The organism is Marinibacterium sp. SX1 (genome assembly GCF_050389775.1).
Classification (GTDB): Bacteria; Pseudomonadota; Alphaproteobacteria; order Rhodobacterales; family Rhodobacteraceae; genus Marinibacterium.
On sequence record NZ_CP177144.1, the window covers coordinates 1,303,707 to 1,361,377 of the forward strand.

Sequence of the window (57,671 nt, forward strand, 5' to 3'; positions counted from 1 at the left end):
CTCGCGCGAGGTCGCCCGCCGGCTGGGCCTGTTGCCGCAATCGCCGGCCGCGCCGGACGGCATCACCGTGGCCGACCTGGTCGCCCGGGGCCGTTTCCCGCACCAGAGTTTCCTGCGCCAATGGTCACCCGAAGACGCCCTGGCCGTCGAACAGGCCATGTCCGCCACGGGCATCGCCGACCTGGCCGGCCGGGCCGTGGCCGACCTGTCGGGCGGCCAGCGCCAGCGGGTCTGGATTGCCATGGTGCTGGCCCAGGACACGCCGATCCTGCTGTTGGACGAGCCGACGACCTATCTCGATATCGTGCACCAGGTCGATCTGCTGGACCTGCTGGCCCGGCTGAACGGCCAGGGCCGAACGGTGGTGGCCGTCCTGCACGAGCTGAACCTGGCGTTCCGCTTTGCCGGCCACGTCATTGCCATGCGCGACGGGGCGGTCGTGGCCCGGGGCGCGCCGGAGGATATCGTGACCGAGGACCTGATCGCCCGGGTCTTTGACCTGGATGCGCTTGTCATGCCCGACCCGCTGACCGGCCGGCCGATGGTCATCCCGCGCGGGCCGCGCGCATCGTTCGGCGCGGGGTAGGCCCTCGCCCGGGTCGGGTTCCCCGACGCCGGTTCGGCGCCTGCCGCCGGTCGGGATCACCGACGCCAGTTCGCCGCCGGTCAGAGGACGCCGATTTGTTCCGCCGCCGTGCAGGCCCGCCGTTGATCGCGCCGTCTGTACGACGCGCTGTCGGCTACGCCCCGGCGGGCAGTCACGACCGGACCTTCTGTTGCGCTCCAGCCGCCGGTTGCGCCCTTGCCGCTGGTCACGCCCTGGCCACCAATCATATCCCGGCCGCCGGCCTCCGCGCGTGTCAACCCGGCCCTATCCCAGCTGGCTCAGCCCGCCGGTCGCCCGGTTCAGGACCTGCGCCACCTCCTGCAAGGCATAGCGATCCTCGGGGCTGCGCAGCTGGCCGATGTCGGTCACCGTGGTCACGACGCAGCTCAGTTCGCCCTGCGCATCGAGCACCGCCGCGGCCTGGCCGGTGACGTTCGACAGCAGGTGGCTGGTCAGCTCGGCCCAGCCGCTGGTCCGCACCGCCTCGATGGCCTGGCGGGCCGGCGGATCGCCCCGGAAATGGTCGGGCTGGATGCGCCGGGCGGCCTCGATCTGGGCGCGGGGCAGGAAGGCCTGAAAGACCAGCCCGCAGGCCGTGTTGTCGACCGGCAGCACGTCGCCCAGCGTCAGCGCGGTGATCGAGAAATGCGCGCTTCTGTACCAGCGCACCAGCGTCGGGCCGCGGTCCGTCCAGATCGCCACGCCGCTGCTCATCGCATGGCTCTGGGCCAGCTGCTTCATCTGGGTGCCGGCCATTTCCACCGCATCCACCCGCCGCAGCGCGGCGATGCCGATGCTCAGCGCCGCCGGGCCCAGGTCGTAATGGCTGGTGGCCGGGTCCTGCACGGCCAGCCCCTCCTTGACCAGGCTCTGCATGTAGCGATGGGCGCTGGACCGCCCCAGCCGGCTCAGCCGGGCCAGCTCGACCAGCGGCAGGGCCCGTTCGGCCGAGGCCAGGATGGTCAGCACACGCATCGCCACCGAGATCGACTGGATCGTCGAGGACCGTTTCTGGCCGTCCGCCGCGTCTGTCTTCGCCTCCTCCAGCGAAAACGATTCGAATTCCTTCAAGGGCTGGGTCTCCTTCCTTGCCGGGCCTTGCCGAACCTCAACATGCCGAACCTTGCCGCGCGGCACCGCCACAAGGTCCGGCCCGCACGCCGCCGCGCCCGGCAGATGGCCGGCCGTGTCCCGGGGGACACAATAGGCGCCACCAGCCGCAGGGGAAAGCCCCGTGGTGTGATTGACATGCGGAATGCGTTATGGAATGCGGAACGCACGATGCCAGCCAATTCCCAGCCAGCATGCTCCTTTATTCTTCCCGGGGGATGACATGCTCAAATCCAGACGGGCGCGGCTGGGGCAAGGCGCAAGCCTGCTGACCATCGCCGCCGCCCTTGCGGCCCTGCCCGCTGCCACGCGCGCGCAGGATGCCTTTGAAACCGATGGCGAATTTCTTGGCACGATCTACGTGACCGGCGAAAAGGTGGTGCGCGACATCACCGAAACCGGCAGCTCGGTCGATGTGACCACCGCCGAACAGATCACCGAAAGAAGCCCCGGCAAATCCGACGTGCAGGAGATGATCGAGGGCACGCCCAACGTGGTCTATTCCGGCTCGGTCAGCGCGCCGACGATCCGGGGCGTCAATTCCGAAGGCCCCCACACCGGGGCCAATGCCTTCTTTGCCGGCACCGTCCCGCGTGCCACCATCAATGTCGACGGCCATTACCTGAACTATTCCGAGTTCTTCTACGGCGCGACCTCGATCTGGGATGTCGAGAGCATCGAGGTCTTCCGCGGGCCGCAGACCACCTCACAGGGGGCCAATGCCATCGCCGGGGCGATCATCGTCAACACCAAGGACCCGACCTTCTACCGCGAAGGCGCCTATCGGCTGGAATACGGCAATTACAACCAGAAGCGCGCGTCCTTTGCCTGGTCCGGCCCGCTGAGCGACCAGGTCGCCGCGCGGGTGGCGCTCGATTACTCGGGGCGCGACACCTATATCGACTACATCAGCAGCAACTTCACCCAGAACGACATCGGCCAGGATTTCAGCTCGTTCAACGCCCGGGCCAAGCTGCTCTGGGTGCCCACCGATATCGACGGGTTGCAGGTCAAGCTGACCTACAGCCATTCCGACATGGCCGGCCCCAGCGTCGAAGGCGCCTCGCCGCCCTATGACGAGCTGCAATCCATCGCCACCACGGTGCCCGGCTGGGAGCAGACGACAGACACCGTGATCCTCGACGTGGATTACGATTTCGGCAACGGCTGGGCGCTCAGCAATGCCACGCAGGCCTCGTTCTCGGATATCGAGCGGCGCGTGGGCATCGACAATTACGGCGATGCCGACCTGAACGTCGAGAATTACACCGACGAGCTGATCCTGTCCTACGGCGCCCCCGAAGACGTGCTGAGCGGGTTTGCCGGGATCTACATGGCCTATACCTCGACGGACGAGACGCTGGACCTGGCCGGCACCTCGACCTTTGACGACCAGAAGCACAACCTGGGCGTCTTCGGTGAGCTCAGCTGGCGTTTTGCCGATGCCTGGATGCTGACCGGCGGCCTGCGTTACCAGCGCGACGAGATCAAGCGCACCGGCGACGTGACCAGCGCCTATGCCAACAGCGATGTCGATTACGATCAGACCTTTGACGCGCTGCTGCCCAAGGTGTCGCTATCCTACGAAGTCTCCCCGGCCCTGACGGTCGGCGCGCTGGTGTCCAAGGGGTACAACCCCGGCGGCGTGTCGCTGGATTTCGTGTCGTCCAAGGAATGGGAGGAATTCGAGGCCGAGACAGTCTGGGACTACGAGCTTTTCGCGCGGTCCAGCCTGCTGGGTGACCGGCTGTTCCTGTCGGGCAACCTGTTCTTCATGGATTATTCCAACGCCCAGCAGAACATCACCCAGACCCTCAACGGCATCACCTATATCCACACGATCAATGCCGACGAGGCGCAATCCTACGGGTTGGAGCTGTCGGCCAGCTACATGCCGACCGACCGGCTGAGCCTGAATGCCGGGCTGGGCCTGATGCATACCGAGTTCACCGAATTCTCGGCGGCCGCCGATTACGAGGGCAATGCCTTTGCCAGCGCCCCGGGGGTGACGGCGTCGCTGGGGGCCAACTGGAGCGTGACCGACCAGTTCGTCGTGGGCGGCGATATCCGCTATGTCGACGGCTATTACTCGGATGCGGCCAATACCGCGGCCTACGAGGTCGACGGCTATACGCTGGTCGACCTGCGGGCCAGCTATCGCATCCGCGACGGGCTCGAACTCTACGGCTACGTGAACAACGTGTTCAACGAGGTGACGCCGGTTCTGCTGCAGTCGAACCGGGGGGATTCGGTCTTTACCCAGGCCAGCCTGACCACCCCGCGCATGTTCGGCATCGGCATCCGCGGCACCTTCTGATCCAGCCGCCGGCCGGTCCCCGCGCGGGGCCGGCCGGCGGCGACATGTCCCTTGAACGATGACGGCCCGGTTTGGGCCACCCACCGAAAGGCAGGGCGATGAAGCTGCGACCCAGAATGTGCATCGGCATGTCCCTGGCCCCGACCTGGCTCAGCGGCGAAGGCTGGCGCGCGCCCGACAGCGGGATCGAAGGGCTCTATTCCGCCGATTTCGCCCTCGACATCGCCCGGCGGGCCGAGGCGGCGCATCTCGATTTCGTATTCCGCCCCGATACCAGCGTGCTGCCCGTCGCGCCGCTGGACCAGAGCTTTGGCTTTTCCTCGGTCGATCCGACGCTGCTGATGGCCGCCCTGGTGCGCGAGACCCGGCGCATCGGCATGGTCACGACGATCTCGACGACCTTTTCGCATCCCTATACCGCCGCCCGCCAGATGATGTCGCTGCATTGGCTCAGCAAGGGCCGAGCCGGGTGGAACGTGGTCACCGCCTTGCAGGGCCACGAGAATTTCGGCCTGGCCGAGATGCCTTCGTCCGAGGCGCGCTATGACCGGGCCGAGGAATTCACCCAGGTCGTCGCCCGGCTGTGGGAGAGCTTTCCTTCGCGGGCGCTGCTGGTCGACCGGGCGGCCGGGCGTTATGCCGACACCGACATGATCCTGCCGATCGACCATCGCGGGGCGGCGTTTGACGTCAAGGGGCCGCTGAACGTGCCGCAATATCCCGGCCCGCCGATCCCGCTGATGCAGGCCGGTGCTTCGGCCCGGGGCATCGACCTGGCCGGGCGCATGGCCGACATGGTCTTTGGCCTGACGCCCGATATCGGCACGGCCCTCGACACCCGCCGCCAGCTGACCGCCCGGGCCACGGCCCACCGGCGCGATCCCCGGGCCGTGCGGCTCTTGCCGGGGCTCAGCCTCTACCTGGGCAGGACCCGGGCCGAGGCGCGCGATCTTTTCATGCAGACCCATGTCCGGGTCACGCGGGCGCAGCGGATCGAACGGCTGGAAACGGCGACCGGGCTGGACCTGGCCGATTGGCCCGAAGACCGGCCGATCACCCCGGCCGACCTGGCCGCGCCGCCCCGGGCGCGGGCGCAATATGCCCGGCTGATGCAGCTGATCGCCGCCGACAGCCCGACCCTGGGCGAGCTGCTGAACCGGCCCGAGACGCTGGCCGCGATCCACTGGCAGGTGATCGGCACGGTCGAGGATGCCTGCGCTGAGATCAACCGCTGGTTCGAGGCCGGGGCGATCGACGGTTTCATCGCCGTGCCCGGCGGCTCGGCCCGGTCGATGGAACTGACACTGGACGAGCTGGTGCCGCGCCTGGCCGAGGCCGGGCTGTTCCGCCGGGCCTATGCCGGCGAGACGCTGGCCGATCACCTGGCCGACGGTCTGGACCTGCCGCTGCCGGCCTGACAGGCGTAGGGCGGTCTAATCGGGCCCTCCCGGCAGGGTGTCGGGTTGTCCGGCCATGCGCCCGCGGGTCCCCGGCGAGGCGTGCGGGAACGCACGACGAGCTGCGTTGGGACGGACATTGCGCAGGGCGTGACGGTTGCGGGCTGCGCAGGGCGCCGCGAGGCACGGGGATGGCCCCGGCGGGCGATGCGCGGCAATCGGCGGGCATCGCACCCGCCCATGGCCCGCACTGCCGCCGCAAGTGGCGATATTGGCTGACCTTTCGGCAGTCCGGCGCGCAAGCCGCAGAGAATCCTTTGCTTTCCCCGCATGCATCGGTCTACAACCAAGGTGCGGGTGGACATGTCGACCCGCACCGTCGCGACGGGAGAACCGGTCAATCCGGTGCCGAAGGAGCAAACGCCCCGGTAAACTCTCAGGCTGCAGGACCGGCGCGACGACACAGGAACTCTGGAGAGTGATGCGCCAGGCATCCGCCGAAGGGATAACGTTCTCAGGCACCAGGACAGAGGGGGCATCACGCGCGCCGGGGGCGGCGCGCAAATGTGGTGCCGCATGATGCTGACCCGTGTCATCGGCTTCTTGGGAAACGAAGTTGAAGGGGGATACGTGTCGGATCTGGAACAGACACCATTGCATGATCTTCATGTCGAGCTGGGCGCCCGGATGGTGCCCTTTGCCGGCTACGAGATGCCGGTGCAATACAAGCTGGGCGTGATGAAGGAACACCTGCACACCCGCGAGAAGGCCGGGCTGTTCGATGTCAGCCACATGGGCCAGGTCATCGTGACCGGCCCCGACCTGGCCACCGCCGCCACGGCGCTGGAACGGCTGGTGCCCGTCGACGTGCTGGGCCTGAAGGAAAACCGCCAGCGCTATGGGCTCTTCACCCGCGATGACGGTGGCATCAGCGACGACCTGATGCTGGCCAACCGGGGCGATCACCTGTTCCTGGTGGTCAACGCGGCCTGCAAGGCGGCCGATATCGCCCATCTCAGGACGCTCGAACCGCAGGTCACCGTGACGCCGATCACCGATCGCGCCCTGCTGGCCCTGCAGGGGCCGGCCGCCGAACGGGTGCTGGCCGGGCTGGACCCGCGGGCGGCCGACATGGCCTTCATGGACGTGGCCACGCTGGATCTCGACGGGGTCGAGGCCTGGGTGTCGCGCTCGGGCTATACCGGCGAGGATGGCTACGAGATCTCGGTGCCCGAGGCCGCGGCCGAAGGCCTGGCCCGCCGGCTGCTGGCCGATGACGATGTCGAACCGATCGGCCTGGGCGCCCGGGATTCGCTGCGCCTGGAAGCCGGGCTGTGCCTTTACGGCCATGACATCGACACCCTGACCACCCCGGCCGAGGCCGCCCTGGGCTGGGCCATCCAGCGGGTGCGCCGGCGCGGGGGCACCCGCGAAGGCGGCTTTGCCGGGGCCGGGGTCATTCTGCGCCAACTGGCCAATGGCGCCGAACGGCTGCGCGTCGGCCTGCGCCCCGAAGGCCGCGCGCCGATGCGCGAAGGCGTCGAGCTGTTCGCCCAGGCCGAGGGCGGCGCGCCCATCGGCCGGATCACCTCGGGCGGCTTCGGCCCCAGCGTCGAGGCCCCCGTGGCCATGGGCTACCTGCCCACCGAATTCACCGCCGCAGGCACCGTTGTCTACGGCGAATTGCGCGGCCGCCGGGTGCCCGTCACCGTGGCCGCGCTTCCTTTTGTTCCCGCCCGTTTCAAACGCAAGCCAGTGGAGGCACAGGCATGAAATTCACCGAAGAACACGAATGGCTCCGCCCCGAAGACGACATCGTCGTGGTCGGCATCACCGAACACGCAACCGAACAGCTGGGCGACCTGGTCTTTGTCGAACTGCCCGAAGTCGGCACGACCGTGACCAAGGATGAAGAGATCGTCGTGATCGAAAGCGTCAAGGCCGCCTCGGACATCTGCGCCCCGCTCGACGGCGAGATCACCGAGGTCAACGAGGCCCTGGCCGACAACCCCGCGCTGGTCAACGAAGACCCGCTGGGCAACGGCTGGTTCTTCAAGATCCGCCCGGCGGATCCGGCACAGATGGACGGACACATGGACGAAGCGGCCTACAGGGCCATGATCGCGTGACGGAGCACCACCCGATGTCCTTCACACCGACAGATTACCTGCCCTACGATTTCGCCAACCGGCGGCATATCGGGCCGTCGCCGGCCGAGATGGCCGAGATGCTGGCCCTGATCGGCGCGCCCGACCTCGACACGCTGATCGACGAAACCGTGCCCCGGGGCATCCGCCAGGCCGCGCCGCTGGATTTCGGCAAGCCCAAGTCGGAACGCGAATTGCTGCACCACATGCGCGAGACGGCCGGGCGCAACCGCATTCTGACCTCGCTGATCGGCCAGGGCTATTACGGCACGGTCACGCCCCCGGCGATCCAGCGCAACATCCTGGAAAACCCGGCCTGGTACACGGCCTATACGCCCTATCAGCCCGAGATCGCCCAGGGCCGGCTGGAAGCGCTGATCAACTACCAGACCATGGTGTCCGACCTGACCGGGCTGGACATCGCCAATGCCTCGCTGCTCGACGAGGCCACGGCCTGTGCCGAGGCCATGACCATGGCCCAGCGGATCGCCAAGTCGAAGGCCCGGGCGTTTTTCGTCGACGAGAATTGCCACCCGCAGAACATCACCGTGATGCAGACCCGCGCCGCGCCGCTGGGCATCGAGATCATCGTCGGCGCGCCCGAGGATCTTGATCCCGAAGCGGTCTTCGGGGCGATCTTCCAGTATCCCGGCACCCATGGCCACCTGCGCGATTTCACCGACCAGATCGCCGCCCTGCACGCGGCCAAGGCCGTGGCGGTCATGGCCGCCGACCTCCTGGCGCTGACCCTGCTGAAAGAACCGGGCGCGATGGGCGCCGACATTGCCGTGGGCTCGACCCAGCGTTTCGGCGTGCCGGTGGGCTATGGCGGGCCCCATGCCGCCTACATGGCCACCCGCGAAAAGAACGCCCGCTCGATGCCCGGGCGCATCGTCGGCGTGTCGGTCGACAGCCATGGCAACCGCGCCTATCGCCTGTCGCTGCAGACCCGCGAACAGCATATCCGCCGCGAAAAGGCCACGTCCAACGTCTGCACCGCCCAGGCCCTGCTGGCCGTGATGGCCGGGTTCTACGCCGTGTTCCACGGGCCCGAGGGGCTCAAGGCCATTGCCCAGCGGATCCACCGCAAGACCGTGCGGCTGGCCCGCGGGCTGGAAGAGGCCGGGTTCCGCGTCGAGCCGGCGGATTTCTTCGACACGATCACCGTGGATGTCGGGCCGTTGCAGGCGGCAGTGATGAAATCGGCCGTGGACGAAGGTGTGAACCTGCGCAAGGTCGGCACGACCCGGGTGGGCATCTCGCTGGATGAAAGCACCCGGCCCGAGACCCTGAAGCAGGTCTGGCGGGCCTTCGGCATCACCGACCGCGAGCCGGACCTGACGGCCGAATACCGCATGCCCGACACGCTGCTGCGCAGCTCGGATTACCTGACGCATCCGGTCTTTCACATGAACCGGGCCGAGACCGAGATGATGCGCTACATGCGCCGGCTGGCCGACCGCGACCTGGCGCTGGACCGGGCGATGATCCCGCTGGGGTCGTGCACGATGAAGCTGAACTCGGCCGCCGAGATGATGCCCGTCAGCTGGGCCGAATTCTCGCTGATCCATCCCTATGCGCCGGCCGACCAGGCCGAGGGCTACCGGGTGATGATCGACGATCTGTCGGCCAAGCTCTGCGAGATCACCGGCTATGCGGCGTTTTCGATGCAGCCCAATTCGGGCGCCCAGGGGGAATATGCCGGGCTGCTGACCATCGCGGCCTATCACCGGGCCAATGGCCAGGGGCACCGCAATGTCTGCCTGATCCCGATGTCGGCCCATGGCACCAACCCGGCCTCGGCGCAGATGGTCGGCTGGAAGGTCGTGCCGGTGAAATCGGCCGACAACGGCGATATCGACCTCGACGATTTCCGGGCCAAGGCGGAACAGCATGCGGCCGAGCTGGCCGGGTGCATGATCACCTATCCCTCGACCCATGGCGTGTTCGAGGAAACGGTGACCGAGGTCTGCAGGATCGTGCATGACCATGGCGGCCAGGTCTATATCGATGGGGCCAACATGAATGCCATGGTCGGCCTGTCACGGCCCGGGGACCTGGGCGGAGATGTCAGCCACCTGAACCTGCACAAGACCTTCTGCATCCCGCATGGCGGGGGCGGCCCCGGCATGGGCCCGATCGGGGTGAAGGACCATCTTGTCCCACATCTGCCCGGCGATCCCGTAAGTGGGACAGGCGCCGTGTCGGCCGCGCCGTTTGGCTCGCCGTCGCTGCTGCCGATCTCCTGGGCCTATTGCCTGATGATGGGCGGCGAAGGCCTGACCCAGGCGACGCGGGTGGCGATCCTGAACGCCAATTACGTGGCCAAGCGGTTGGAGGGGGCCTATGACGTGCTCTACAAGGGGCCGACGGGGCGGGTGGCGCATGAATGCATCCTCGATACCCGGCCCTTTGCGACCTCGGCCCATGTGACCGTCGACGACATTGCCAAGCGGTTGATGGATTGCGGGTTCCACGCGCCGACAATGAGCTGGCCCGTGGCCGGCACGCTGATGGTCGAACCGACCGAATCCGAGACCAAGGCCGAGCTGGACCGGTTCTGCGATGCCATGCTGGCGATCCGCGACGAGATCGCCCAGGTCGAAAAGGGCGAGATCGACGCCGAGAACAACCCGCTGAAGAACGCGCCGCACACGATGGAAGACCTCGTCCGGGACTGGGACAGGCCCTACAGCCGTGAGACAGGGTGTTTCCCGCCGGGGGCGTTCCGGGTCGACAAGTACTGGCCGCCGGTCAATCGCGTGGACAATGTCTGGGGCGACCGCAACCTGACATGTACCTGCCCGCCGATGACCGATTACGCCGAAGCGGCGGAATAGGGCGGGACAGCGTTTTCTTCAAAGAAAACGGGGCGCGTGGAGGATCTGCGCGCCCCGTTCATGTGTCTCACATGTGGGACATTCCGGCTTGGACCGCGCTGTGTCCCATTTTCGGGATACTCCCTCTGCGGTCCGTATTCTGGGCCATCCAGCATTGCCCTCTGACGTTTCGGAAGCCCGGGACGCTCCTGCATTGCCTCTACCGTTTCCGAAGTTCTGGACACTCCGGCGTTGTCTCCGCCGTTTCCGATGTTCGGGACACTGCCGCATTGCCTTCGTCGTGCCCGAAGTTCGAGACACTCCCGCATTGTCCCCGCTGTGTCCGATGTTCAGGACACTCCCGCATTGCCTTCGTCCTGTCCGATGCCCGGACCACGTCCGCCTTGCCCTTCGCCCTGTCCCATTTCCGGGACATTCCCGCATTGACCCCCGGCCTGTCCCATTTCCGGGACAGACGGGTCAGGCCACGGCCGCTTCGGCGGGCATGGGCTTCTTGACGGTGTCCCCGGCCTCAACCGCCTCGGCCGTGTCGGCCATGGGCGCGGCCATCTCGCCCGGCCGGGGCGGGAACAGGAAGCTGGACGGCGGATCGAAGGCCGAGGCCAGCTCGGGCGTTTTCGACGTCACCCGCTCGTAGGCTTTCGGCCGCAGGGTCAGCAGCCCGGCCACCAGCAGATCGCCCAGCGAGGCCAGGTAGCCCTTGGCCGCCAGCCCGTAGAGCGACGGCTCTGACCACCAGCGCAGCAGCTTCAGCGCCTTGTTGCGCATCCAGGCCCGCTTGTAGAAATAGCCCCCCGCCAGCCGGCCGCGGTTGATGTCGTCGGGCCGGTAATAGTTGAACGGGATCGCCTTGTCGTAGAAGGCCGGCGCCCGGCGGATGATCTCACCGGCATCGTCGGTCATGGCCAGCTTGTCCAGGATCATCGGGAAGGGATAGGCCGGCCCCTGTTTCATCGCCGGCATCCGTTTCAGAACCATCGACAACCGCTTGGCCACGCCCGCGTTCAGGAAGGCCCCCGAGATGAAATCGGGCAGCAGGATGTGGAAATAGGCCATGTTGTTGAACACCAGCGTCCAGGCCATCTTGATCGGGTCGTGCATGACCTCGTAGCGCTTCGAGAGCTGGTCCTGCACGGTCAGCTGCGATTTCACATGGCCTTCCATGGCCATCACGTAATCGGGGCTGAGCATGCCCTTGCGCGCCTTGAGGATCATCGAGGTGATCTGCGGCACCTGGTGGCCGAGATAGGCAATGCCGAAACTGTTGGCCGGATCAAAGGCAAAGGCGCTGTCGCCCAGCATGAACCAGCGGCCCCTGGGATCGTAATATTGGCTGGCCTCGTAGAGATAGTTGAAATACCGCGCTTCATCGACCTTGTGGCCGGTGCGGATCAGGGCGGCGACCTTGGGGTGATCGCGGTCGAGGATGTCCAGCATCCTGTCCATGTTCATCGCCTTCTCGCCGGAGACGTCCGAGCGATAGGTGATGCCGATGCTGACCATGTCCTGGCCATCCTCGCTGGTCATCGGGATGATCCAGATCCAGTAGCCCTTGCCGTAGAAATGGTGGGTCACGTAATAGCTGTCGTAGCAATGGTGCTTGGGTTTCACCAGTTTCAGCCCGGTCAGGATCGACCGGTCGAAACCCGACAGGCGGAACCAGTAGCTGGAACGTTGCGAGGGCGGATCCATCTCCAGCCCCATCTTCTTGGTCAGCACCCGCGCCCGGCCGGAACAATCGACGACGTGGTCGGCCTCGATCCGGCGCATCCCGCCGTCATTGGTGGTGACCTCGACCACCTGCGCGCCCGGCCCGTCGCCAAAGGCCACGTCGGTCACCTTGCCGGTGATCTGGGTCACGTGGGGCGCCATGCGCCGCTTCAGCTCGGCATCGAAGAGATGGCGGTTGAGGTTGTAGGCCGGCAGGCGCACCACGCCGGGGGCCTCGTGCAGGATGTATTCCGGCGCGTCGGGGTCGTCGGCATCCTGCGGCAGCTTGAAGTAATAGGTCAGCCCGTACTTGTGCTTGTGGTTTTCTTCCAGGTAGGTGCCCAGCCCGAGCGATTTCATGAATTGCGCCGTGACCTCGACGGTGCTTTCGCCGACGATCGGCTTGTCGGGGTTTTCCGGATCGACCAGCGTGATCTCGGCACCCGGAATCTGGCGGGCGAAATAAAGGGCGCCAAGTCGCCCGGCGAGGCCATTTCCAATGATGGCAATGCGCGTCATTCAATCAAGCTCCCGAAATGGCGGCCCCGCTGGGCGAGACCCGGTCATGTCCCACCCAGGCCGGTCTGAATTGGCCGGGCCAGTGGGCGGCAGGGTTGAATTTACCCAGGGTCAATATACCGGGGGGCAAGTTTTTTGCGCAAGATTCTATTGAAACGGGCAGCATTCGGGCCGGGGCCTGGCCCGTGACCCGCCTGTTCCGCAGGCCGATTGCCGCAGGGGCAGCATGATCTTATTGTGCTTGAGCCCGCGGCGGGCCGATACATCCGCCGGGCGTGTATTTCATTGCGGGTCCACCGGTTTCGGGGCCAATTTCTGGGAACGGGATTTAACCGAATGATTTCAGACGACAATGGCGGAGCAGGCCGTTTGCGCCTGGGCGGGGCCGGCCCGGGCGCGGGGGTCTACGGCGTCGGGCGAATCGTGCTTGTCGCCTGCCTTGTCGGGCTGATCCTGGCCGGGCCGGGGCTGCTGGCCCTCGGGGTCAACTGGTGGCTGCCCCTGATCGGCGTGGGTGGCGCACTGGTCGCCAATTCGACGGGCATCGGCGGGGGCATCGTCTTTGTGCCGGCCTTTGACCGCATGGGGCTGGACCCGGCGGGCATCGTCGGGACGTCGCTGATCATCCAGAGCTTCGGCATGACCATGGGCGCCATGACCTACCTGGCGCGAAGGCGTCAGCGCCGGCGGCTGCATCCCGAGGGGCTGGGCAACGGCTGTTACCGCATGGTCGTCGGCCTGACCGTCGTGCCGGCCGTTGTCACGGCCTGGCTGGCCACCGAAGGCGGGCTGCGCCCGGACCTGCCGCTCAAGACCATCTTCAAGGCCATCTCGCTGTCGCTGGTCGCGCTGATCGTGGCCTCCGAGATCCTGCCCAAGCCCGATGCCGAGGCCCGGCGCATCACCTTCGCGCGTGACGGGATCTTTCTGCTGGTCATCGGCGTGGCCGGCGGGTTCTTCCTGGGCTGGATCTCGATCGGGGTGGGGGAATTGCTGGCCGTCTACCTGTTGCTGCGCGGGGCAAGGGGCAGCGATGCCATCGGGCTGGCGGTCATCGTGACATCGGTCTCGGTCCTGTCGGTGGAACTGGCGACGGGCTTTGCCCTGCCGGCCGATGTGGCCACCGGCCTGCTGGTCGCGCCGGGGGCCTTGCTGGGCGGGTTCCTGGCGCCCTACGTGCTGTCGCTGGTCGGCCAGGCCCGGGTGAAATGGTTCTGCGCGTCCTTCATCGTGCTGTCGTCCATCGTGGTCTGAGAGGCGCAGGCAGGCCGGGGGAGCGGCGCGGTCTGCCTGCGGCAGGTTACCGCTGATAGCGCCCACGGTCACATTGACGGGGCAGAATCGTGCTACATTTCTGCATCCTGTGCCGAAGGACGAGGGAGGACAGGCTATGGGTTCGATCGAGGACAGCGTCGAGATCACCGGGCTGAGCCGCGACCAGGTCGTGTTGCTGGGCGACAGCCGCCACCTGGCCGATATCGCGGCGGTGATGATGGGCGATTACCTGATGCACATGCACAGGGGCGCGGAAGCCGTGTGCGAAATGATCTGCAAGGACATGCGCCTGGCCTTGGGCGCCGGACGGGTGGATGAGGCCCGGGTGCTGTATGCCACGTTGCAGGACTTCCTGGCCGAATATCCCCGGGCCGCGCGGGGTGCTGCCCCGGCCTGATCGCTTGTGACACGCGGCCGGGCCCGCTTGTCCCGGCCTGATTGCTCGGACTGACCGGGCCGGGCCGATCTGTGCCGCCGCCTGACCGCGGCGTTGCCCGACCACGCCTTTGATTGACCGCGCCGGTGCCCGGTGGCGGATGCCCCGCGACGGCCGCGCGATTTGAGGGCTGGCGGTTTGTGCCCGGTCCTGTTCCAATGCGCCCGACCCCGAACGGGGCGATCGCCGCCGGCCGCCTGCCTACCGGGCAGGAAGACAGGCGAAATCAACGGGCAGGGCAGGGGCGCAGCCATGGAATTCCGGTTCATCCATTCGTCGGATCTGCATCTGGGCAAGGGCTTTGGCACCATGGCCGAAGACCTGCGCGGCCGGCTGATCGAGGCCCGGCACGAGGTCATCGCTCGCCTGGCCGGCGCCGCCCGCGCGGCCGGGGCCGGGCATATCCTGCTGGCCGGCGACACTTTTGACACCACCGGCCCGTCCGAAGGCGTGCGCCGCCAGGCCGCTCGGGCCATGGCCGCGGCCGAAGATCTGACCTGGTGGGTGCTGCCGGGCAACCATGACAACCTGCAGGGCGAAGAGCTGTGGCGGCTGTTTCGCGCCGAGGCCGGGCCGCGTGTCCACCTGCTGACCGGGCCCGAGCCGGTCGAGATCGCGCCCGGCGCCTGGCTGCTGCCCGCGCCGCTGGCCCGCCAGTTCCCCGGAATGGACCTGACCGCCCCGATGGATAGCCAGGCCACGCCCGAGGGCGCGCTGCGCCTGGGCCTGGCCCATGGCGGGGTGACGTCCTTTGGCGAGGATTTCGACAGCGCGCCGGTGATTGCCCCCGACCGGGCCACGCGCGCCGGGCTTGACTACCTGGCCCTGGGCGACTGGCATGGCCAGCTGAGCATCAACGACCGGACCTGGTTCAGCGGCACGCCCGAAAGCGACCGGTTCCGCCATGCCGGCCGGGGCAGCTGCCTGTCGGTCGTGCTGCCCGGGCCGGGTGCCCCGCCGCAGGTCACCCCGGTCGAGACCGGGCGGTTCCACTGGTCGGCCCCGGCGCTGGACCTGACCCCGCAATCCGATGCCGTCGCCGCCTTTGACGCCCTGCTCGATCCCGACCGGGCCGCCCGGCGCGACCAGCTGCTGCGCATCGAGGCCGGAGGCTTTCTCGGCATGGCCGCCCGCGGCGCGCTGGAAGACGCCGCGGCCCAGGCCGCCCCTGATCACGCCTTCTTTCAGCTGCGCACCGCCGGGTTGCGCACCGAATATGCCCCCGACGATCTCGACCTGATCGCCTCGGGCGGGGCGCTGCGCCGGGCGGCCGATGCCCTGCGCGCCGAGGCCGCGGGCGAGGGCCCGGCCGAGGCGCGGGCCGATGTCGCCCAGGCCGCGCTCAACCGGCTGTGGTCGCTGGTGCGGGAGGGCTGAGCCGATGCAGATCACCTCGGTCACCCTGGACAATGTCCGCCGCTTCACCGATCCCGTGGCCATCGCGGGAATCGGCCCGGGGCTGAACGTGCTGTCGGCACCCAACGAGACGGGCAAGTCGACCTTCTTCGATGCCCTGCAGGCCGTGTTCTTTCAATCGCACCGGTCCTTCGGCAAGCCGATCCAGGCGCTGGTGCCCCGGGTCGGCGGCGATCCGGCGGTCACCGTGACCTTTCGCGCCGAAGACGCGGCCTGGCGGCTGAGCAAGTGCTGGAGCCGCTCGGCGTCGCGCAAATCGGCCCGGCTGTGGCGCGATGACACGCTGGTGGCCCAGGGCGAAGAGGCCGAGACGCGCCTGGCCGGCCTGATCGGCGCGCCGGGCGATGGCGGGCCGGCGGGGCTGTTGTGGGTCCGGCAGGGGCTGGTCGAGATGGGCGGCGAGGCCGGCGAGGAAACCGCCCGGCGCAACATCCTGGAATCCGTGGCCGGCGAGGTCGAGGCCATGACCGGCGGCCAGCGGATGAAATCCGCCCTGGCCGCCTGCGAAGAGGTGCTGGCCGCACATCTGACATCCACGGGGCGCGACAAGGCCGGTGGCGGGCTGGCCCGGGCGCGGGCCGAATGCGAGGCTCTGGATGCGGAACATGCCACGCTGACCGCGCGGGTCACCGCCCTTGCCGATGACCTGGCCCGACGTGCTGCTGCCCGCGCCGCCCTGGCCGATCTGCAGGATCCCGACCAGTTGCGCGATCGCACCGAGAGGCTGGCCACGGCCGAGGCCGCGCTGGCCCATGCCCGCGAACGCAGCGGCCAGGTCGACCTGGCCCGCGCCCGTCTGCGCGAGCAATCGGGCGCCGTCGAACGGCTGGATCAGCAGATCGAGACCCTGCGCGCAGCCCTGGCCGAACAGGGTGAGGCCGAGACGGCGGCACAGGCCGCGCAGGCCGCCGACAGCCAGGCGGCCGCCGGCCTGGCCCGGGCGCAAGCGGGCCGTGACAGCGCCCGCCGGACCCAGGCCGAGGCACAGGCCCGGGCCGATCATTGCGCGGCCCTGACCCGCCGGGCCCTGCAGGCCGAGGCGGCGCAGGCCGCGCTGGCCCAACGCGCCGAGCTGGAGGCGCGGATCACCCGGGCCGAGGCCCTGCGCAGCGATATCGAAACGCTGGAAGCCGGCATTGCCGGTGAAATCTCCGCCCCCGCGCTGGAGGCGCTGATCGAGGCCGACCGGGCCCTGACCCTGGCCCGGCGCACCCGCGATGCCACCGCCGCGGCCTTCACCTTTACCCCCGATCCCGATGCGACCCTGGCGCTGACCCGCGACGGCGCCCCGGTTGCCCCGGGTGTGGCCCATCCGCTGCCCGACGGCGCGGCGCTGCATGTGGCGGGGCTGGGCCGGATCGACATCACCCCGGGCGCCCGGGGCACCGGCGACGACCTGGCCCGGGCCGAGGCCGCGCGCGCGGCGGCCTTGCAGGCGTCGGGCCATGGTGACCTGGCCGGGGCACGGGCCTCGCGCCAGCGGGCCGAGGCGCTGACGGCCGATCTGCGCGACGCCCGGGCCGGGCTGGCCGCCCTGGCGCCCGATGGCCTGCCGGCCCTGCGCAGCGCCCTGGCCGCCTTGCCCGGGGCGCCCGACCCCGATCCCGACCTGCCCGACCGGGCCACCGCCGAGGCCGACGAGGCCACCGCCGCCCTGGCCCTGCAGGCCGCCCGCGAGGCGCTCAGCGCGGCCGAGGCCCTTTTTGACACCGCGCGGGCCACGGCCGACACCGCCGCCCGCGCCCGCCAGCGCGGCGAGGATCGCCTGGCCCGGGCCGCCGCGGCCCTGTCGGCCCACGAAACACCGGCCGAGACCCTGGCCGAATGGGCCGAAACCCGGGCCACCCTGTCCGGCCAGCTGGCCGATGCCCGGGCCGAGGTCGACCGGCTGAGCGCCGATGCGCCCGATCTCGAAGCCTGCCAGACGGCCCTGACCCGGGCGCGGTCGGTCATCGACAATGCCCGGGCCGAGGAAGGCCGGCTGCGCGAGCAGCTGGCCGGGCTGGATGCGCGCATCCGGGTCACGGCCAGCGAAGCGCCCGAGGAAGAGCTGGCCCTGGTCGCCGACCGGCGCGACGCGGCGCGGGCGCGGCTGGAGGCCATCGAGTTCGAGCTGGCCGTCAACCTGCGCCTGCGCGATGCCCTGCAGGCCGCCCAGGCCGAGGCCCGCGAGGCCTATGTCAAACCGGTCCATGCCGAGCTGCTGCCCCTCTTGCGCATGCTCTGGCCCGATGCCGAGCCCGAGATCGACGCCGAGACGGGCATGATCACCCGGCTGACCCGGCGGTCGGTCGAAGAGGACCTGGCGGTGCTGTCCGGGGGCACGCGCGAACAGGTCTCGCTGCTGGTGCGGCTGGCCTTTGCCAACCTGCTGGCCCGGCGCGGCACCCCGGCGCCGGTGATCCTGGACGATGCCATCGTCTATACCGACGACGACCGGATCGAGCAGATGTTCGACGCGCTGACCCGCCGGGCCGAGGGCTTGCAGATCATCGTGCTGTCCTGCCGCCAGCGGGCCTTTCGCGCGCTGGGAGGGCAGGCCCTTGGCATCACGCCGGCCGGCGCGGAGGCCACGGAGGGCGACGCCGGCTAAGGTACGCCGGCTTCGGGGCGCTGGCCGTTGGTGTCGCCGGACGGGGTGGCCCGGTCGCACCGGCCGAGCGATTGCCTTGTGTCCCGATGGTGCGGCCCGCCCGGCGTAAACAGGGGGGCAGGTGACGGGCAGGGCGGGCCATTCGCACCGGCCGAGCGTTTGTCCTGTGTCCCGATGGTGCGGTCCGACCGGAGCAAACAGGGCCGATCAGGTGACAGGCAGGGTGGGCCATTCGCACCGGCCGAGCCCTTGTCGTGTGTCCCGATGGTGCGGTCCGACCGCAGGCAGGGGAGGATCAGATAACGGGCAGGGCGGGCCGGTCGCACCGGCCACGCCCTTGTCTTGCATTCCGACGGTCCGTCGCGACCGCGCGGGGGCGGGTCAGGCGGCGAGCACCCGGTCGATATCGCCGAGCGCGTCGCGGGCCGTCGAGGCCACGGCGACATTGGCAAAGCCGTTGGACCCGTCGACATCCTGGAAGAACGGCGCGGTCAGCTCGGCCTGGTATTCGCGCAGCACGGTCCGGGCCTCGGCCTTGCGCGTGTCGCGTTCGGGCCCGGGATCGGCATTGACGATGGCATCCAGCTTTTCGGCCAGGCGCAGGTCCAGCCCGTCGATATGGGTATAGAGCTCGCCCAGGTTGTCGAGGATCTCCTGGTATTCCGGCTCGCCGCTGACCACCCGCGAAATCGCGTCGCGCAGCTTGTCCAGCTCGCCTTTCATCCGGGTCCGGGCCACCGTCCAGTTGAGCCGCGACATGGCAAAGGGCCGGGCGTCTTCGGGAATGTCGGCCAGGAAGGCCTCGACATTGGCATCGGCCCCGTCCTGGATCAGCTGCTGAACCTGGTCGAGATAGGCCCAGGCCTTGGCATGGTCGGGCCCGACGACCAGTTCGACGGCCGATTCGAATAGGATGCGCATGCGCTGGACATCCTCGACCGCCCCGGTCGCCGCCGCCCGGGCGTAATCCGGGGTCATGGCGTCGATGGCATCCTGCAGGCGGATGGCCTCGTTGACAAAGGTCATGGCCGGGCCGGCGCTGGAATGGATGCCGTTCTTGAGGTCCTCGACGGCCTGGTCCAGCCGTTCTTCGAGCGGCACCTGGATATCCATGCCGAAGCGCGTGACCAGCCGGGTGCGCAGGGTCTCGACCTTGTCGAGCAGGTTGTGGGCCTTGCTGTCGAAGCTGTCGTCGCCCGTCTGGTCTCCTGTCTGGTCCTGGGTGGTCTGGTCGCCGGTGGTCGGCTGGCCGGTCCGATCGGGGGCCTGATCACTGGTCTGATCGGGCGCCTTGCCCGTCTTGTCACCCTTGCCGGCCTTCACGTCGCGGATGGAATCGGTGGCCATGCCCAGCCGGGTCAGGGCTTCGGTCAGCCGGTCGAGCACGGTTTCGGCCTGGTCCAGCTGGCCCCCGCCCAGGGCGGTCAGCGCGGCCTGGTGGGCGGTGTTCAGCTTGGTCCGGGCATCCTCGGCGATCTGAGCCCCGTCGATGGCGCTGCGCACCTGGGCGGCCATGTCCTGCAACATGGCCAGCCGCCCGTCATCCTGCGGCGCGGTGTCGGGGGCCACGGTCTGGTCGGGGGCGGGCTGGTCCTGCCCGGTCTGGTCTGTGCCGGTCTGGTCGGGGCCGGTCTGGTCGCCCGTCGTCGGGGCGGTTGTGCCCGTTTCGGTCTTGTCGCCCTTCTTGCCGGCCTTGGCATCGCGGATCGGATCTGTGCCCATGCCCAGCCGGGTCAGCGCCTCGGTGATGCGGTCCAGCACGGTTTCGGCCTGGTCCAGCTGGCCGGCCTTCAGCGCGGTCACCCCGCCTTCGTAGGCCGTGACCAGCTTGGCCCGCGTCTCGTCCGGGGCCTGGGCGCTGTCGATCGCCGCCTTGACCGCCTTGGCCATGGCCACCAGCCGGGCCAGTCGGTCGTCACCCTGATCGCCCGTTTGCATGTCGGGCTGGCCGGTCGTCTGATCACCCGATTGATCGGGCTGCGGCTGGCTGGCCACCCGTGCCGCGGCGGCTTCCAGCTTGGTCACCATGTCGCGCGCCGCGGCCAGGTTGCCGGCCTTGACCAGCTCGACCGCCCGCGCCAGCGCATCGGCCAGCTTGGCCCTGGCCGGTTCGGGCGCCGTGTCGATCTGGGGTTTCAGGTTCTTCAGTGCCGCGACCACCTCGGCGGGGTCCTCGCGCGGCGGGCTTTCGGGCTGTTCGCCGGTGGTCTCGGGCGTGGGGCTGTCGTCGCCGGTCTTGTCGCCCGTGTCGTTCCCCGTGTCATCCCCGGTGTCCTGGCCCGTATCGTCCCCGGTTTGGTCCCCCGTCTCATCCCCCGTCCGGTCGCCGGTGTCGCCGTCATCGCCGAACAGATCGGGATCGTCGGCCAGGTCCTCGATGTCCTCTTCCAGCACGTTGCCTTCGGCATCCATGATCCGCACGTTCATCGACAGCCGGTTGGTCTTGAGATGCTGCTTGAGCTTGCGGGCCATCCCCGCCACGACCTTTTCACAGCGCAGTTCCAGCACCTTGCCGTCGACGCTGGCCATGCCAAAGGCCGCCTTGGCCCCGGGCCCGTCGGCCTTGGCCGCCTTGCCCAGCTGTTCGGCCGACCGCTTGCGATGCAGGGCGAAGTAATCCGCTTCCTTCCCCGCCCCGGGATTATACGCAAAGGGGAGGGCCTTTTCCTTTGCATACTTGATGTGTCGTTTCAGGTCCTGGCCGCTGAGGGCATAATCCGGCATTCGTCTGTCTCCGAGCAATCATGATACGGGCAGGGGCCAGAACGGGGATCACGCGGTAATTGCGCCCCCTGCCGTTGGCCCAGCATGCAAGACACTTGCCCCAAGGGCAATGCACAGTTGCCCTTAGGGCAATGCGCTGTGTAACCTTGGCAGACATGTGCGTCGCAACCCTGGGTTGATTTTCCGCGGCGCGCAGGCAGGAGGAGGGGTCCATGCCTGATGACCAGAGCCCGGCGGTCGAACTGACCATCGAACAGATGTCCTTTGTGTCGCGATATCTGAAGGTGATCCCCAAGAAAGGCTGGACCAAGAAGAAATCCACCTATCGCGAGCTGGTCCAGCGGATCGAAACCGCAAACGACCGGATCAAGCGCAATTACCTGGAATTCGACCGGCTGCGCGACACGGTCACGGCGCTGGTGTCCGAGATGGAACGCGAATCGGATGAATTGAGCGCCCAGTACCAGGCCGCGGCCAAGGTGGACGCGCGCAACCGGAACACCGATTTCGAAACCGCGCTGAAGGCCTATCGCGACCGGCTGGCCCAGCTGAAGAAAACGGCTTCGGAAAAGGCGGCAGAGGTCGAGACCGCGCCGGTCGATGCGCCGCTCTTTGACCATGGCAAGCAGTCCTTCGGGATCTACCAGGGCCTGCTGAACGGTCACCGGAATGGCCTGCCCGACCTGCCGCCCCCGGTGGTGCGCAGCGGCATCGGGCCGATCCTGCGGATGGGCGAACGGGTCGCGGCGATGCGGGCCCTTGACGGCGTGGGGGGCATGACCCGCGAGATGGCCGAGAAGGCGCTGGAAGACGGCGATGCGGATGCCCGGCGGGCCGAGGCGCTGGAGGGGCATGACCAGGTCTGCGACCAGGCCGGGGCGGCGATTGCCCTGCTGGTCGAAGAGGCGCTGGAAGGTGGCGGGCGCACGGATGCCCAGCTGCGCGATGTGGCCGAGAGGGTGGCCGACGGCGTGGCGGTCGACTGCGCGCCCTACCTGGCCGACCTGCGCGAGGTGCTCAACGCCCAGGCCGTGGCCCGGCTGGCCGCGCTGCAGGGCGATGACACGGCGACCGGCGACATTGCCCGGCGCGAGACCTTCCGGCTGGACCAGATCACGGCGCGGACCGGCCGGCTGGACACGGCGATCACGGCGCTGGATGCCAAGGTCGACCAGCTGCTGGTCGACAAGACCAATGCCACCGGGTTCAACGAGAAACGCGACCTGGCCGCGCGCTACGAGGCCGAAAAGGCCCGGCTGGGCGACCTGAAGGCCCGGCGCGCGCAGCTGGAAATGTACACCGACCAGCTGGCCGGCCGGCTGGCCCGGCTGGACCAGGCCAACGACGATTACAACGGCGCGCTGGACCTGGCCCAGGATCCGGCGGCCTTCCTTGCCGCGCTCGATCCGCTGCCTGCCGCGCCCGAAGGCACGGCGCTGCTGTTGCTGGGTGGGCAGGTCGACGGCGGCGGGTATCTTGTCGGCCAGATCGCCGAGAACCGCGAACGCTATGACCGGGCGCTGAACCGGGTGGCCGTGCAGGACCAGCTGTTCCTGGGCGAAGAGAGCCTGACCGACATCTCGGCCGAACAGCATGCGGCGCTGCATGGCATCCTCGACAAGGCCGAGGCGCAGATCGAGGACGGCCGGGTGGCCGAGGGCAAGGCGCTGGTGGCCGAGGCCGACCGGCTCTATTTCCGCTTCCTGGGGGCCAACAAGTTCCCCTTGCCCGACCTGCCCGACGTGCCGCCGTCGCGGGCCGACCAGACCGAGCGCGACATCAAGCGGCTGTCGGTGCGGCTGGACCGGTTCTGGGGCCGGGGTGGCGATGGCGACGAGGCCCTGCGCGGCCGGCTCGACGGGTTGATCGCGGCGCGGGGGGATGCGCTGACCGTGGCGCCGATCTCGCTGGCAACGGTCGAGGACGGTATCCGGGACTTTGAAAAGGCGCTGGATGCGGCCGAACGGGGCTTTGTGGTCAATCCGCAGGACCAGGAGGCCCGCGAGGCGGCCGGGGCGGCGGGCAACGACATCCGCAAGGGCCTGCTGGACCTGTTCCGCACCCACAAGGTCGACGAGGCCAATGTCGGCAAGGTGCCGCCCGACCGGCTGCTGGTCATCGACAATGACGACGGCACGCGCAGCTACCACGAGATCGAGGCCCACAAGAGCGGCACCGAGCCCCGGCGCAAGACCAGCCACATCCCCCGCGAGGCGATGCAGATGCTGCTGGACAAGGCGCGCATGCTCGAGGCGCTGGCGGCCTGTGAAAGCCCCGATTGCGCCGACATGATCACCGAGGCCGTGACGGCCGCCCAGGGTGACCTGGCGGCGATCAAGGGCGGGGCCAAGGATTACGACCACATCGCCGAGCAGCTGCGCAAATGCGATGTGCTGCTGGGTCACAAGCTGTTTGCCGAATGGCTGCCGGCGGGCTTCGGCGAGACCAAGGCCGGGCTGGAGACCTTCCGCAAGGGATACGTGACCAAGATGAAGCCGGCCGAGGCGCGGGCCAAGGTCGACGAGATCCACCAGGCGCTGACCGGCCACAAGGCGGCGGCCGAGGCGCTCAAGACGCGCTACAAGGAGGTCAGCGCCACCCTGACGGGGATCGAGACCGACCTGGCCGGCGGGCGCAGCGCGGCGTCGGACGGGCTGGCGCGCAAGCTTGAGGCGCTGGTCAAGGCCGGGCCCGATGCGCTGGTCGCCGGGCTGGACCGTGACGGCTTGGACCAGGCCGAGGAAACGGCCATCGACGCGCTGATCGCCACCTTGCGCGACGACATGGTCCTTCTGGCGGCCAAGGCCCGCGACAGCAAGGCGCTGGAAGGCCGGCATGCCACGCGGCTGGGCGTGGCCTGGCAGACCATCGAATCCAAGACGGCCGACGGGATCGACGGGGCCGAGCGCATCGGCACCGAGCTGCGCCAGGCGATGACCGACGAGATGGCCGAGCTGGCCGGGCTGGACGTGGCGACCGGCGGGGCCGATGCGCTGCGCCGACTGGCGACATTCCTGGGCGGGGCGGCCAAGGGCCACCGCGACAAGGACACGGCCGAGGGAAAGGCCGAAACCGCGCGTTCCAAGCTGCGCACGCAGTTGGACACGGCCAAGTCTCACCTGAAGAAGAACCGCAAGCGGATGACCAATTACCGCGAGTACAAGGCCATCTACGACAGTCTCGACAAGCAATACGAGCAGACCAAGCACATCCACGAGAAATCCGGCGATGCGGATGCCGCGCTGTCGCAATACAAGATGCAGCTGAGCACGGCGGAGGAACTGAACGCCGAGATGGGCGACACGACGGGCATCACCGGCCAGGACGGCGGGTCGGTGTCGACCGAGTTCATCTCTCAATTCGGCGCGGCGGTGGTCAAGAACCTGGGCCATACCCAGGAGGCCGCGGCCAAGACCGGCGGGATGATCAAGGAACGGGCCGAGGAAGACGCCGACCAGAAGGCCGATGCCGGCCTGCAGGGCAATGTGGATGCCGTCCGGGCCGTTCTGGCCCTGGTCGGGCGCGACCAGGTCAAGGCGCTGGCCACGCTCAAGGCCAGCGCCCGGACGGACGTGGATGATGCCCTGGCCCTGCCGACAACCCATCCCGAGCGCAAGAAACGGCTGGCCCTGGCCCGCGAAGGCGCGCTGGCCGCCGTGCGCGACATCCGCGCCGGGCTGGACGCCGATCCGGCGCTGAAGGTCTACCGCGACAACCCCTTTGACAAGGGCGCGGCCTGGCCGGCGGTGGTGGCCGCGCTGCACGACCTGGAAACCCGCATCATCCGCGATCTCGATCCGGCGAAGCTGTAGGAGGGCATCAACATGGCATTGAGCGAAGCCGAGATCACCTGGATCAACTGGGTCGCGGGCAAGGGCATCAGCCAGCAGAGCCAGGACGACCAGATGGAACGGACGGCGGCCCGCGACGGCTTTCTGACCGGGGTGCTGGGCGCCCAGCTGTCGGCCGTGTCCGGCGAGATCGACGCGGCCCAGTCGCGCATCACCGCCAAGCGCGAGGTGCAGCCCGGGTTCATCAAGGCGGTCTACAAGACGCTGGCACGCGACGAGAGCAAGGACTACGCCGAGATGAAATGGCGGGCCGGCGACGAGGACACCAACACCGGCCTGCTGGCCCGCTACGAGCTGCGCGCCGATGTCGAGATCGACACGCGGGCCGATATCGACGTCAATCTCGAAGAGATCCCCAACGAAGACCTGATGGCCCTGGCCCAGAGTTTCGAGCGCATCCGGCAGATGGAAAAGGCCATGAAGATGCAGCTGGACGCCTCTGGCGAGCCGCTGTTTTCCGACGAAGACATCCGCAACGAGCTGTGGACCCCGCTGGTGCGCCAGGGGCTGATCCCCGACAACATGGTGCCCGATGCCTATTCGGAACATGCGGTCAACTTCGCCGGCGCGCGCAGCTTCTACGAAGACAAGATCGATGCCTACACGGCGACCCGTACCAAGGCCCAGGAAAACTGGGCCAAGGGCCTGCGCATTGCCAAGGACGTGGCCACGCTGGGCACGGCGCTGGTGTCGGGAGCGGTGACCATGGGCAATGCCCAGGATGTCGCGTCGAACAATGCCGACATCAAGGCCAAGAAGCTGGAGATCGACGAGCTGGGCGACAGCGATCCGACCCGGACGGCCGAGTTGCAGAACGAGGTGAAGGGCCTGCAGGAGGCCAACAAGCAGCTGGCCGCCGTGTCGACCTATGTCGACAGCGGTTCGGCCCTGCTGCTGGGCGGGATTTCGGCCGTGGAACTGGCCGTCGATCACCATTACTCGACCGAACCCGACACGCTGAAGAAATGGATGCAGACCATCGAAAAGGGCGTGGCCGTGGCCCAGTCGCTCTCGGTCGCGGGGGTCAGCGCGGGGATGACGGAACAGGGCGCGTCCAAGGGCATGGTGACCTGCGTGACCTCGGCGCTGGACGCGGCGTTCAAGGGCGCGCGAATGGGCCCGTCGCTGGTGCTGACGGTCAAGGAAAAGGACCCCAACAAGCAGGCGGCCATGGTCGCCGCCCTGATCGGCGATTTCGCGGGCATCGTGGCCAGTTCGATCAATGCCGTGGGGGGCAAGGTTTCGGACCTGACGGCCGACGAGAAACAGCTGTCGGACGAGGAACAGGCCGACATCAAGAAGGAGCGCGCGGCGACCCAGGCGGCGATGTCGCAGATCGCCGCGGCGATCCAGGTGGCCATCACGACGGTCGGCAGCGCGCCGCTGATCATCCGGGCCTGGGAAGAGGGTGACATCAAGACGCTGGGCCTGCTGCTGGGCGGGGCGGCGGTCAGCACGACCTTTGCGGTCAAGTCGGAACAGCTCTTCGACGACATGCATGCCGACGTGTCCCAGCGCGAATTGCTCGAAGCCAGTTTCCACGACAGCCAGTACATGGAACTGGAAGGCGGCGAGACGGGCCAGAACGCCGGGTCGGCCAAGATCATGTCGGGCCTGGCCGGCCAGCTGGCGACCTTTGACAAGACGGTCTTTGCCGGGCTCCAGCCCGACCTGCTGACGGGCATCGAGGCCGACAAGATGGCCGATGCCATTGCCGACGACGTGTCGGCCGCCCAGAAGAAACAGGCCGAGGAAGAGCTGGCCCGGGTGTTTTCGCCCGAGGGCATCGAAAAGATCATGGGCGAGGTCGATGCCGAGCTGGTCGGGTTCGAGCAGATCTATTCCGATGCCATGCCCGACCCCGACATCAACAGCCGCACGCCCGAAGAGATCCAGCAGGCCACCCGGGCCATCGACCAGGCCATGGCCAACACGGCGGCCCTGCGCCAGAAGGTGGCGCTGATCAACGGCATCACCGGCGGGGCGGCGGGGATCATCGCGGCGCTGGTGCCCGGGGCCGGGGCCGTGGTGGCTGCCCAGAAGGTGGCGGCCGACATCTATGCGCTGATCAAATGCGTCGAGACCCACAATGCCTGGGTCGACAGCATGGAACTGGCCATGGCCGGCCAGTCCGGCGCGGCGGCGGCGATCCAGAACACCCTGTCCAACGCGCGCATCCACCTGTCGCAGGCCTCGGTCAAGCTGGTGCTCGACACGGTCAAGGCCGGGGCCGAGGTGGCCCGGGCCTTTGATCCGACGGGCGTGGCGACGATGACCTCGGCCGGCACGTCGATGGCCGCGGCGGTGGTCGAATTCGGCTACAAGATGCAGAAAGAGGTCGACATCGTGCGCGGCTGGAACGCCTACAAGGCCGCGCTTGGCGATCCGGGCAACCGCAAGGCCGCGCGCAAGGCGCTGCGGATGAATTCGACCCTGGCCAAGTGTTCCATCGCCTACGGCGCGTCGATCATGGGCGATACGGTGGCCCAGCAGGCCGTGCGGGCCTCGGGGCTGACCGTTGCGGCGATGCAGAACGACAAGGACATCTGCGTCAAGCTGATCGCCTATCTCGAACACGAGCTGGCTGACGATCCGACCGTGCTGCGCGTCGATTACAAGGATGGCGGAAAGTGGCATCCGGGCACGCCGGCCTTTACCATGGCCTCGTGGACGGCCTTCAAGGCGGCGGCCCATTCGGCGGCCAAGCCCCGGATGGCGGCCGACAGCCTGTCCAGCCCGGCGATCGACCGGCTGTTCGGCACGCTGGCCAAGGATGCGGCCTGGCCCGACCCGGCCATCGCCGACCGCGTGGCCGAAGCCGGGCAACTGCGCGATTTCGTCGAGGGCCGCATGACCGAGGACGAGGCCGATGCCTTTGCGCCGGGGGCCGACGCCATCCGCGCCGAGGTGACGGATTGTGCCGCCGGGCTGACCCGGGTGATGGGCCTGCTCGACCGGCTCAACGCGGCCTTCGGGGCCTATGCGCCGGTGGCCGAAGGGCCGGGCCAGACGGCGCATGACGGCATGGCCGCCATCGCCGCGACCTTCGCCACCCTGTCCCGTGCCGAACGCGCCACGGTCGAGGCCCGGCTGGCCGAGCTGGCCCTGCCGGCCTGACTGCCGGGCGCGGGTCGGGCCTTGCGCCCGGGGGGGTGGCGTCCGCACCCTTGGCAAGCCGCAACCGGGCATGGTTCGGCTCGACAGGGCTGGGCGCCGGGTGGGCCGTGTGAAGGTGGGGCGAAGGTCGCGCCACTGCCCGGCGCGGAGAGACCTGCGGTGTCTGCACTTCGGGCATGTCGCAGGCAGGCGGTGGGACGCACCGCATCCAGACCTTGGGCAAACCATAGCCCGGCGGTGGGCAAACCGCTTCCGCACCGGGGCCATGTTGCCGCGCGGCCCGGGACACAGCCCATCTGCATCGGGCCACGTCGGAGACCGGCCGGGGACAATCCGCATCCGCTTCGGGGCAAGCGGCGCCCCGGCCGCGACCACGCCACCTCACATTCCCGCGGCCCGGTCACCTGGTGCCTTGCCAGCCCCTCTCCCGGGCCGGATAAGCGGGTCATGGACATGCCCAGCCTTCCCCTGACCCGCGATATCGTCCTGCTTGGCGGCGGCCACAGCCATGCCCTGGTCCTGCGCCGCTGGGGCATGCGGCCCTTGCCCGGCGCGCGGCTGACCCTCGTCGATCCCGGGCCGACGGCGGCCTATTCCGGCATGCTGCCCGGCCATGTCGCCGGCCATTACCCCCGCGCGGCGCTGGATATCGACCTTGTCCGCCTGGCCCGGTTCGCCGGAGCGCGCCTGGTCCTGGGCGCGGCCACGGGGCTGGATACCCGGGCCCGCGAGATCCACGTGCCGGGCCGCCCGCCCATCGGTTTCGACATCTGTTCCATCGACATCGGCATCACCTCGGCCATGCCCGACCTGCCGGGTTTCGACCGCTTTGCCACCCCGGCCAAGCCCCTGGGCCCCTTTGCCGCGGCCTGGGCGGCCTACCTGGACCGGCCCGGACCGGCCTCCGTGGCCGTGATCGGCGCGGGCGTGGCCGGGGTCGAGCTGGCCCTGGCCATGGCCCATGCCCTGGCCGCCCGCGAACGGCCGGCCACGATCACCCTGGTCGACGCGGCCACGGCCCTGACCGCCCTGCGCCCGGCCTCGGCCCGCATCCTGCGCGCCCGGCTGGCCGAGGCCGGCATCGGCTTGCGCGAAAACGCCCCCGTCTCGACCGTGACGAACAAGGGGCTGACCTTGGCCGACGGTGAGACGATCGCCGCCGATTTCATCACCGGCGCGGCTGGCGCCCGGCCCCAGGGCTGGCTGGAGGCCTCGGGCCTGGCCTGTCACGACGGGTTCCTGGCCATCGAACCGACGCTGCAAACCTCGGATCACGACATCTTTGCCAGCGGCGATTGCGCCCATATGGGCTTTGCGCCCCGACCCAAGGCCGGGGTCTATGCCGTGCGCCAGGCCCCGGTGCTGTTTGACAACCTGCGCGCCCGGGCCATGGGCCGGCCGGTCACCCGGCGCTACCGGCCGCAGGGCGATTACCTCAAGCTGATCTCGCTGGGCGGGCGCGAGGCCCTGGGTGAACGGCTGGGCCGGCCGTTTTCCGGCCCGCTGGTCTGGCGCTGGAAGGACCGGATCGACCGGCGTTTCATGGACCGGTTCCGCGACCTGCCGGCCATGGCCCCGGCCGATCTGCCCCGCGATCATGCCGCCGGCCTGGCCGAGACCCTGGGCGACCGGCCGCTCTGCGGAGGCTGCGGGGCCAAGGTCGGGCGGGCCGGGCTGGCGCAGATCCTGCAGGCTCCGCCCGCCGACCGGCCCGAGATCGAGATGTTGCCCGGCGACGATGCTGCCGTGCTGCGCCAGGGGGAGGCCCGGCTGGTGCTGACCACCGATCATTTGCGGGCCATGGTCGACGATCCGGTGACGATGACGCGCATCGCGGTGACCCATGCCCTGGGCGATATCTGGGCCATGGGCGGGCAGCCGGCCACGGCCCTGGTCTCGCTGATCCTGCCTCGCCTGACGCCGGCCTTGCAGCAGCGCACGCTTATCGAGATCATGGACACCGCCCGCATCGGCCTGCGCGCGGCCGGGGCCGAGATCATTGGCGGGCATACCTCGGTCGGAGCCGAGCTGACCATCGGCTTTTCGGTGACCGGGACGCTGTCGGCCGCGCCGATCACCCTGGCCGGGGCGCGGCCGGGCGATGCGCTGATCCTGACCAAGCCGCTGGGGTCAGGGGTGCTGATGGCCGGGGACATGGCCGGGCTGGCCCGGGGGCAGGACGTCGTGGCGGCGCTGGAATGGATGCAGCAGCCCCAGGGCCGGGCCGCGGCGATCCTGGCCGGGGCCCATGCGATGACCGATGTCACCGGCTTTGGCCTGGCCGGCCATCTCGACGGGATCTGCACGGCCTCGGGTGTCGCTGCCCGGCTTGAGGCACAGGCCTTGCCGCTGATGGACGGGGCGCTGGACTTGGCCCTTCAGGGCGTCCGCTCGACGATCCATGCCGAGAACCGCGCCCTGGTCCCGGAGCTGCCCGCCGGGGGGCTGGCCGACCTGCTGTTCGATCCCCAGACCGGCGGCGGCCTTCTGGCCGCGGTGGCGCACGAGGCCGCGCCCGAGCTGCTGGCCCGGCTTGCGGCAGAGGGCCATGCCGCCGCCCGGATCGGCCAGGTGGTCAGCGCCGATCCGGCGACCCCGCGCATCCGCCTGGAGTGATCCCGGCGACACGGCTCCCACGGGTCCCACGGGTCCCAGAATTTTCGCGAAAATTCTCGGCCGGTTCAGCCGGCGCGCAAGCCGTTCAGCGCAGCCTCGACCTCGCCGGCAAGGGCCTCGATGCCCGGCCCGTCCAGCGCCTTGGCCTGGACCCGGGCCATGGGTGCGCCGCCGATCGCCCGGCGCGACTTGGCATAGGCCGGGTCGTAATGCTGAGCCATCAGCGCCTCGGTCAGCCCGCGCTTGTCGCCCGCGGCGTGGTGGGCCAGCCAGCCGTCGACAACCTCGTGGCCGCGCAGCTCGCGCAGGTGCCACAGCAGGGTTTCCAGCCGCGGACCGTCGTCCAGAACGTCGTCATAGGCCGCCACCAGGTAGGCCACCCGGGCGGCCATGTCCGCGCCGATCTCGATCCGTGGAGCGGCTTTCATCGGGGCCCAGAGCGCGGGGGGGATGATGCGTTCGCCGATCTTCGAGGATTCCGCCTCGACCAGCACCGGCCGGGCCGGGTCCATGGCCGTCAGCTTGCCGGCGAGGATCGTCTCAAACGCCTTCTGGCTGGGCTGGCCGCCCATTCCGCCCAGCAGCGAGCCCCGGTGCCGGGCCGCGCCTTCCAGGTCGAGCACCTGCCAGCCGCGCCGGGCCAGGACGTGCAACAGCTCGGTCTTGGCCGTGCCGGTGTTGCCGTCGATCAGCACCAGCCGGTGGGGCAGGGGGGCATCGTAGAGATAGGCGTTCACCAGCCGACGAAAACTGCGGTACCCGCCCTGCACGCTGTCGGCCCGCCAGCCGATTTCCTTGAGCATCCAGGCAAAGCTGCCTGATCTCTGCCCGCCGCGCCAGCAATAGACCAGGGGCTTCCAGCCGCCTTCGTGATGGGACAAGGGCCCGGCGATGTGGTCGGCGGCATTGCGGAACACCAGTGCGGCGCCCAGCTTGCGGGCCAGGAAGGGGCTTTCCTGCTTGTAGATCGTGCCGACCCGCGCGCGTTCCTCGTCGTCGAGCACGGGCAGGCTGATCGCCCCGGGCACGTGGTCTTCGGCATATTCCGAGGGGCTGCGCACGTCGATCACCGTGTCGAACCCATGGGCAAAGAAATCGTCGAGCGTGGGAAAGGTCAGCGCCATGTCATATGCCTAGCGGCGGGCGGGTCAAAAGGAAAGCGCCGCGGGGACCGCCCTTGCCCGAAGGCGGGCAACCAGGCCGGCGTTGTGTCGGGTATTTATCTCCAAGAAGAAGGGACAAGTCGCGCGCCTGCCACAGGTGCGGCGCATTGGGGCGGAGCGCGCGGCCCTGTCTTCTTCTTGGCCTAAATACCCGTCGGCTCGATATCCGCCGGCGCAATGGCCCGTGGCGGGGCGAAGCGGCCGGAGACCAGCCCGGGCAGGTCGGGCGCCGCGCTCAGGCGCAGGGCGGACAGGGGGGCGTCCAGGACGGGGCGGGCGGGCCGGCCGAGGGCACGGGCGGCGTCATGGGTCACCGCCGGCAGCCAGCGGGCGAAGGGTGGATCGAGGTGGCCGGCCAGCACGGCCAGGTTCAGTGCGGCCAACGGATCGTGCCAGCCGGTCGGGCAGAAGGCATCTCCGACGTTGTCCGATGCCACCGCGATGGGCACGCCCCCCGCCGCCAGTTCGCGCAGACGGGTCAGGCCGCGCCGGTCGGGCGTGCCCGGACCGCGGCCCTGCAGGTAGAGGTTTGTCGTGGGCAGGGCCGTCACGCAGATGCCCGCGCGGGCAATGCGCTCGATCAGCCGGTCAAGCGCCGGGCCGTCGACATTCATCAAGCTGCAGCAATGGCCACAGAGCACCGGCCCGTCGAACCCCGTTTCGATCACCAGCTCGGCGATCAGCCCCAGCCCGTCCAGCCCGTCGGCCAACCCTTCGTCGACATGGAAATCCAGCGCCAGCCCGTGCCGCCCCGCCGCTTCGATGACCGCCCGCAGCCCGTCTTCGCGCCGGGCATGATCCAGCACAAAGGCCCCCATCGTGCCTCCCGTTGCCGCGATGTGGCCGGCCACCCGCTCGGCCATGCCCGGCTCGGCCAGCAGGTCCACCGCCATCAGCGCCGCCCGGTCCAGCTCCAGCCCCGGCCGGTCCTGCGCCGCTTCGGCCATGACCGACCAGGCCAGCGGCGGGCGGCCGTCCTCGGGCCAGTCGACATGGCTGCGCACCAGGTCGCAGCCCGCGGCCATCGCCTCGTCCATGCCCCGCCCTATACGCGCCCTGAGATCCGCGGCGGTCCAATGAGCCTTGTCCGCGGCCTGGGCCTGGATCGCCGCCCGCAGGTCGCCGCCGATCCCCGTCATCCGCCCGATCGTGTGGCATTTGTCGAGGTGGCAATGGGCTTCGACCAGCGCCGGGATCACCACCCGGGGCCGGCCCTGCGCCGCGCCTCGCACCATGCCGGCCACCCGGCCGTCGCGCAGGACCAGGTCACCGCGCAGGCAGCCGTCTTCACGGGGCAGCCCGGCCGCCGCCTCCGGCGCCCCGAAAAGCCCTTCGGGCACAAGCACATCGCGCAGGATTTCAGCGTTCATCCGACCTCTCCGCCTGTCGTCGCGCCGACCCTTCCAAACCGCCCGCCAAGGCGCAAGAGTGAAGGCCACCATCCCGAGGAGTTCCGATGAAATCGCTTCAGCCCGCCACCATTTCGCCCCCCTTCGCCCGCTATTCCCATGGCATCGAACTGCCCCCGGGCCAGCGCATCGTCCGCAGCTCGGGGCAGCTGGGCCTGGCCGGCGACGGCCAGGTGCCCGAGGATCCCTTTGACCAGGCCATGATCTGTTTCGGCAATATCCGCGCCATCCTGGCCGAGGCCGCCATGGGCCCGGCCGATATCTTCCACCTTTCGGCCTATGTCACCGATCGCGCCCACATGGCCGGCTACATGGCCGCCCGCGACCGGTTTCTGGCCGACACACCGGACGATCGCCTGCCCAGCTCGACGCTGCTCATCGTCTCGGGCTTCACCCGCCCGGAATTCAAGGTCGAAGTGGAAATCTGGGCCGCCGCGCCGTGATCGGCCGGTAAACCAGCGTGGAATGGGGCGGGGGCCGGAATCTGAGCGGGGCCGGGATGAGTGCAGGGGCCGGGCGGCGTAGCCGCCCGGCCCCCGGTCGGATCGCGTCAGCGATCCGAAACCGCAGCGCCCTGGCGCTTCAGTACAGCGCCACCGGGTTGATGATCATCTGTACCGTGCCCCGGATGCGCGCCTGGCCCAGCACGAAGAAAAACTCGTTGACCCCTTCGGCCAGCAGTGGCCCGGTGTTCATCGTTTCCAGGATGTAGATCCCGTTCTGCTGCAACAGGATCACGTGGCCATAAAACGTCCCGTCGCCTTCGGCCGCCGGCACCGGCTCCAGCCCCCAGGTGTCACCCCCCACGGCCATCGGGTTCAGCCCGGCCACCCAGGCCGTGCCCTCGTTGTTGATCCCCGGCTCGCCCGACACCCAGGCCGTCGGGTCGGCCTCAAGCATCGCTTCGGTCCAGCCGGTGTGGAACAGGATGATGTCGCCTTCGCGGAACGTGACGCCCTGGGCTTCGGCCGCGGCCTGGATCTCGGCTGATCCGAAATGCTCGCCGGCGTCCAGGTGATCCTTGCCCGCATGGGCCGCCATGTCGACGATCACCGCCCGGCCGACCAGCGGCGGGATGGCATGCACGCCCAGCCGGGTCAGCCCTGTGATCGCCGCAAAGTCCTTTTCGTCGTTGCAATTGTAGTACATCCCGCCTTCGCCCAGGTGGCCCAGCCCGTCGATCTGGCTGCCGATGCCCACCCAGGTCTGCAGGATGTCGTCATTGTAGACGCCAGGATAGCCGAACCCGTCCAGCCGCTGGCCGCCCTGCTGGTTCGGCTGCACCACCTGCAGGTTCAGCGAGCGCGGCGCAAAGGCCGGGGTTTCGCTGTCGATCACGATGCCCAGGGGCATCGACTTGCCCTGCCGGATCAGGCCGGCGGCCTTTAGCGTGTTCTCGGGGGTGACCAGGTTGGCCGAGCCGATCTCGTCGGCGGCGCCCCATTTCGACGGCGCGCAATCCTGCGCCAGGATGGGGGTGGCAAGAAGTGTCAGGGCACAGGCAAGGCCTGCGCGACGCGCATTCTGCATGATGTCCTCCCTTGGGGTGCGCCGGGCGCTCCTCCCAAGGCCGGCTGTGCCGGCGCGCCCGCGCAGCCAGAGCCTAACACGACAATTTGCCCGCTGCGAAGCCATCTTCTGCGCCGCGCCGCGGCAATTCTGCACGCTGACGTAGGATCAGGGCTTGTCACCGGCGGATCGGGCCGCGGCCAGGATGTCGCGCAGGGCGGCGAGATCACCGATTCGATTGGCCATCATCAGCACCAGCCGGGCGTTCAGCGCGTGGGATTGCGCCGCGTCCAGCCCGGCATGGGCGGCCATCAGCGCGGCATAGAAATCGTCCTGGTCGGGTGACAGCCGGTCCGGGGCGGGGTGACCGGCTGCGGCGAGAACATCGGGGGCATTGGCCGGGCGCGGGTCGCTCATGGCAGGGCCTCCGCCGGGGTGTCCCCGAATGCCGGTGCGGGCAGATGCCCCAGCGCCCGGTCGCGGGCGGCGGCCACGGCTGCGGCATCCGGCGGGCCGGGGGCAAAGACCGCCGCGACGTGTCCATCGGGCCGGAACAGGCAGGCGGCCTGGTCGCCGTAGCGCCGCAGGGCCAGCCCGCGTGTCGCGGTGTAGCAGGGATAATCGCCGTGGCGCTGGTTGATGCCGATCCGCGCGATGCCCGGCACCTCGGGCAGGGCCACCGGCCCGAACCCCACCAGCACAAATCCCCCGTCCAGCAGCGCGCTCAGCCAGGTCGGCCCGCCGGGCCCGTCTAGCGGCGCATCGACCATCGCCCGGCCCGGGGCCACAGGCCCGTGGCCCGGGGTGATCAGCGGCATGCCTTCCAGGGAACAGGGCACCGACAGCCGGCCCGAGTTCAGCAGCCGCCGGGCAAAGGGCTGGTCGCGGGCCAGCCGCAGGGCCTCGGCCCGGAACAGCGCCTCGATCGGGGTCTTGGGCGTCATGAAGCTGGTCGACCGCGCCGAATTCAGGATGTTTTCCTCGGCTGCATGGCCGCGCTCGTCGTCATAGCTGGCGATCAGCGCCTTGGCGGCCGGGCCGCTGGCCTGGCCCCGGATCACGGCGGCCAGCTTCCAGCCCAGGTTGTCGGCATCCTGGATGCCGCCATTGCCCCCGCGCGCGCCAAAGGGCGACACGACATGGGCGCTGTCCCCGGCAAAGATCACCCGACCATGCACGAAACGGTCCAGCTTGATGCAGCGGAACCGGTAGACGCTGACCCAGTCCAGCCGGAACGGCCGGTCGCCGACAATGGCCCGGATGCGCGGCAGCACCCGGTCTTCGCGGGCCTCTGTCCGGCCACAGGCCCCGGCATCCAGTTGCAGGTCGATGCGATAGATCTGGTCGGGCTGCATGTGCAGCAGCGCCGACTTGCCCGGGTGGAACGGCGGATCGAACCAGAACCAGCGTTCCGGCACGGCGGCATCACCGAAGGGGCTGTCGGCCATTTCGATATCGGCGATCAGGAATTGTTCCTCGAAGGTCTGGCCTTCAAAGCTCAGCCCCATCCGCTCCCGGGTCGGCGAGCCGGCCCCGTCGCAGGCCACCAGCCAGTCGGTGTCCAGCTGGTAGGGCCCGTCCGGTGTCTGGATGTCCAGCCGGACCAGCGCGCCGTCCTGGCGATGGGCCACCAGCCGGTTGCGGAAGCGCAGGTCGATCAGCCCGGGAAAGTCGCGGGCCCGCGCCACCAGCATCGCCTCGACATGATATTGCTGCAGGTTGATGAAGGCCGGGTACTTGTGGCCATCCTCGGGCAGCAGGTCAAAGCGAAAGACCTCTTCGGCGCCGTGGAACTGGCGGCCGACCTGCCAGGTTACGCCCCGGGCCAGCATCCGTTCGCCCAGGCCCAGCCGGCCAAAGATTTCCAGCGAGCGTTTCGACCAGCAGATCGCCCGCGAGCCGACGGACACGACGTCGTTGTCGTCCAGAACCACCGAGGCCACCCCCCGCTGGGCCAGGTCGATGGCCAGGGTCAGCCCGACCGGCCCGGCGCCGACGATGACCACGGGGTGGCGCGGCTCGGGCGCATGCAGCCCGGGCGGCGGGTGGTAGGGAAACGGTGCATGGACATGGGCCATTGGGTCCTCCTCCCGATGGTGGTGTCGTCAGGCGAAATAGGCGCGGGCGGTCGGCGCGCGATCGTACTCCAGGTAGAATTCATCCAGCTGCGGCGGTGCAACGCCCTGGTATTGCAGCTGGACATGGGCCTGGCCGCGATGGTGGACCTGGTGCTGGGCCAGGTGCAGCAACAGCGCGTCGACCCGTTCCGCGACCACGGCCCCGCGCCGTTCGGTGCGCCGGGTCGCAGCCAGCATCCCGGGGGTCAGCGCGTCGCAGAACCGGGCCAGCCGCATGTCGGCCTCGGCCTGGGCGGCGGCCAGCGCGGCCGGGTCGCTGATCTCGGCCAGGTCATAGACACTCCGTCCGCGCCCGCCCTCTTCCAGCGCGTCGATGTAATAGAGGTCGACCTGCCAGATATGGTTCAGCGTTTCCTTGAGCGAGCCGAAGAACCCCGGCGCATGGGCGGTAAAGCCGCCATCGGGCAGATCGGTCAGCGCCGCATAAAGGGTTGCATTGGCCCAGGCATTGTTCAGCGCCATCAGGCGGAAGGGCTCGGTGGCGCTCATCGGGTCGGGCGCTCCCCGGCGCGTCGGTCGGCGGCGTGGCGCAAGGTGGGGACGGTGCAGCGACCGGGTCGGCGGCACGCGCGGCGGTCGGGGCGCGTGCCAAGGAGGTGGCAGGGGCGGTGGCAAAGGACGTGGTTCGGGGCGCGGGTCATCCCTGCAGGGCCTCCCACATCTTGCGGTCGCGTTCGGCCGTCCAGATCCGGGGCGTGTCGATGTCGAGCGCCTCGTCATAGGCCCGGGCCACGTTGAACGGCAGGCAATGTTCATAGATGGCGTAATCGGCGAATTTCGGATCGCATTCGGCGCGCACGGCGTCCCAGGCGTCTTTCAGCGACCCGCCGCGCAGGGCGACCCGGGCCGCCGGCGCATAGGTCGACCGGACGAAATCGCCGGTCAGGTCGATGGCTTCGTTGACCATCGCCCGGCCGACCAGCGCATCGCCCCGGCCCGGGGCAATGGCGTCGAGGTCCCAGCGGCGGATGTTTTCCAGCGTGCCGGGCCAGTCGTGGAAATGGCCGTCGCCGCAATAGCAGGCCGAGCGGTACTCGACGATGTCACCGGTGAACATGACGTTCTGGTCGGGCACGAAGACCACGGCGTCGCCGGCCGTATGCGCCCGGCCCATCTGCATGATGTCGACCCGGCGCTTGCCCAGGTAGACCGTCATCCGGCCGTGAAAGGTAGTGGTGGGCCAGGTCAGGCCGGGGATGCTCTCATGCCCTTCGAACAGCCGGGGGAAACGCTGGAACTCGCTGTCCCAATCTTCCTGCCCGCGTTCGGCCACCATGGCCCGGGCCTTTTCGCTCATGATGACCTGCGGCGCGCCAAAGGCCGAGGCGCCCAGCACGCGGACCGCGTGGTAATGGGTCAGCACCAGGTGGGTGATCGGCTTGTCGGTGACCTCGCGCACCTTCTCTATGACCTTGCCGGCCAGGCGCGGCGTGGCCTGGGCCTCGACGATCATCACGCTGTCATCGCCGATGATGACGCCGGAATTGGGATCGCCCTCGGCGGTAAAGGCCCAGAGGCCGTCGCCGACCTCGGTGAAGGAGATGTTCTTCTCGGTTGTGTCGCCTTGGGATGCGAAGGCCTTGGCCATGGGGAAATCCTTTTATCCTGGGTGCTTGCGGGGTCGTCGGACGCCTGCGGCGGGCGGTATTTTTACCAAGAAGAAGATCAGGGGCGGTACGGATCCTTGAGCGCGGGAAGGACCTGGCCCGAGCAGGCGCCAAAGCCGATCCGGTATCCGTCGCCCTGGGCGTGGCCCGTGAGGGTCAGCGTATCGCCGTCTTGGAGGAAGCTGCGGGTTTCCCCGGTGTCGAGCGTCAGGGGCTCCTCTCCGCCCCAGGACAGTTCCAGCAGCGAGCCGCGTTCCGGTTTGCCGGGGCCGGAGATCGTGCCGGAGCCGAGCAGGTCGCCGGCATTCATCGGGCATCCGGCGGTGCTGTGATGGGCCAGCTGCTGGGCGGCCGAGAAATACATCTCGCGGTAATTGGTGCGGGTGATCGTCGTGGCCGGCTGGCCTTCAGGGGCCAGCGTGACCTGGAGGTCGATGTCGAACAGGCCGGGGCCGTCGTCGCGCAGGTGGTCCAGCAGGGGCACCTCGCGCGCGGGCGTATCGGCGCGGAAGGGCTCCAGCGCGGCCTTGGGCACGATCCAGGGCGACAGGCTGGTCGCCGTGGCCTTGGCCTGGAACGGACCCAGCGGCTGGTATTCCCAGGCCTGGATGTCGCGGGCGGACCAGTCGTTGAGCAGCACGAAGCCGAAGATATGCGCCTCGGCCCCGGCGGTGGCCAGCGGGCCGTCGGACGGCGTGCCCACCACCGCGCCCAGTTCGAGCTCGAAATCGAAGCGCCGCGAGGGCAGGAAGGCCGGCATGTCGTGATCGGCCGATTTGAGCTGGCCCCAGGGCCGGCGCACGGGCGTGCCCGAGACCACCACCGAAGAGGCCCGGCCGTTATAGCCGATGGGCATGTGCAACCAGTTGGGCGGCAGGGCGTTTTCCGCCCCACGGAACATCGTGCCCACATTGGTCGCATGGTGCCGGCCGGCGTAGAAATCGGTGTATTCGCTGACCACGAACGGCAGGTGCAGCCGGGCTTCGGCCAGGGGCACCAGCAGCGGTTCGACGGCCTCGCGGTCGGGCGCGCCGCGGGCCAGCAGGGCCGTCAGCCGCGCGCGCAGGGCAGCCCAGACCGCCGGACCCTGTTCCATCAGGTCGTTCCAGAAGGGCAGGGCAAAGAGCGGCTCGTCGGTCAGCACGATCAGCCCGTCCTCTTCGGCCGCGGCCATGTCGAGGATCATGTCGCCGATGGCCACGCCGCAGCGGGGCTCTTCCTCGGCCAGCGAAAACACCCCATAGGGCAGGTTGTTCAGCGGAAAGTCGCAATCGGGCGCATTGGCGCTGTCGACCCAGCTTGGGATCAGGGGCATGAGCGGTTCCTTCGTGGTTCAGCCGCCGCCAGATTGCGCCGCCCCCGGCGCGCGGGCAATGGCCAAGCGCACCGGCTCACTTGCGCCCCGGGGTGCCGTCGAATTTCTTTTCCAGGCTGTCCCAGCAATCAATGTAATCGTCCTGCAGCGGCGCTTCGGTCGCGGCAAAGGGCGTCAGGTGCTGGGGGAACCGGGTTTCGAACATGAAGGACATCGTGTGATCCAGCTTGTCGGGGCCGAGGTTGGCATGTGACGCCTTGTCAAAGGCCTGCCTGTCGGGCCCGTGGGGCAGCATCATGTTGTGGAGGCTCATGCCGCCGGCCACGAAACCCTGTGGTTTGGCATCGTATTGGCCATAGATATTGCCCATCAGCTCGGACATGATGTTCTTGTGGTACCACGGCGGGCGGAACGTATCCTCGGCCACCAGCCAGCGTTCGCGGAACAGCACGAAATCGATATTGGCCGTGCCCTCGATGCCCGACGGCGCGGTAAGCACCGTAAAGATCGACGGGTCGGGATGGTCGAACAGCACCGCGCCGACCGGGCAATAGGTGCGCAGGTCGTATTTGCAGGGCGCGTAATTGCCATGCCAGGCCACGACATCCAGAGGCGACTGGCCGATCTGCGTGCGGTGGAACTGGCCGCACCATTTGACCGTCACGGTCGACGGCACCTCGCGGTCCTCGAAGGCGGCCACCGGGGCCTTGAAATCGCGCGGATTGGCCAGGCAATTGGCGCCGATCGGCCCGCGCGCCGGCAGGTCGAAGGTCTGGCCGTAATTCTCGCAGACAAAGCCCCGGGCCGGCCCGTCCAGCAGCTCGACCCTATAGACCAGCCCGCGCGGGATGATGGCGATTTCCTTCGGTTCCAGGTCGATCAGGCCCAGCTCGGTGGCAAAGCGGATGCGGCCTTCCTGGGGCACGACCAGCAATTCGCTGTCGGCCGAATAGAAATATTCGTCCTGCATCGACCGGGTGACCAGGTAGACATGGCTGGCCATGCCGACCTGGGTGTTGACGTCGCCGGCCGTGGTCATCGTGCGCATGCCGGTCAGCCAGTTCAGCGGCTCGGGCGCATGGGGCACCGGGTCCCAGCGGTACTGGCCCAGCGACACGACATCGGGATCGACGCAGGGCGCGGTTTTCCAATAGGGCAGGGCGATCCGCTCGTAGCGCGCCGAATGGCGGACCGACGGGCGGATGCGATAGGTCCAGGTGCGCTCGGGTCGATGGGCGGTAAAGGCCGTGCCCGACAGCTGTTCGCCATAAAGACCGTAATTGCAGCGCTGCGGTGAATTCATGCCCTGGGGCAGGGCGCCGGGCAGGGCCTCGGTTTCGAAATCATTGCCCCAGCCGGGCATGTAGCCGGGCGTGGTGCCTGCGGGCGACGCCGCCTGGACCATGTCATGCGGATCAGGATGCCGGTTCATCGCACTCCTCCCTGGCGAGACCTCCCTTGCGGTATGGCTATCGGGATATTGGTTGATTTTGTAACTAACAAGGGCTAGGCCGGGCCATGGCGGAAAACCCCGATTTCGATATCCAGGACTTCGTGCCCTACCTGCTGAACCAGGCCGCCGAGGCCAGTTCGCTGGAATTCCAGCAGCTCTACAAGGACCGCTACGGCATGTTGCGCACGGAATGGCGGGTGCTGTTCCACCTGGGGCTCTACCAGCGGATGACGGCGGTCGAGATCTGCCGCAAGGCCCGGATGCACAAGACAAAGATCAGCCGGGCGGTGCAAAAGCTGGCCGACCGGCGGTTCCTGCAACGCGATCGGTCGGCCGAGGATCGGCGGGTGGAATACCTGACCCTGACGCCCGCCGGCCAGGCGGCCTATCGCGACCTGATGACGGCTGCGGCCGCCTACGATGCCCGGCTGATGGCCGGGTTCACCCCGGCCGAGGCGGCGCTGCTGCGCCAGCTTTTGCGCCGGCTGGCGGCGGGATGAGGGCAGGTGGATCGGCGGGATGAAAACGGTGAATACAACGGGAAACCGCTTCAAATGTGCTTGTGATCCCGTTTGCCTTGCCCCCGCCGGGGCCTGAGGCTATGCGGCGTGATGGCCGCAAAGGGGGGCCGTGTGATGAGTGAGACCACCGAGCAGATCGTGCGGGGCATGACCGACCGGCTGTTGCAATGCGGCCTGGATGGCACCCGGCGCGAGGCCGTGCTGACCGGCTATTGCGACCAGCTGCGCGCCCATGGCCTGCCGCTGCTGCGCGTGCATGTGGCGCAGCGCGCGCTACATCCCGAGATCGGCGGGTTCGGTTTCACCTGGTGGCGCGAAGGCACCGTGGTCGAGGAAAGCTATCCCCGGTCGAACCCGCTGGATGCCTGGCTGAACAGCCCGCTGTTCCACATCCTGAAGAACGGGATGAATGCCTATCGTGAGAGGCTGGCCGGCGGCCCGTCGGATTTCCCTTTCCTGAACGAGCTGCGCGCCTCGGGGGCGACCGATTATTATGCCCGCACACTGCCCTTCGAACGGGTCGCGCCGGACATGCCGATCGACCCCCAGCATCCGCCCGAAGGCGCCCAGATGACCTTTGCCGCCGATGCGCCCGAGGGCTTTTCCGAGGCCCATATCGAGGTGATCGAGCGCACCCTGCCGGTGCTGGGCGTGGTGCTGAAATCGGCCGCGCACCGGCGCATGGCCTTTGACCTGCTGTCGATCTACCTGGGCCGCGATGCCGGCCAGCGGGTGATCTCGGGCGAGATCCAGAGAGGCTCGTCGGCGCAGATCAACGCGGTGATCATGTTCTTCGACCTCGAAGATTTCACCTCGCTGGCCGAGCGGATCGAGGGCCAGGACCTGGTCGCCATGCTCAACGATTACTTCGGCGTGGTGGTGGCCACGATCGAGGCGGCGGGGGGCAACGTTTTGAAATTCGTGGGCGACGGGCTGCTGGCTATGTTCGATTTCCAGACCGAGACGGCGGCGGCCGATGCGGCGCTGTCGGCGGCCGAGGGGATCATGGTCGAGATGGCGGCCAAGACCCGGGACCGCGCGGCCCGGGGCCTGTCGGTGACGTCCTACACCCTGGCGCTGCATGCGGGCGATCTGCTTTATGGCAACATCGGCGGCGAAGAGCGGCTGGATTTCACGGTGATCGGGGCGTCGGTCAACCTGACCGCGCGACTGTCGGGCATGCACAAGAACGTCGGGCGGCAGGTCATCGTGTCGGACCGGGTGCGCGACGCGGCGCGGGACAAGCGCGACGACTTGGTGTCGTTGGGACGTTACATGCTGCGCGGGGCGGCCGAACCGATGGAGCTGTTCACCATCCACCGGTCGGCCGAGGGCGCCGGGCGGCAATCCGTCGGCTGAGCCCCCTTGCCCGGGCGCCGGGCAGATGAGTTGTCCTTTGGCGTCAGGCCGATCAGAAATCGAGGCGCGCCGGGCAGGTCAGATATTCCCTAGTGCCGGGCCGATCAGAAACCGAAGAGTGCCGGGCAGGTCAGTTGCCCCCGGGTGTCTGACCGATCAGAGATCGAAGGACGCCTGGCAGATCAGTTGTCCCTTTGCGTCGGACCGATCAGAGATCGAAGGGCGCCAGGCAGGTCAGTTGTGCCTTGGCGTCAGTCCGATCCGAGATCGAAAGGAGCCCCGGGAAGATCAGTTTTCGGTGGGCGTCAGGCCGATCAGAAATCGACGGTGACGCCGGGCAGGTGCAGGGCCTTGAGCAATTCGCGCAGCTCCTGCCGAGCCGCGATGTTCGAGATGTTCAGCTGCTTGACGCCGATGTCGCGCAGATCCAGCAGGGTCAGGCCGCGGGGAAAGAGCTCGCGAAAGATCACCCGTTCGGAAAAACCCGGCCCGGTGCGGAACCCGATGCGCTTGGACAGCATGGTCAGCGCGCTTTCCATCTTTTCCTTGTTGACCATCCGCTGGGCGCCGACCCGGTTGCGGATGACGATCCAGTCGATGGGCTTCAGCCCGGCCCGGGCGCGCAGCTGGCGGGCATTCCAGACCATCTCGGAATAGACCGACGGGCCCTGGATCTTTTCGCCGCGGCTGTCGATGCGCGCCAGCAGGTCGAAATCGACAAAGCTGTCGTTGAGGGGGGTGATCAGCGTGTCGGCCAGCGAATGGGCAACCTGGCTCAGCCGCGTATGCGACCCGGGGCAATCGATCAGGATGAACTGGTGGCCCGGCTCCATCTGCGAGATGGCCAGCGACAGGCGCTGGTCGTAGATGTTCTCACCCTCTTTCAGGGTGGCCGGGTCGATCTCGGGCAAGGCAAAGCTGTCGGGGCAGGGCAGGTCCAGCTTGGATCGGGCGGTAAAGGTCTGGCGGTTTTCGATGTAGCGGGCCACCGATTTCTGGCGCAGGTCCAGGTCGAGCACCGCGATGGAATGGCCCAGCCGGGCCAGCGCCGTGGCCACGTGCATCGACACGGTGGATTTCCCCGCGCCGCCCTTTTCATTGCCGACGACGATGATATGCGCCATGTCCGCTTCAGTCTCTCCAAAGGCCCCCGGCGACCTCTATATGGCGCGGCCCGGACGAAGAAAAGCGGCCTCGGCCCGGGGGATGGCAAAAGTCCCGTCATGCGGCATGGGCCCGGCCAAAGCCGTTGAGCAGCGGGGCGATATAGGGCGCATAGGGTTTCCAGCGCCCCCGGTTGCCATTGTAGATCGCGCGGCGGACCTGGTGCGAACTGGCCGTCAGCACCGCGCGGTCGACCCGTTCGGGATGCAGGCAATCGTCGGACCAGTCGAGCCCGCACCAATCGACCAGCCCGCGCAGCACCGGCTCGGGCGTGGCGACGAGGTCTTCGTAGGCCACGCTGCGGATCCGGTCGCCAAACCGCCGGGCCCAATGGTCGGTCAGGCCGGAATAAAGCCGGTGAAAGGCGACGAGATCCTCCAGCCCGTAGGCAAAGCCGTTGCCGTGCGAGGAATAGCTGGTGGTGAAGTTGGACCAGCAGGTTTCGACCGGATCTCGGCGGATATGAATGACCCGCGCATCGGGCAGGGCCTGCAGCATCAGGCCGATCCAGCGGAAGTTCAGGGGCATCTTGTCCAGCACCACCGGCGCCCCGCCGGCCACGGCGGTCAGCCCGCCGCGCAGTTCGGTGGCAAAACGGGCCATCTCGTCGGCCTTGGGCGCGGCGCGGTGATCGGCCTGCAACAGGCGCACCAGGTCGAGGGACAGGCGCTCGACCATGGTCAGTTCGCCGGCGGCGCAGACCCCGGGCGCGGCCGAGAGCATCTGTTCGGTCAGGGTGGTGCCCGAGCGCGGCATGCCGACGATGAACACAGGCCGCACGCCCGGCCCGATGTCGGTCACCGCCGGTGTGCCGGCGTCGATCTCGCGGATGACCTGGAACAGCGCGTCCTGGTTGGCCGGGCAATAGCCGATCAGCCGGCGCCGCTCGGCATTGGCCCGGTCGAGATGGGCAAAGGCCTGGCCCGGGTCGCTGCCCCGGCGGTCGAGCAGGCGGAACATGGCAAAATTCACCCGCGACCGGTCATGCGGCTTGAGCCGGTCCTGGCGCAGCAGCTTGCGCGCCCGGCGTTCCAGCAGGGGGGCATCGGCGTCCTGGCCAAGGGTGACCAGGTTGAGCAGGGCATGCACGTTGTCGGGCGCGGTATCGAGCGCGGCGAGATAGCGATCGCGCGCGCCGGGCCGATCGCCCCCGGCCGACAGGACCACGCCGATATTGGTCAGGATGCGGCTGCGGTCGCCGGCGGTGCGGGCCAGGACCAGCGCCCGTTCATGGGCATCCAGCGCCATGTCGTTGCGCCCCATGTCGCGCAGTACCTGGCCCAGTTGATCCAGCGCGGCGGAATTGCCCGGCTCGCGCCCAAGGGCCTGTGACAGCGCCTGGAAAGCCGCGGGATTGTCGCCCTTGTGTTGCAGGCAGCGGGCCAGGTGCATCCAGTTCGACACCACGTCGGGTGCCAGCCGGGTGGCCATGGCCAGGCATTCCTCGGCCTCGGTCAGGCGCAGCATCTCGACCAGCGTGTCACCGCATTTCTGCCAGAGCGCGGCATTGACCGCGTCATCTTCGATCAGGGCCCGGTAGATGGCCAGCGCCTGGTCGGGCTGGCCGGTCATGCGCAGGCAGGCGGCCTTGAGATCGCGGGCCGGCACATCGGCCGGATCATCGGCCAGGATCGCTTCGGCCCTGGCGAGGGCGGCCGCGAAATCCTGTTGGTTGTAAAGGGCATGGGCCGCCTGCAACCCGTCTTCGCCGGCCCGGCCATCACCGCCGCCGGCGGGGGGCGCATCAAGCGCGGCCAGCCCCGCCCGGGCCTTGCGGTTGCCCGGGTATCGTTCAAGCACCGCCGTATAGATTTCCCTTGCCCGGACCGGATCGCCGCGCCGTGCCGCGGTTCGGGCATTGCTCAATTGCCTGGTTACCGATGTCTCCGTCTTCACCGACTCATCCTGCGTCATCTCCGTTGCGCGCAGAGTGGGGCCTGAAGATTGCCAAACCGTCACCGGAAACGAAAAACGCCGCCCCGGAGGGCGGCGTTTCGAACGTCGGGAAGGGGGTGCTTAGAAGCCCAGGCCTTCGTATTTCTTCTTGAACTTCGACACACGGCCGCCCTGGTCCATCAGGCGGGTGTTGCCGCCGGTCCAGGCCGGGTGCGAGGTCGGGTCGATGTCCAGCGACAGCTGGTCGCCTTCCTTGCCCCAGGTCGACTTCATCTGGATGACGGTGCCATCGGTCATCTTGACGTCGATGAGGTGGTAATCCGGGTGGATGTCTTTTTTCATCGGTCGGTTCCTCAGGCTTCGGCGTCGGCCTTGGCGGCCTTCGGCTTGTAGTTGGACACTTCCGCGATCCGGGCCGACTTGCCGCGGCGCGAACGCAGGTAGTAGAGCTTGGCGCGGCGGACGCGGCCACGGCGCACCACGGTGATGCTCTCGATGTTGGTCGAGTAGAGCGGGAACACCCGTTCCACGCCTTCACCGAAGGAAATCTTGCGCACGGTGAACGAACCGGCGATGCCTTCGCCGTTCTTGCGGCTGATGCAGACACCTTCGTAGTTCTGCACACGGGTCCGCGTGCCTTCGGTCACCTTGTAACCGACGCGGATGGTGTCGCCGGCCTTGAAATCGGGGATTTCTTTCCCCAGCGAGGCGATCTGTTCCGCCTCGAGTTGTGCGATCAGGTCCATCTGATCAACTCCTGAGCTGCTCGCGGTTAGCTCCGCGAAGGTCTGGCGCCTCAGAGCTCCGGTCTTCTGTCGGGTTCGCCGCGGCGCCCGCCGGAGGGTTCAGGTCACGTATCTTTGGTCACATGGTCCGCCGGAACCCCGAAAGAAGCATGCCGGGTCAGCAACAGGACACATGGCCCGATTCCCCCAAGGAGGGGGCGGGCCAGCGCCGTATAGGCACAACGGGCCCGGCGATCAAGGCTTTTCGCGGTCCTTGCGCGCGGTGAAGGCGGCCCAGAGATCGGGCCGGCGGGCGCGGGTGATGGCCTCGGCCTGGTCATGGCGCCACGCGGCGATGCGCCCGTGGTGGCCCGACATCAGGACTTCGGGGATCGGCTGGCCCTGCCAATCGGCGGGCCGGGTGTATTGCGGATGTTCCAGCAGCCCGTCCGAGAAGCTTTCCTCGACGGCCGAGGACGCGTTGCCCAGCACGCCGGGCATCAGCCGGACGGTGGCATCGATCAGGGCCTGGGCGGCGATCTCGCCTCCGGTCATGACAAAATCGCCCAGCGAGACTTCCTGCACGCCGTAATGTTGCAGCACCCGCTCGTCGATGCCTTCGAAGCGGCCGCAGATCAGGGTGATGCCGTCGGTGCGGGCCAGGGTGCGCATCATCGGTTGGTCCATCCGCCGGCCGCGCGGCGACAGGTAGATCAGCGGCCAGTTCGGCGAAGTGCCGGCCATGGCCTGTTCGATGGCCGGGCCCAGCACGTCGGCGCGCAGCACCATGCCCGCCCCGCCACCGGCCGGGGTGTCGTCGACATTGCGGTGCTTGCCGATGCCGAACTCGCGCAGGTCGATGGTTTCCAGCTGCCACAGCCCGTCCTGCAGGGCCTTGCCCGTCAGGCTTTCGCCCAGCACGCCGGGAAAGGCCGAGGGGAACAGCGTGATGATCCGGGCCTTCCAGACCCCGTGCAGGTCGGGCGTGGCGGTCATCAGCTCGCGCGGGCGGGCCGAGATGCGGATGGCCTTGCGGCCCAGCGAACGTGAGGGGGTGTCGGTCACGTGTAATCCTCCTCGCGGATGGCGGCCCGGGCGCGTTCCCAGTCGGGCTGGGGCAGGTCGGAGCGGTTCAGCTGCAGCACGGCCTCGACCCAGGCCGCGGGCGGGGCGGTGTTGACCGGGCCGGGCAGGGCGGCGGTGGCCAGGCAGGCGGCGGGCAGGTCGAGCCGGTCGAAGAGCGGGGCCAGGGGGTTGGCCGAACAGGCCTCGATCGGGGTCTGCGAGACATCGGCCGGGGCCACGGCCGCGCTGACATTGGCGATGATCGGGGTGAAATCGGCCGAGGCCGACATGCGGTGGACATAGCTGTCCGCATCTTCGGTGATGCGCGTGGCACGCAGGTGCTGGGCATGGGACGAGCGCAGCCAGGGCTCGGCCGCGCGGGTCGAGAAATGCACGCCGACCTCGGCCTCGGGCTGGGCGGCCATGATGGCGCCCACGATCCAGGACAGGATGCGCGGCGCGGCGCCGTAATCGGCCAGGTCGTGGCGGCCGGGCATGTGGCCGCAGAGGTCTTCGGAACTGATCAGCACCGGGCGCGGGTCGGAGGGATCGAGCCGGCCGGCCAGTTCGGCGGCCTCGTAGCGGATCAGCCCGGCATCGACGGGATCATGGCCGTCGGACCAGGCCCGGGCGGCCTGGCGCAGGCTGCGGGTCTGGCCGGGCAGGCGGATGCGCAGGAAGGGCGCCAGAGCGTCGCGGTTGCGGCGCAGGGCAGCCTGGACCGAGGTTGTCCCGGTCTTGTGGAACCCGGCGTGGATCAGCACGCGCATGGGTGTCAGAACAGCCCGTCGGGCGGGTCGGCGATGATCCGGCCGGCCGACAGGTCGACCGTGGGCACGGCGGCCAGGGTGAAGGGCAGCAGGATAGTCTGTTTCAGGCCCGGCCCGTGGATTTCCAGCAGGTCGGTCGCGCCGTGGTTCAGCACCGATTTGACCCGGCCCAGCCGGGTGCCCCCGGTGTCGAAGACATCGAGGCCGATCAGGTCGGCATGGTAATATTCGTCGTCGGCCGGGGCCGGCAGGCGGTCGCGGTCGACGTAAAGCCGGGTGCCCTTGAGCGCGTCGGCCTGTTCCTTGGTGGCCACGCCGCCCAGCCGGGCGGCAAAGCCGTTTTTCACTCTGCGGACGATGCGCACGGAAAATTCCCGTGCGCCGTCCTCGGTTGCCAGGGGGCCATAGGTCGCGATGGCCTCGGGCTCGGCGCAGAAGCTTTTCAGCCGCACCTCGCCGCGCACGCCGAACGAGCCGGCGATGGCGCCGACGCAGAGCCGGTCCGTCATACCGGTGCTCCCTTCCGGGGCCTGGCCCCTTGGATCATGGGCATGGTCGCGCCCCCTGAAAACCCTGCAACCCGGTCCGGGCCGACGGGTGACGCTGGCCTTCGGCAGCGCCCCACCCGCCGTCCCGCAACCGGATCATTCCGCTGCGGCGTCCTCGGCCGGAGCAGCTGCGGCTTCGGCCGCTTCGGCTGCCTTGGCGGCTTTCTCTTCGGCCCGTTCCTGGGCTTTCTTGCCGGGTGCGCCCTTCTTGGGGTTGTTGCGCTCGGCCTTGTCGCGGTTGCCTGCGGCTTCCAGCATGCGGGCGATCCGGTCGGTCGGCTGGGCGCCCTGGTCGAGCCAGTACTGCACGCGCTCCATGTCCATCTGGACGCGCTGTTCGCTGTCCTTGGGCAGAAGCGGGTTGTAGGTGCCCAGCTTCTCGATGAAACGGCCGTCGCGCGGCATGCGGCTGTCGGCCGCCACGATGCGGTAGAAGGGGCGTTTCTTCGAGCCACCACGGGCCAGTCGGATCTTCATAGCCATTGTCTGTTCTCCTTATCGAATGGCGTTTGGATGTAGGGCGGGGTTCACCCCGCCGTCACGATTGATGTTTCCGGTGATGCCGGATCACTTCCTGGATGATGAAGTTCAGGAAAGCCTTGGCGAACTCGGGATCGAGATCCGCCTGCCGCGCCAGCTCTTCGAGCCGGGCGATCTGTTTCTCCTCGCGCGCCGGGTCCGACGGCGGCAGGTCGTGTTCGGCCTTGAGCTTGCCCACGGCCTGCGTGTGCTTGAACCGCTCGCCGAGGGTGTAGACCAGGATGGCGTCCAGCCGGTCGATGCTCGCGCGGTGCTCCTTGAGGATCTCGGCGGCACGGGTGATTGCGTCGTCAGTCAAGGGACCATCCTTTCGGCTTGAAGAGCGGGTCGCGGTAATGGCTGATTTCCATCTCGATGCCATGGGCCAGCTGGGTGCCGTCCAGCTCGGCCGGCCCGGGATGGCGGTAGACCGCGTCGTTGCCGTCGATCGTCGGCGCGTCGTGGTCCTTGCGCGCACCCAGCCGTTCGGCCAGGCGGATGGAATCCAGGTTCTTGGGGTCGATGTAGCTCACCGCCCCGGCCCAGCCCAGCCGGTCATAGAAATAGCCCCGCGCGGCATGGGTCGCTTCCAGCGCATAGCCCCGGCCGGCCTTGTCGGGCCAGATCACCCAGGCGATCTCGGGCTCGGGCCATTTCGCCGGTTTCCAGCCTCCGGCCATGCCGTAGGTCTCGTCGGTGTCGCGGTCGTGGATCATCCACATGCCGTAGCCCCGGATCTGCCAATGGCCGATCTCGGCGGCATAGAGCATCCAGGCCTCGTAGGTCGACAGCGGCCCGCCCATGAACCGGGCGCGGTAGCTGGTGAAGGTGGCCTTGAAATCGGGGTAATCGCCGGGCTCGGGGCCGCGCAGGACCAGCCGGTCGGTCTCCAGGACGGGAATGTCGGGCAGGGTCATGCCAGCGCCTCCGGTCCGGGGTGGCGGAAGACCAGCGTGCCCTCCCAACCGGGCAGGTCGGGATGGCTGGCGGCATCGTCCAGCGTGGCACCCAGCCGCCTGGCCAGGGCGATCGAGCGGGCATTGTCGGGGTCGATATAGCTGACGGCCGTGGGCCAGCCCAGCGTGTCATAGGCCCAGCGGCGCGTGGCCGTGGCGGCCTCGAAGACCAGCCCGCGGCCTTCGGTCGCCGGCGACCAGGCCGACCAGCCGAATTCGGGTTCGACCCAGCCTTCGGGGAAGAACGGGCCGACGGCGCCCAGCGGCGTGCCGCTGGCCTTGTCGCAATAGATGAACAGGCCATAGCCGCGCATGACCCAATGGCCGGTCAGGTGGCCCATGGTGCGCCAGGCCTGGAACCGGCTTTGCGGTCCGCCCATGTAGCGCGACCTGTCGTCCATCAGGAAGGCCATGCCCGGTTCCATGTCACCGGCCTGCGGCGCGCGCAGGATCAGGCGTTCGGTTTCCAGGACCGGGGTATCGGACAGCATCACGCTCATGCCAGTGACCCCCGCGAGGGATGGCGCCAGATCAGCAATTCGCCGTAATCGGCATGGTGAAAGCTGCCGTCGCGCTGCGCGCCCATCCGCCGGGCCAGGGCGACCGACCGGTCGTTGCCCGGGGTGGTGCAGGAAATCACGCTGTCCCAGCCCAGGGTGTCATAGACATAGCCCCGCGCGGCCAAGGCGGCCTCGTAGGCGATGCCCCGGCCCTCGGCGGCGGCAAAGACCGTCCAGGCGATCTCGGGCTCGGGCCAGGTGATGGGATAGAACGGCCCGACGATGCCCAGCGGTTCGTTGCTTTGCTTGTCGGCGACCATCCAGCGGCCGAAGCCGCGCAGCGACCATTGGCCGATGATGGCCGAAAGCTTGTGAAAGGCCTGGTCCAGCGTGAAGGGCCCGCCGACGCCGGCCGAGCGCTCGGACTGGCAGAAGGCCGCATAGGCATCGAGATCCGTCGCCGTCGGCGCGCGCAGCACCAGCCGGTCGGTTTCCAGGGTGGGGATGAGCACCGGGTGGGTCATGCCACGCCTTCCTTGGTCGGGGGCAGGGCGGTCAGGTCATGCACGATGACCACGTCGCCGGGGGCCTCGCCACGGGCGTCGGGGTCGATCACCCCGCCGATGCGCTGGCCGAGCGCGATCGACCGGGCGTTGGCCGGGTCGATGATGTTGATCAGGCGGGTCCAGCCCAGATCGGCGCGGGCCCAGGCCATGACGGCCCGGGCGGCCTCGGCGGCGATGCCCCGGCCTTCGGCCTCTGGCACGACGAACCAGCCCAGTTCCGGGCCGGGATAACCGTCGGGTTCATAGATGCCGACCTCGCCCAGGTAATCCCCGGTGTCACGGTCGTCGATGCCGAAGGGGCCGTAGCCGCGCAGCTGCCAGATGGCCACGTCCGAGGCCCAGACCCGCCAGGCCGCGTCACGTTCCATCATGCCGCGTTCGTGGATCGACCGGGGCGAGGCGAAGAACGCTGCCCAATGTTCGAAATCGGCCAGTTTCGGCGCGCGCAGGATCAGGCGGTCGGTGGTCAGCGTCGGGATCATGCGACACCCTCCGCGGCGGGGCGGTGGCGGTAGACCACATCTGCGTCGTCGTAGCTCTTCGCCTCGGGGTCGACCACGGCGCCCAGCCGCTCGGCAAGATGGCACGAGCGGGTGTTCCGGCGGTCGATGTAGCTCACCAGCGTCGGTACGCCGAGGGCGGCGAATGCGTAATCCCGCGCGGCACTGGCGGCCTCAAAGGCCAGCCCCCGGCCCTCGAACCCGTCGAACAGGATCCAGCCAAGTTCGAGTTCGGGGAAATGCGGCGGCTGCGAGATGCAGACCTGTCCCGCGAGCGCGCCGTCGCGGGTCTCGATCGCCCAGCCGCCATGGCCGCAGAGCGCCCAGGAGCCGGTTTCGGAGGCAAAGCCGTACCACAGGTGGGTGCGTGTGCTCGGGCCGTCCACGTATTCGGCGCGGGGGCTTTGGAAGAAGTCCCAGAACGCCTCCATGTCGGAGAGCACATGCGGGCGCAGACGGGTGCGCGCGGTGTCGATGATCGGAGCGGCTGTCATGGCGTGACCCAATGGCCGCGCTGCTGCGCGACACCATACATCAGCGGGAGGTCGACGCGATACGTCACCCCGAGGACAGGTTTATGTGGCCAGCCGCGTGTCATCACTTCTTCTTGCCGAAGCCCGAAAGACCCGGGGGCAGGCCCATGCCGCCGCCGAGGCCGGGCAGACCACCGGGCATGCCGCCCGGCATCTTGCCGCCGGCGGCCTTGGCCGCGGCTTCCAGCGCCTTGGGGTCCATGCCGGCGGCCATGTCGGCCGGGTTGCCACCCTTGCCCATCATCGCCTTCATGGCCTGTTTCATCATGCCGCCCTTGGACTTGCCCATCTTCTTCATCATGTCGCCCATCTGGCGGTGCATCTTCAGAAGCTTGTTCAGGTCGGACACGTCCTGACCCGCACCGGCGGCGATGCGCTTCTTGCGCGAGGCCTGCAGCAGCTTGGGGTTCACCCGTTCCTTCTTGGTCATCGACTGGATCAGCGCGATCTGGCGCTTGATGATCCGGTCGTCGAAACCGGCATCCTCGATCTGCTTGGCCATCTTGCCCATGCCCGGCAGCATCGACATCATGCCCTCCATGCCGCCCATCTTGAGCATCTGCTCGAGCTGCATCTTGAGGTCGTTCATCGAGAACTGACCCTTGGCCATGCGGCGCATCATCTTCTCGGCTTCCGCCGCCTCGATGGTTTCCTGGGCCTTCTCGACCAGGGCCACGATGTCGCCCATGCCCAGGATCCGGCCGGCGATCCGGTCGGGTTCAAAGGTCTCGATGGCGTCCATCTTCTCGCCCAGGCCGACGAAGCGGATCGGCTTGCCGGTCACCGCGCGCATCGACAGCGCCGCACCGCCGCGGCCATCGCCGTCCATCCGGGTCAACACCACGCCGGTCACGCCGATCTTGTCGTCGAACTCGGTCGCAACGTTGACGGCGTCCTGGCCGGTCAGGCCGTCGACCACCAGCAGGGTTTCACGCGGGTTGGCCACGTCGCGCACGGCGGCGGCCTGGGCGATCAGCTCCTGGTCGATATGCAGACGGCCCGCGGTGTCGAGCATGTAGACGTCATAGCCACCAAGGCTTGCCTGGGTCTTGGCGCGCTTGGCGATCTGGACCGGATCCTCGCCCTTGACGATGGGCAGGGTATCGACGCCGATCTGGGTGCCCAGGATCGCCAGCTGCTCCATGGCCGCCGGGCGGTTGGTGTCGAGCGAGGCCATCAGAACGCGCTTGCCTTCGCGGTCCTTCAGACGCTTGGCGAGCTTGGCGGTGGTGGTCGTCTTGCCCGAGCCCTGCAGGCCGACCATCAGGATCGGGGCCGGGGGCGTGTCGATCTTGAGAGCGCCGGGATCGCCTTCGCCGGCCAGCGTGGCGACCAGCGCGTCATGCACGATCTTGACGACCTGCTGGCCCGGGGTGACCGACTTGGTCACGGCCTGGCCGGTGGCCTGGTCCTGCACGCGCTTGACGAAATCGCGGGCCACGGGCAGCGAGACATCGGCCTCGAGCAAGGCCACGCGAACCTCGCGCAGGGCGGTCTTGACGTCGTCCTCGGACAGCGCGCCCTGTTTCGTCAGCCGGTCGAATACACCTGAAAGGCGCTCGGACAGATTTTCAAACATGTCTTCGGCCTCCTGCGCCGTTACGTCTTTGCCGGTCCGAATGTAAGGGCCGACGGCTCAATGCACAAACGCCCCCACGGGCGCAACGCGCTGGTGGAGGGCGATCCCGGCATGGTGCCGGGACCGGAAGGCGGGCTTCCGGTGGATTGCCCGGTGCGATAGAGGGCACGGGAGGGTGAGTCAAGGTGGAATGCACGGATGTCGGATGGATGGGACGCCTCGGCCGGGGCCTGGATCGCCGAGCAGGGCGCGGCGGGGGATTTCGCCCGGGCCTTCACGCTGGATGCGCCGATGCAGGCCCGGGTGCGGGCCGCGGCGCCCGGGCGGGTGCTGGACGTGGGCTGTGGCGAAGGCCGGTTCTGCCGCTGGCTGGCCGGGCAGGGCATCGCGGCGGTGGGGCTGGACCCGACAGCCGGGCTGCTGGACCGGGCGCGGGCGCTGCACCCCGAGGGCACCTATCACCAGGGCCAGGCCGAGGCGCTGCCCTTCGGTGACGGGGTCTTTGACATGGCCATCAGCTACCTGACCCTGATCGACATCGCCGATTACCGCGCGGCGATCGCCGAGATGGCCCGGGTGCTGCGGCCGGGCGGGCGGCTGCTGGTGGCCAACCTGCAGGGTTATCATACCTGCGGCGACGGCCGGGCCGACTGGCAGGCTGACGGCTCGGCCCGGGTGCGGCTGGATCGCTACCTCGTGGAACGGGCGGCCTGGGCGGAATGGCGGGGCATCCGCATCCGCAACTGGCACCGGCCGCTGGGGGCCTACATGCAGGCCTTCCTGTCCGCCGGGCTGGAGCTGCGCCATTTCGACGAACCGGCGCCGGTGGGCGGGGCCGAGCCCAAGCAGACGCGCAATACACATGCGCCGTTCTTCCATGTCATGGAGTGGCAGCGGCCGGCGGGCTGAGGGCCGCGGGGCCGGGATCAGCCGGCCATTTCGGGCAGGGCACGGGCCAGGGCGGCGGCGACATGGGTGGCCGAGGGGTTGATGAAGAGATGGCCGTCGGCTTCAAAGACAGGCACGTCGCGGTGTTCGGGAAAGGCCAGGGGCAGTTCGGTGCAGGCCAGGATGACGGCCGTGCCCGGCGCGGCATGGCGGTTGCACATGTCCAGCACCCGGGCCCGCGCCCGGTCGGACGCGCCGCCGTGGAAATCGGTGTCGATGATGTCCTGCATCAGGGTGATGTCGTCTTCGGGCAGGCGGGCATTGGCCGCCACGCATTCGGCTTCCAAGGCCAGGGCGTAATCGCGGGCCTGCATCGTGACCGAGGTGCCCAGAACCAGCGCCCGGTCCGCCCCGGCATCGGCCGTGGCCGCAGCGGTGGTGTCGAGGATCGACAGCACGGGCAGGCTGACCCCCCGGCGGATGGCGGCCAGCCGGGCATGGGGCGTGTTCGAGGCGATGACCGCAAAGGCACAGCCCGCGCCCTGCAGGGTCAGCAGGGCGGTGCGGAAGACGGCATCGAACCCGGCCCAGCTGTCCTCGTCGCCGGGCCGGCCGCGCAGCGCCCGGGTCTGGGCCTGCACGACGCTTTCGATGGTGATCGGCGGGATGGGCAGGGGCGGTCGATGGCCCCGCGCGGCATAGACCCGGCCGGCGCCTTCCGCGATGGCCCGGTAGTAATCGAGGGTCGAGGCCCAGCCGACCCCGCCGAGAATGCCGATCTTTCTCATTGCCTGCCCCTTCTTCTGCCGGCCGCCCGGTGTCTTTTCGTGTCGCGCCGGTCGTCCCATGTCGCGCCGCCCGGTTCCGCCCCATGCTGACCCATGCCGGGATGTACCGCCGGGGTCCGTGCCCTGTGGCCTCGCGGACCATCCCGCGGCCGGGGCGCGCCGTCCTGTCCGACCCACCTTGCGCCAGGGCGCGGGGCGGGGCCAGCGATTTTGGTGCTGCCGTCGGAGGAATGGCTTGGGCACGGCCCCTTCAGCGGCCCTGACAAGACACCCGCCCGGCCCGGGCACGGCGCAGTCACGGCACGGTCACGGGGCGTTCAACAGCGAATAACGGGCCAGTCTCGGGCCAATCACGGGCCGATCAAGCGGCAGGCGATCGACCGGCCCCGGCCGGCCGATGACACGGGGCTCAGGGGAAGACCCTTGAATTCACGAACATCCCTGCGCAAAACCAGACCTGAATGTGAGCATTTGCACAGGTTGGGCTTGATGGAGAATTGGGACGAGGTCCGCACGGCCTACCAGGTGGTGCGGCTTGGCACGGTCAGCGGGGCGGCCGATGTGCTGGGGGTGCACCATGCCACCGTGATCCGCCATATCGATGCCCTCGAAGCCCGGCTGGGTGTCAAGCTGTTCCAGCGCCATGCCCGGGGCTATACCCCGACCGAGGCCGGCCAGGACCTGGCCCGGGTTGCCCAGGCCACCGAGGACCAGTTCAACCAGCTGGCCGGGCGGATGAAGGGCCAGGGCGACAGCATGACCGGCGAGCTGGTCGTGACCTCGCTGGAGTCCTTTGCCCCGCTGATCGTGCCGGCCCTGGCGGCGTTCCAGCAGGCCCATGACGAGCTGACCGTGCGTTTCCTGACCGGCGAGCGGCTGTTCCGCCTGGAATATGGCGAAGCCCATGTGGCCATCCGGGCGGGCACCGCGCCGGACCAGCCGGACAATGTCGTCCAGCCCTTCGCCTCGCAGCGCGCGGCGCTTTATGCCTCGCGGGGCTATGTCGAGCGCCACGGCCTGCCCGAGGGGCCGGGCGATTTCGCCGGTCACCGGTTTGTCGGCCATGACGACGCCGATTTCCGCGCGCCCTATGCCCGGTGGATGCGCGCCCATGCGCCGGACGCCCGCTTCGTGTTCCGCTCGACCGATTTCCTGTCGATCCAGGAGGCCATCGCGGCAGGGGCGGGCATCGGGTTCATCCCCTGTTGCGATGCCGCCCGGCGCGATGACCTGGTCGAGGTCATGCCGCCGATCCCCGACTGGGCCGCGCCGCTGTGGCTGGTCACCCATGTCGACCTGCACCGGACCCACAAGGTCCAGACCTTCCTGCAATTCCTCAAGGAACGCGCCCGGGACTGGCCGCTGTGACGGCTGCCGTTCGCGGTCCGGCCGCTTCGGTCCGGCCGGGCGCCGCGCGCTTGTGCCCGGTGCGGCGGGCCGCGTGGCCGATGAAAGGGACCCGATGACACGCCTGCTTGCCGGCAATCCGGCGCTTCAGGGCCACCTGGCCATGCTGACCTTTTCG

47 protein-coding genes and 1 riboswitch (2 of these 48 cut by a window edge) are annotated in these 57,671 nt (G+C 68.7%); of the genes, 19 read left to right on the top strand and 28 right to left on the bottom strand.

Annotated features, from left to right (window positions below; all coding sequences use genetic code 11):
- On the top strand, positions 1-586 hold the 3' portion of the coding sequence (locus tag ACK3BB_RS05805; protein WP_428927781.1) for an ABC transporter ATP-binding protein. The gene continues 215 nt to the left of window position 1, outside the view; 586 of the gene's 801 nt are visible here — the last part of the coding sequence; its start codon lies beyond the left edge, outside the window; the stop codon is at positions 584-586.
- A gap of 285 nt (positions 587-871) precedes the next feature.
- Here ACK3BB_RS05805 and ACK3BB_RS05810 read toward each other — a convergent pair whose 3' ends face one another.
- Complete coding sequence (locus tag ACK3BB_RS05810; protein WP_428927782.1) at positions 872-1,678, bottom strand: IclR family transcriptional regulator; 807 nt, start codon at positions 1,676-1,678, stop codon at positions 872-874.
- 262 nt (positions 1,679-1,940) lie between these two features.
- Between ACK3BB_RS05810 and ACK3BB_RS05815 the strand changes: the two genes are divergently transcribed.
- From ACK3BB_RS05815 to gcvP, 5 genes are all read left to right on the top strand, one after another.
- Positions 1,941-4,034, top strand: coding sequence for a TonB-dependent receptor (locus ACK3BB_RS05815; RefSeq protein ID WP_428927783.1), 2,094 nt, complete (start codon positions 1,941-1,943; stop codon positions 4,032-4,034).
- Between the two features lie 128 nt (positions 4,035-4,162).
- The gene (locus ACK3BB_RS05820) at positions 4,163-5,452 is read left to right on the top strand and encodes an NtaA/DmoA family FMN-dependent monooxygenase (protein ID WP_428927784.1); all 1,290 of its coding nucleotides are present in this window, start codon (positions 4,163-4,165) and stop codon (positions 5,450-5,452) included.
- A 354-nt stretch (positions 5,453-5,806) separates the two neighbouring features.
- A riboswitch (glycine riboswitch) is annotated at positions 5,807-5,893 on the top strand.
- Between the two features lie 168 nt (positions 5,894-6,061).
- Positions 6,062-7,204, top strand: coding sequence for a glycine cleavage system aminomethyltransferase GcvT (gene gcvT / locus ACK3BB_RS05825; protein ID WP_428927785.1), 1,143 nt, complete (start codon positions 6,062-6,064; stop codon positions 7,202-7,204).
- Positions 7,201-7,560, top strand: a complete 360-nt coding sequence (gene gcvH / locus ACK3BB_RS05830) for a glycine cleavage system protein GcvH (RefSeq protein ID WP_428927786.1) — start codon at positions 7,201-7,203, stop codon at positions 7,558-7,560. The genes gcvT and gcvH overlap by 4 nt, the downstream gene beginning before the upstream one ends.
- Before the next feature lie 14 nt (positions 7,561-7,574).
- Positions 7,575-10,418, top strand: a complete 2,844-nt coding sequence (gene gcvP, locus ACK3BB_RS05835; protein ID WP_428927787.1) for an aminomethyl-transferring glycine dehydrogenase — start codon at positions 7,575-7,577, stop codon at positions 10,416-10,418.
- A 459-nt stretch (positions 10,419-10,877) separates the two neighbouring features.
- Here the strand turns inward: gcvP and ACK3BB_RS05840 are convergent, their stop codons facing one another.
- The gene (locus ACK3BB_RS05840) at positions 10,878-12,647 is read right to left on the bottom strand and encodes an NAD(P)/FAD-dependent oxidoreductase (RefSeq protein ID WP_428927788.1); all 1,770 of its coding nucleotides are present in this window, start codon (positions 12,645-12,647) and stop codon (positions 10,878-10,880) included.
- A 336-nt stretch (positions 12,648-12,983) separates the two neighbouring features.
- Here ACK3BB_RS05840 and ACK3BB_RS05845 point away from each other — a divergent pair, with 336 nt between their 5' ends.
- From ACK3BB_RS05845 to ACK3BB_RS05860, 4 genes are all read left to right on the top strand, one after another.
- Positions 12,984-13,901: a TSUP family transporter gene (locus tag ACK3BB_RS05845; protein WP_428927789.1), complete on the top strand. Its 918-nt coding sequence runs from the start codon at positions 12,984-12,986 to the stop codon at positions 13,899-13,901.
- Between the two features lie 136 nt (positions 13,902-14,037).
- On the top strand, positions 14,038-14,319 hold the full coding sequence (locus tag ACK3BB_RS05850; protein WP_428927790.1) for a hypothetical protein: 282 nt from the start codon (positions 14,038-14,040) through the stop codon (positions 14,317-14,319).
- A gap of 291 nt (positions 14,320-14,610) precedes the next feature.
- Complete coding sequence (locus ACK3BB_RS05855) at positions 14,611-15,735, top strand: metallophosphoesterase family protein (RefSeq protein ID WP_428927791.1); 1,125 nt, start codon at positions 14,611-14,613, stop codon at positions 15,733-15,735.
- Positions 15,736-15,739: 4 nt separating this feature from the next.
- Complete coding sequence (locus ACK3BB_RS05860) at positions 15,740-18,367, top strand: AAA family ATPase (RefSeq protein WP_428927792.1); 2,628 nt, start codon at positions 15,740-15,742, stop codon at positions 18,365-18,367.
- A gap of 381 nt (positions 18,368-18,748) precedes the next feature.
- Here ACK3BB_RS05860 and ACK3BB_RS05865 read toward each other — a convergent pair whose 3' ends face one another.
- Positions 18,749-21,091 (bottom strand): hypothetical protein, encoded by a 2,343-nt coding sequence (locus ACK3BB_RS05865; protein WP_428927793.1) that lies wholly within the window; start codon positions 21,089-21,091, stop codon positions 18,749-18,751.
- Positions 21,092-21,303: 212 nt separating this feature from the next.
- Between ACK3BB_RS05865 and ACK3BB_RS05870 the strand changes: the two genes are divergently transcribed.
- From ACK3BB_RS05870 to selD, 3 genes are all read left to right on the top strand, one after another.
- The gene (locus ACK3BB_RS05870; RefSeq protein ID WP_428927794.1) at positions 21,304-24,903 is read left to right on the top strand and encodes a hypothetical protein; all 3,600 of its coding nucleotides are present in this window, start codon (positions 21,304-21,306) and stop codon (positions 24,901-24,903) included.
- Between the two features lie 12 nt (positions 24,904-24,915).
- On the top strand, positions 24,916-28,059 hold the full coding sequence (locus tag ACK3BB_RS05875; protein WP_428927795.1) for a hypothetical protein: 3,144 nt from the start codon (positions 24,916-24,918) through the stop codon (positions 28,057-28,059).
- Between the two features lie 447 nt (positions 28,060-28,506).
- Positions 28,507-30,675, top strand: coding sequence for a selenide, water dikinase SelD (selD, locus tag ACK3BB_RS05880; RefSeq protein ID WP_428927796.1), 2,169 nt, complete (start codon positions 28,507-28,509; stop codon positions 30,673-30,675).
- Positions 30,676-30,740: 65 nt separating this feature from the next.
- On the opposite strand, the gene mnmH is transcribed toward selD, so the two are convergent.
- Together mnmH and ACK3BB_RS05890 are read right to left on the bottom strand one after the other, a co-directional pair.
- Positions 30,741-31,799 carry a tRNA 2-selenouridine(34) synthase MnmH gene (mnmH, locus tag ACK3BB_RS05885; protein WP_428927797.1) on the bottom strand — a complete coding sequence of 353 codons (1,059 nt, stop codon included), beginning with the start codon at positions 31,797-31,799 and terminating at the stop codon, positions 30,741-30,743.
- A 182-nt stretch (positions 31,800-31,981) separates the two neighbouring features.
- Complete coding sequence (locus ACK3BB_RS05890; RefSeq protein WP_428927798.1) at positions 31,982-33,208, bottom strand: amidohydrolase family protein; 1,227 nt, start codon at positions 33,206-33,208, stop codon at positions 31,982-31,984.
- 86 nt (positions 33,209-33,294) lie between these two features.
- Between ACK3BB_RS05890 and ACK3BB_RS05895 the strand changes: the two genes are divergently transcribed.
- The gene (locus tag ACK3BB_RS05895; RefSeq protein ID WP_428927799.1) at positions 33,295-33,690 is read left to right on the top strand and encodes a RidA family protein; all 396 of its coding nucleotides are present in this window, start codon (positions 33,295-33,297) and stop codon (positions 33,688-33,690) included.
- A gap of 139 nt (positions 33,691-33,829) precedes the next feature.
- On the opposite strand, the gene ACK3BB_RS05900 is transcribed toward ACK3BB_RS05895, so the two are convergent.
- The 7 genes from ACK3BB_RS05900 to hmgA all read right to left on the bottom strand — a co-directional run bounded on the left by ACK3BB_RS05900 (position 33,830) and on the right by hmgA (position 41,248).
- Positions 33,830-34,777, bottom strand: coding sequence for a cyclase family protein (locus ACK3BB_RS05900; RefSeq protein ID WP_428927800.1), 948 nt, complete (start codon positions 34,775-34,777; stop codon positions 33,830-33,832).
- 147 nt (positions 34,778-34,924) lie between these two features.
- Positions 34,925-35,173 carry a DUF2783 domain-containing protein gene (locus tag ACK3BB_RS05905; RefSeq protein WP_428927801.1) on the bottom strand — a complete coding sequence of 83 codons (249 nt, stop codon included), beginning with the start codon at positions 35,171-35,173 and terminating at the stop codon, positions 34,925-34,927.
- Positions 35,170-36,834, bottom strand: a complete 1,665-nt coding sequence (locus ACK3BB_RS05910) for an FAD-dependent monooxygenase (protein ID WP_428927802.1) — start codon at positions 36,832-36,834, stop codon at positions 35,170-35,172. Before ACK3BB_RS05910 ends, ACK3BB_RS05905 begins: the two co-directional genes overlap by 4 nt.
- 27 nt (positions 36,835-36,861) lie before the next feature.
- Positions 36,862-37,383 carry a DinB family protein gene (locus ACK3BB_RS05915; protein WP_428927803.1) on the bottom strand — a complete coding sequence of 174 codons (522 nt, stop codon included), beginning with the start codon at positions 37,381-37,383 and terminating at the stop codon, positions 36,862-36,864.
- Between the two features lie 148 nt (positions 37,384-37,531).
- Positions 37,532-38,482 carry an MBL fold metallo-hydrolase gene (locus ACK3BB_RS05920; RefSeq protein ID WP_428927804.1) on the bottom strand — a complete coding sequence of 317 codons (951 nt, stop codon included), beginning with the start codon at positions 38,480-38,482 and terminating at the stop codon, positions 37,532-37,534.
- A gap of 77 nt (positions 38,483-38,559) precedes the next feature.
- Entirely contained in the window at positions 38,560-39,816 is a 1,257-nt protein-coding gene (fahA, locus tag ACK3BB_RS05925; RefSeq protein WP_428927805.1) for a fumarylacetoacetase, read from the bottom strand.
- Between the two features lie 76 nt (positions 39,817-39,892).
- Positions 39,893-41,248, bottom strand: coding sequence for a homogentisate 1,2-dioxygenase (gene hmgA, locus ACK3BB_RS05930; protein ID WP_428927806.1), 1,356 nt, complete (start codon positions 41,246-41,248; stop codon positions 39,893-39,895).
- A gap of 86 nt (positions 41,249-41,334) precedes the next feature.
- On the opposite strand from hmgA, the gene ACK3BB_RS05935 reads away from it, so the two are divergent.
- Together ACK3BB_RS05935 and ACK3BB_RS05940 are read left to right on the top strand one after the other, a co-directional pair.
- The gene (locus tag ACK3BB_RS05935; protein WP_428927807.1) at positions 41,335-41,769 is read left to right on the top strand and encodes a MarR family winged helix-turn-helix transcriptional regulator; all 435 of its coding nucleotides are present in this window, start codon (positions 41,335-41,337) and stop codon (positions 41,767-41,769) included.
- Positions 41,770-41,904: 135 nt separating this feature from the next.
- Positions 41,905-43,149 carry an adenylate/guanylate cyclase domain-containing protein gene (locus tag ACK3BB_RS05940; RefSeq protein WP_428927808.1) on the top strand — a complete coding sequence of 415 codons (1,245 nt, stop codon included), beginning with the start codon at positions 41,905-41,907 and terminating at the stop codon, positions 43,147-43,149.
- 314 nt (positions 43,150-43,463) lie between these two features.
- Here ACK3BB_RS05940 and ACK3BB_RS05945 read toward each other — a convergent pair whose 3' ends face one another.
- The 15 genes from ACK3BB_RS05945 to ffh all read right to left on the bottom strand — a co-directional run bounded on the left by ACK3BB_RS05945 (position 43,464) and on the right by ffh (position 54,470).
- Positions 43,464-44,273, bottom strand: a complete 810-nt coding sequence (locus ACK3BB_RS05945; protein ID WP_428927809.1) for a division plane positioning ATPase MipZ — start codon at positions 44,271-44,273, stop codon at positions 43,464-43,466.
- Positions 44,274-44,370: 97 nt separating this feature from the next.
- Complete coding sequence (locus ACK3BB_RS05950; protein ID WP_428927810.1) at positions 44,371-46,113, bottom strand: sulfotransferase; 1,743 nt, start codon at positions 46,111-46,113, stop codon at positions 44,371-44,373.
- 216 nt (positions 46,114-46,329) lie between these two features.
- Positions 46,330-46,551 carry a 50S ribosomal protein L31 gene (gene rpmE / locus ACK3BB_RS05955; RefSeq protein ID WP_428927811.1) on the bottom strand — a complete coding sequence of 74 codons (222 nt, stop codon included), beginning with the start codon at positions 46,549-46,551 and terminating at the stop codon, positions 46,330-46,332.
- Between the two features lie 11 nt (positions 46,552-46,562).
- Positions 46,563-46,955: a 50S ribosomal protein L19 gene (gene rplS, locus ACK3BB_RS05960; RefSeq protein WP_428927812.1), complete on the bottom strand. Its 393-nt coding sequence runs from the start codon at positions 46,953-46,955 to the stop codon at positions 46,563-46,565.
- A 234-nt stretch (positions 46,956-47,189) separates the two neighbouring features.
- The gene (gene trmD, locus ACK3BB_RS05965; protein ID WP_428927813.1) at positions 47,190-47,999 is read right to left on the bottom strand and encodes a tRNA (guanosine(37)-N1)-methyltransferase TrmD; all 810 of its coding nucleotides are present in this window, start codon (positions 47,997-47,999) and stop codon (positions 47,190-47,192) included.
- Positions 47,996-48,769, bottom strand: coding sequence for a hypothetical protein (locus ACK3BB_RS05970; protein ID WP_428927814.1), 774 nt, complete (start codon positions 48,767-48,769; stop codon positions 47,996-47,998). Before ACK3BB_RS05970 ends, trmD begins: the two co-directional genes overlap by 4 nt.
- 5 nt (positions 48,770-48,774) lie before the next feature.
- Positions 48,775-49,278 (bottom strand): ribosome maturation factor RimM, encoded by a 504-nt coding sequence (gene rimM, locus ACK3BB_RS05975; RefSeq protein ID WP_428927815.1) that lies wholly within the window; start codon positions 49,276-49,278, stop codon positions 48,775-48,777.
- Positions 49,279-49,413: 135 nt separating this feature from the next.
- A complete protein-coding gene (gene rpsP, locus ACK3BB_RS05980) occupies positions 49,414-49,800 on the bottom strand; it encodes a 30S ribosomal protein S16 (RefSeq protein WP_428927816.1) in 387 nt (128 codons plus the stop codon).
- Positions 49,801-49,855: 55 nt separating this feature from the next.
- Positions 49,856-50,155 (bottom strand): chorismate mutase, encoded by a 300-nt coding sequence (locus ACK3BB_RS05985; protein WP_428927817.1) that lies wholly within the window; start codon positions 50,153-50,155, stop codon positions 49,856-49,858.
- Entirely contained in the window at positions 50,148-50,753 is a 606-nt protein-coding gene (locus ACK3BB_RS05990) for a GNAT family N-acetyltransferase (RefSeq protein ID WP_428927818.1), read from the bottom strand. The genes ACK3BB_RS05985 and ACK3BB_RS05990 overlap by 8 nt, the downstream gene beginning before the upstream one ends.
- Positions 50,750-51,292, bottom strand: coding sequence for a GNAT family N-acetyltransferase (locus ACK3BB_RS05995; protein WP_428927819.1), 543 nt, complete (start codon positions 51,290-51,292; stop codon positions 50,750-50,752). The genes ACK3BB_RS05990 and ACK3BB_RS05995 overlap by 4 nt, the downstream gene beginning before the upstream one ends.
- Entirely contained in the window at positions 51,289-51,816 is a 528-nt protein-coding gene (locus tag ACK3BB_RS06000) for a GNAT family N-acetyltransferase (protein ID WP_428927820.1), read from the bottom strand. The genes ACK3BB_RS05995 and ACK3BB_RS06000 overlap by 4 nt, the downstream gene beginning before the upstream one ends.
- Positions 51,813-52,340 (bottom strand): GNAT family N-acetyltransferase, encoded by a 528-nt coding sequence (locus ACK3BB_RS06005; RefSeq protein WP_428927821.1) that lies wholly within the window; start codon positions 52,338-52,340, stop codon positions 51,813-51,815. Before ACK3BB_RS06005 ends, ACK3BB_RS06000 begins: the two co-directional genes overlap by 4 nt.
- Positions 52,337-52,852: a GNAT family N-acetyltransferase gene (locus tag ACK3BB_RS06010; RefSeq protein ID WP_428927822.1), complete on the bottom strand. Its 516-nt coding sequence runs from the start codon at positions 52,850-52,852 to the stop codon at positions 52,337-52,339. The genes ACK3BB_RS06005 and ACK3BB_RS06010 overlap by 4 nt, the downstream gene beginning before the upstream one ends.
- A 103-nt stretch (positions 52,853-52,955) precedes the next feature.
- Entirely contained in the window at positions 52,956-54,470 is a 1,515-nt protein-coding gene (gene ffh, locus ACK3BB_RS06015; RefSeq protein ID WP_428927823.1) for a signal recognition particle protein, read from the bottom strand.
- Positions 54,471-54,668: 198 nt separating this feature from the next.
- Here ffh and ACK3BB_RS06020 point away from each other — a divergent pair, with 198 nt between their 5' ends.
- A complete protein-coding gene (locus ACK3BB_RS06020) occupies positions 54,669-55,379 on the top strand; it encodes a class I SAM-dependent methyltransferase (protein WP_428927824.1) in 711 nt (236 codons plus the stop codon).
- A gap of 17 nt (positions 55,380-55,396) precedes the next feature.
- On the opposite strand, the gene ACK3BB_RS06025 is transcribed toward ACK3BB_RS06020, so the two are convergent.
- Positions 55,397-56,146 (bottom strand): aspartate/glutamate racemase family protein, encoded by a 750-nt coding sequence (locus tag ACK3BB_RS06025; RefSeq protein ID WP_428927825.1) that lies wholly within the window; start codon positions 56,144-56,146, stop codon positions 55,397-55,399.
- Positions 56,147-56,635: 489 nt separating this feature from the next.
- Here ACK3BB_RS06025 and ACK3BB_RS06030 point away from each other — a divergent pair, with 489 nt between their 5' ends.
- Positions 56,636-57,514 carry a LysR family transcriptional regulator gene (locus ACK3BB_RS06030; RefSeq protein ID WP_428927826.1) on the top strand — a complete coding sequence of 293 codons (879 nt, stop codon included), beginning with the start codon at positions 56,636-56,638 and terminating at the stop codon, positions 57,512-57,514.
- A 94-nt stretch (positions 57,515-57,608) separates the two neighbouring features.
- Positions 57,609-57,671: the beginning of a DMT family transporter gene (locus ACK3BB_RS06035; RefSeq protein WP_428927827.1), read on the top strand. The gene runs 852 nt beyond the window's last position; 63 of the gene's 915 nt are visible here — the first part of the coding sequence; it begins with the start codon at positions 57,609-57,611; its stop codon lies off the right edge, out of view.

Coding starts and splice junctions, on each gene's coding strand:
- ACK3BB_RS05815 (WP_428927783.1), top strand. CDS start 1,941: ATGCTCAAATCCAGACGGGCGCGGCTGGGGCAAGGCGCAAGCCTGCTG.
- ACK3BB_RS05820 (WP_428927784.1), top strand. CDS start 4,163: ATGTCCCTGGCCCCGACCTGGCTCAGCGGCGAAGGCTGGCGCGCGCCC.
- gcvH (WP_428927786.1), top strand. CDS start 7,201: ATGAAATTCACCGAAGAACACGAATGGCTCCGCCCCGAAGACGACATC.
- gcvP (WP_428927787.1), top strand. CDS start 7,575: ATGTCCTTCACACCGACAGATTACCTGCCCTACGATTTCGCCAACCGG.
- ACK3BB_RS05840 (WP_428927788.1), bottom strand. CDS start 12,647: ATGACGCGCATTGCCATCATTGGAAATGGCCTCGCCGGGCGACTTGGC.
- ACK3BB_RS05845 (WP_428927789.1), top strand. CDS start 12,984: ATGATTTCAGACGACAATGGCGGAGCAGGCCGTTTGCGCCTGGGCGGG.
- ACK3BB_RS05850 (WP_428927790.1), top strand. CDS start 14,038: ATGGGTTCGATCGAGGACAGCGTCGAGATCACCGGGCTGAGCCGCGAC.
- ACK3BB_RS05855 (WP_428927791.1), top strand. CDS start 14,611: ATGGAATTCCGGTTCATCCATTCGTCGGATCTGCATCTGGGCAAGGGC.
- ACK3BB_RS05860 (WP_428927792.1), top strand. CDS start 15,740: ATGCAGATCACCTCGGTCACCCTGGACAATGTCCGCCGCTTCACCGAT.
- ACK3BB_RS05865 (WP_428927793.1), bottom strand. CDS start 21,091: ATGCCGGATTATGCCCTCAGCGGCCAGGACCTGAAACGACACATCAAG.
- ACK3BB_RS05870 (WP_428927794.1), top strand. CDS start 21,304: ATGCCTGATGACCAGAGCCCGGCGGTCGAACTGACCATCGAACAGATG.
- ACK3BB_RS05875 (WP_428927795.1), top strand. CDS start 24,916: ATGGCATTGAGCGAAGCCGAGATCACCTGGATCAACTGGGTCGCGGGC.
- selD (WP_428927796.1), top strand. CDS start 28,507: ATGGACATGCCCAGCCTTCCCCTGACCCGCGATATCGTCCTGCTTGGC.
- mnmH (WP_428927797.1), bottom strand. CDS start 31,799: ATGGCGCTGACCTTTCCCACGCTCGACGATTTCTTTGCCCATGGGTTC.
- ACK3BB_RS05890 (WP_428927798.1), bottom strand. CDS start 33,208: ATGAACGCTGAAATCCTGCGCGATGTGCTTGTGCCCGAAGGGCTTTTC.
- ACK3BB_RS05895 (WP_428927799.1), top strand. CDS start 33,295: ATGAAATCGCTTCAGCCCGCCACCATTTCGCCCCCCTTCGCCCGCTAT.
- ACK3BB_RS05900 (WP_428927800.1), bottom strand. CDS start 34,777: ATGCAGAATGCGCGTCGCGCAGGCCTTGCCTGTGCCCTGACACTTCTT.
- ACK3BB_RS05905 (WP_428927801.1), bottom strand. CDS start 35,173: ATGAGCGACCCGCGCCCGGCCAATGCCCCCGATGTTCTCGCCGCAGCC.
- ACK3BB_RS05910 (WP_428927802.1), bottom strand. CDS start 36,834: ATGGCCCATGTCCATGCACCGTTTCCCTACCACCCGCCGCCCGGGCTG.
- ACK3BB_RS05915 (WP_428927803.1), bottom strand. CDS start 37,383: ATGAGCGCCACCGAGCCCTTCCGCCTGATGGCGCTGAACAATGCCTGG.
- ACK3BB_RS05920 (WP_428927804.1), bottom strand. CDS start 38,482: ATGGCCAAGGCCTTCGCATCCCAAGGCGACACAACCGAGAAGAACATC.
- fahA (WP_428927805.1), bottom strand. CDS start 39,816: ATGCCCCTGATCCCAAGCTGGGTCGACAGCGCCAATGCGCCCGATTGC.
- hmgA (WP_428927806.1), bottom strand. CDS start 41,248: ATGAACCGGCATCCTGATCCGCATGACATGGTCCAGGCGGCGTCGCCC.
- ACK3BB_RS05935 (WP_428927807.1), top strand. CDS start 41,335: ATGGCGGAAAACCCCGATTTCGATATCCAGGACTTCGTGCCCTACCTG.
- ACK3BB_RS05940 (WP_428927808.1), top strand. CDS start 41,905: ATGAGTGAGACCACCGAGCAGATCGTGCGGGGCATGACCGACCGGCTG.
- ACK3BB_RS05945 (WP_428927809.1), bottom strand. CDS start 44,273: ATGGCGCATATCATCGTCGTCGGCAATGAAAAGGGCGGCGCGGGGAAA.
- rpmE (WP_428927811.1), bottom strand. CDS start 46,551: ATGAAAAAAGACATCCACCCGGATTACCACCTCATCGACGTCAAGATG.
- rplS (WP_428927812.1), bottom strand. CDS start 46,955: ATGGACCTGATCGCACAACTCGAGGCGGAACAGATCGCCTCGCTGGGG.
- ACK3BB_RS05970 (WP_428927814.1), bottom strand. CDS start 48,769: ATGCGCGTGCTGATCCACGCCGGGTTCCACAAGACCGGGACAACCTCG.
- rimM (WP_428927815.1), bottom strand. CDS start 49,278: ATGACGGACCGGCTCTGCGTCGGCGCCATCGCCGGCTCGTTCGGCGTG.
- rpsP (WP_428927816.1), bottom strand. CDS start 49,800: ATGGCTATGAAGATCCGACTGGCCCGTGGTGGCTCGAAGAAACGCCCC.
- ACK3BB_RS05990 (WP_428927818.1), bottom strand. CDS start 50,753: ATGACCCTGCCCGACATTCCCGTCCTGGAGACCGACCGGCTGGTCCTG.
- ACK3BB_RS05995 (WP_428927819.1), bottom strand. CDS start 51,292: ATGAGCGTGATGCTGTCCGATACCCCGGTCCTGGAAACCGAACGCCTG.
- ACK3BB_RS06000 (WP_428927820.1), bottom strand. CDS start 51,816: ATGACCCACCCGGTGCTCATCCCCACCCTGGAAACCGACCGGCTGGTG.
- ACK3BB_RS06005 (WP_428927821.1), bottom strand. CDS start 52,340: ATGATCCCGACGCTGACCACCGACCGCCTGATCCTGCGCGCGCCGAAA.
- ACK3BB_RS06010 (WP_428927822.1), bottom strand. CDS start 52,852: ATGACAGCCGCTCCGATCATCGACACCGCGCGCACCCGTCTGCGCCCG.
- ffh (WP_428927823.1), bottom strand. CDS start 54,470: ATGTTTGAAAATCTGTCCGAGCGCCTTTCAGGTGTATTCGACCGGCTG.
- ACK3BB_RS06020 (WP_428927824.1), top strand. CDS start 54,669: ATGTCGGATGGATGGGACGCCTCGGCCGGGGCCTGGATCGCCGAGCAG.
- ACK3BB_RS06025 (WP_428927825.1), bottom strand. CDS start 56,146: ATGAGAAAGATCGGCATTCTCGGCGGGGTCGGCTGGGCCTCGACCCTC.
- ACK3BB_RS06030 (WP_428927826.1), top strand. CDS start 56,636: ATGGAGAATTGGGACGAGGTCCGCACGGCCTACCAGGTGGTGCGGCTT.